Source organism: Streptomyces sp. NPDC006140 (assembly GCF_040628815.1).
In the GTDB taxonomy this organism is placed as follows: domain Bacteria; phylum Actinomycetota; class Actinomycetes; order Streptomycetales; family Streptomycetaceae; genus Streptomyces.
This window is the reverse complement of record NZ_JBEXTS010000001.1, coordinates 399217-456264: the sequence shown is the minus strand read 5'-3', so window position 1 is coordinate 456264 and position 57048 is coordinate 399217. Positions and strand designations below refer to the sequence as shown.

49 protein-coding genes (2 of these 49 cut by a window edge) are annotated in these 57048 nt (G+C 70.3%); 31 read left to right on the top strand and 18 right to left on the bottom strand.

Annotation, left to right across the window (positions count from 1 at the left end; all coding sequences use genetic code 11):
* Nucleotides 1-640: the 3' portion of a pyroglutamyl peptidase gene (locus ABZ386_RS02150; RefSeq protein WP_358963198.1), read on the top strand. The gene continues 593 nt to the left of window position 1, outside the view; the window shows 640 of its 1233 coding nt (coding positions 594-1233); the start codon falls outside the window, past its left edge; the stop codon is at nucleotides 638-640.
* Here ABZ386_RS02150 and ABZ386_RS02145 read toward each other — a convergent pair.
* On the bottom strand, nucleotides 603-1418 hold the full coding sequence (locus ABZ386_RS02145) for an EI24 domain-containing protein (RefSeq protein ID WP_356499536.1): 816 nt from the start codon (nucleotides 1416-1418) through the stop codon (nucleotides 603-605). The genes ABZ386_RS02150 and ABZ386_RS02145 overlap by 38 nt on opposite strands.
* Nucleotides 1419-1616: 198 nt before the next feature.
* Here ABZ386_RS02145 and ABZ386_RS02140 point away from each other — a divergent pair, with 198 nt between their 5' ends.
* Entirely contained in the window at nucleotides 1617-4190 is a 2574-nt protein-coding gene (locus ABZ386_RS02140; protein ID WP_358963195.1) for a M14 family zinc carboxypeptidase, read from the top strand.
* Complete coding sequence (locus ABZ386_RS02135) at nucleotides 4187-5332, top strand: serine hydrolase domain-containing protein (protein WP_356499532.1); 1146 nt, start codon at nucleotides 4187-4189, stop codon at nucleotides 5330-5332. Before ABZ386_RS02140 ends, ABZ386_RS02135 begins: the two co-directional genes overlap by 4 nt.
* Nucleotides 5333-5400: 68 nt before the next feature.
* Here ABZ386_RS02135 and ABZ386_RS02130 read toward each other — a convergent pair whose 3' ends face one another.
* Together ABZ386_RS02130 and ABZ386_RS02125 are read right to left on the bottom strand one after the other, a co-directional pair.
* Entirely contained in the window at nucleotides 5401-5820 is a 420-nt protein-coding gene (locus ABZ386_RS02130) for an organic hydroperoxide resistance protein (protein WP_351332718.1), read from the bottom strand.
* Between the two features lie 123 nt (nucleotides 5821-5943).
* The gene (locus tag ABZ386_RS02125) at nucleotides 5944-6966 is read right to left on the bottom strand and encodes an NADP-dependent oxidoreductase (RefSeq protein ID WP_355717325.1); all 1023 of its coding nucleotides are present in this window, start codon (nucleotides 6964-6966) and stop codon (nucleotides 5944-5946) included.
* Nucleotides 6967-7064: 98 nt separating this feature from the next.
* On the opposite strand from ABZ386_RS02125, the gene ABZ386_RS02120 reads away from it, so the two are divergent.
* The 16 genes from ABZ386_RS02120 (at nucleotide 7065) to ABZ386_RS02045 (ending at nucleotide 26874) form a co-directional block, all read left to right on the top strand.
* Nucleotides 7065-7514 carry a MarR family transcriptional regulator gene (locus ABZ386_RS02120; protein ID WP_351332724.1) on the top strand — a complete coding sequence of 150 codons (450 nt, stop codon included), beginning with the start codon at nucleotides 7065-7067 and terminating at the stop codon, nucleotides 7512-7514.
* 234 nt (nucleotides 7515-7748) lie between these two features.
* Nucleotides 7749-8636, top strand: coding sequence for a LysR family transcriptional regulator (locus ABZ386_RS02115; RefSeq protein ID WP_351332727.1), 888 nt, complete (start codon nucleotides 7749-7751; stop codon nucleotides 8634-8636).
* 521 nt (nucleotides 8637-9157) lie between these two features.
* Nucleotides 9158-9916 carry an iron-containing redox enzyme family protein gene (locus ABZ386_RS02110; RefSeq protein ID WP_351332730.1) on the top strand — a complete coding sequence of 253 codons (759 nt, stop codon included), beginning with the start codon at nucleotides 9158-9160 and terminating at the stop codon, nucleotides 9914-9916.
* Nucleotides 9917-9951: 35 nt separating this feature from the next.
* Nucleotides 9952-11232: a pyridoxal phosphate-dependent aminotransferase gene (locus tag ABZ386_RS02105; RefSeq protein ID WP_351332733.1), complete on the top strand. Its 1281-nt coding sequence runs from the start codon at nucleotides 9952-9954 to the stop codon at nucleotides 11230-11232.
* 13 nt (nucleotides 11233-11245) lie between these two features.
* The gene (locus ABZ386_RS02100; RefSeq protein WP_356619018.1) at nucleotides 11246-13033 is read left to right on the top strand and encodes an FAD/NAD(P)-binding protein; all 1788 of its coding nucleotides are present in this window, start codon (nucleotides 11246-11248) and stop codon (nucleotides 13031-13033) included.
* Complete coding sequence (locus ABZ386_RS02095) at nucleotides 13024-13551, top strand: hypothetical protein (RefSeq protein ID WP_355717335.1); 528 nt, start codon at nucleotides 13024-13026, stop codon at nucleotides 13549-13551. The genes ABZ386_RS02100 and ABZ386_RS02095 overlap by 10 nt, the downstream gene beginning before the upstream one ends.
* A gap of 7 nt (nucleotides 13552-13558) precedes the next feature.
* Nucleotides 13559-14317, top strand: a complete 759-nt coding sequence (locus ABZ386_RS02090) for a sulfite exporter TauE/SafE family protein (RefSeq protein WP_351332743.1) — start codon at nucleotides 13559-13561, stop codon at nucleotides 14315-14317.
* Nucleotides 14318-14346: 29 nt separating this feature from the next.
* A complete protein-coding gene (locus ABZ386_RS02085) occupies nucleotides 14347-14934 on the top strand; it encodes a class I SAM-dependent methyltransferase (RefSeq protein ID WP_355717339.1) in 588 nt (195 codons plus the stop codon).
* Between the two features lie 1070 nt (nucleotides 14935-16004).
* Entirely contained in the window at nucleotides 16005-17168 is a 1164-nt protein-coding gene (locus ABZ386_RS02080; protein WP_114252092.1) for a mandelate racemase/muconate lactonizing enzyme family protein, read from the top strand.
* Nucleotides 17169-17229: 61 nt separating this feature from the next.
* Entirely contained in the window at nucleotides 17230-18234 is a 1005-nt protein-coding gene (locus ABZ386_RS02075; RefSeq protein ID WP_356499524.1) for an alcohol dehydrogenase catalytic domain-containing protein, read from the top strand.
* Between the two features lie 129 nt (nucleotides 18235-18363).
* Nucleotides 18364-19332, top strand: coding sequence for a hypothetical protein (locus ABZ386_RS02070; RefSeq protein ID WP_355717347.1), 969 nt, complete (start codon nucleotides 18364-18366; stop codon nucleotides 19330-19332).
* Nucleotides 19333-19472: 140 nt separating this feature from the next.
* Nucleotides 19473-20585 (top strand): multiple monosaccharide ABC transporter substrate-binding protein, encoded by a 1113-nt coding sequence (chvE, locus tag ABZ386_RS02065; protein WP_351332755.1) that lies wholly within the window; start codon nucleotides 19473-19475, stop codon nucleotides 20583-20585.
* 47 nt (nucleotides 20586-20632) lie between these two features.
* Entirely contained in the window at nucleotides 20633-22183 is a 1551-nt protein-coding gene (gene mmsA / locus ABZ386_RS02060; protein WP_114252096.1) for a multiple monosaccharide ABC transporter ATP-binding protein, read from the top strand.
* Nucleotides 22180-23424, top strand: a complete 1245-nt coding sequence (gene mmsB / locus ABZ386_RS02055) for a multiple monosaccharide ABC transporter permease (protein WP_351332759.1) — start codon at nucleotides 22180-22182, stop codon at nucleotides 23422-23424. Before mmsA ends, mmsB begins: the two co-directional genes overlap by 4 nt.
* Before the next feature lie 71 nt (nucleotides 23425-23495).
* Nucleotides 23496-24644 (top strand): aldose epimerase family protein, encoded by a 1149-nt coding sequence (locus ABZ386_RS02050; RefSeq protein WP_351332762.1) that lies wholly within the window; start codon nucleotides 23496-23498, stop codon nucleotides 24642-24644.
* Nucleotides 24645-24819: 175 nt separating this feature from the next.
* Nucleotides 24820-26874: a histidinol-phosphate transaminase gene (locus ABZ386_RS02045; protein ID WP_358963191.1), complete on the top strand. Its 2055-nt coding sequence runs from the start codon at nucleotides 24820-24822 to the stop codon at nucleotides 26872-26874.
* Between the two features lie 89 nt (nucleotides 26875-26963).
* On the opposite strand, the gene ABZ386_RS02040 is transcribed toward ABZ386_RS02045, so the two are convergent.
* The 3 genes from ABZ386_RS02040 to ABZ386_RS02030 all read right to left on the bottom strand — a co-directional run bounded on the left by ABZ386_RS02040 (nucleotide 26964) and on the right by ABZ386_RS02030 (nucleotide 29979).
* Nucleotides 26964-28400: a family 43 glycosylhydrolase gene (locus tag ABZ386_RS02040; protein WP_358963189.1), complete on the bottom strand. Its 1437-nt coding sequence runs from the start codon at nucleotides 28398-28400 to the stop codon at nucleotides 26964-26966.
* Nucleotides 28382-29377 carry an arabinan endo-1,5-alpha-L-arabinosidase gene (locus ABZ386_RS02035; protein ID WP_358963187.1) on the bottom strand — a complete coding sequence of 332 codons (996 nt, stop codon included), beginning with the start codon at nucleotides 29375-29377 and terminating at the stop codon, nucleotides 28382-28384. Before ABZ386_RS02035 ends, ABZ386_RS02040 begins: the two co-directional genes overlap by 19 nt.
* A 95-nt stretch (nucleotides 29378-29472) precedes the next feature.
* Nucleotides 29473-29979: an ATP-binding protein gene (locus tag ABZ386_RS02030; protein WP_355713090.1), complete on the bottom strand. Its 507-nt coding sequence runs from the start codon at nucleotides 29977-29979 to the stop codon at nucleotides 29473-29475.
* A 130-nt stretch (nucleotides 29980-30109) separates the two neighbouring features.
* Here ABZ386_RS02030 and ABZ386_RS02025 point away from each other — a divergent pair, with 130 nt between their 5' ends.
* Both ABZ386_RS02025 and ABZ386_RS02020 read left to right on the top strand, forming a co-directional pair.
* Entirely contained in the window at nucleotides 30110-30952 is an 843-nt protein-coding gene (locus ABZ386_RS02025) for a helix-turn-helix transcriptional regulator (protein ID WP_355713093.1), read from the top strand.
* Nucleotides 30949-31131: a DUF397 domain-containing protein gene (locus ABZ386_RS02020; protein WP_351332777.1), complete on the top strand. Its 183-nt coding sequence runs from the start codon at nucleotides 30949-30951 to the stop codon at nucleotides 31129-31131. Before ABZ386_RS02025 ends, ABZ386_RS02020 begins: the two co-directional genes overlap by 4 nt.
* Nucleotides 31132-31156: 25 nt before the next feature.
* Here ABZ386_RS02020 and ABZ386_RS02015 read toward each other — a convergent pair whose 3' ends face one another.
* Nucleotides 31157-31996: an arginase family protein gene (locus tag ABZ386_RS02015; protein ID WP_358963184.1), complete on the bottom strand. Its 840-nt coding sequence runs from the start codon at nucleotides 31994-31996 to the stop codon at nucleotides 31157-31159.
* Between the two features lie 64 nt (nucleotides 31997-32060).
* Nucleotides 32061-32612 carry a YciI family protein gene (locus ABZ386_RS02010; RefSeq protein WP_358963182.1) on the bottom strand — a complete coding sequence of 184 codons (552 nt, stop codon included), beginning with the start codon at nucleotides 32610-32612 and terminating at the stop codon, nucleotides 32061-32063.
* A 191-nt stretch (nucleotides 32613-32803) separates the two neighbouring features.
* Between ABZ386_RS02010 and ABZ386_RS02005 the strand changes: the two genes are divergently transcribed.
* Entirely contained in the window at nucleotides 32804-33640 is an 837-nt protein-coding gene (locus tag ABZ386_RS02005; RefSeq protein ID WP_355713166.1) for an alpha/beta hydrolase, read from the top strand.
* 159 nt (nucleotides 33641-33799) lie between these two features.
* On the opposite strand, the gene ABZ386_RS02000 is transcribed toward ABZ386_RS02005, so the two are convergent.
* A complete protein-coding gene (locus ABZ386_RS02000; RefSeq protein ID WP_351332786.1) occupies nucleotides 33800-34453 on the bottom strand; it encodes a DUF4360 domain-containing protein in 654 nt (217 codons plus the stop codon).
* Between the two features lie 288 nt (nucleotides 34454-34741).
* Here ABZ386_RS02000 and ABZ386_RS01995 point away from each other — a divergent pair, with 288 nt between their 5' ends.
* Nucleotides 34742-37711, top strand: a complete 2970-nt coding sequence (locus tag ABZ386_RS01995) for a beta-galactosidase (protein ID WP_358963180.1) — start codon at nucleotides 34742-34744, stop codon at nucleotides 37709-37711.
* 91 nt (nucleotides 37712-37802) lie between these two features.
* Complete coding sequence (locus ABZ386_RS01990; RefSeq protein ID WP_351332791.1) at nucleotides 37803-38903, top strand: hypothetical protein; 1101 nt, start codon at nucleotides 37803-37805, stop codon at nucleotides 38901-38903.
* An 11-nt stretch (nucleotides 38904-38914) separates the two neighbouring features.
* Here ABZ386_RS01990 and ABZ386_RS01985 read toward each other — a convergent pair whose 3' ends face one another.
* The 5 genes from ABZ386_RS01985 to ABZ386_RS01965 all read right to left on the bottom strand — a co-directional run bounded on the left by ABZ386_RS01985 (nucleotide 38915) and on the right by ABZ386_RS01965 (nucleotide 44646).
* A complete protein-coding gene (locus tag ABZ386_RS01985; protein WP_358963178.1) occupies nucleotides 38915-40429 on the bottom strand; it encodes an alpha-N-arabinofuranosidase in 1515 nt (504 codons plus the stop codon).
* A gap of 92 nt (nucleotides 40430-40521) precedes the next feature.
* A complete protein-coding gene (locus ABZ386_RS01980) occupies nucleotides 40522-41466 on the bottom strand; it encodes an arabinan endo-1,5-alpha-L-arabinosidase (RefSeq protein WP_356499725.1) in 945 nt (314 codons plus the stop codon).
* Between the two features lie 23 nt (nucleotides 41467-41489).
* Nucleotides 41490-42356 carry a carbohydrate ABC transporter permease gene (locus tag ABZ386_RS01975; RefSeq protein ID WP_355713110.1) on the bottom strand — a complete coding sequence of 289 codons (867 nt, stop codon included), beginning with the start codon at nucleotides 42354-42356 and terminating at the stop codon, nucleotides 41490-41492.
* Nucleotides 42353-43291 (bottom strand): sugar ABC transporter permease, encoded by a 939-nt coding sequence (locus ABZ386_RS01970; RefSeq protein ID WP_351332798.1) that lies wholly within the window; start codon nucleotides 43289-43291, stop codon nucleotides 42353-42355. The genes ABZ386_RS01975 and ABZ386_RS01970 overlap by 4 nt, the downstream gene beginning before the upstream one ends.
* Nucleotides 43288-44646, bottom strand: a complete 1359-nt coding sequence (locus ABZ386_RS01965) for an extracellular solute-binding protein (protein ID WP_358963176.1) — start codon at nucleotides 44644-44646, stop codon at nucleotides 43288-43290. The genes ABZ386_RS01970 and ABZ386_RS01965 overlap by 4 nt, the downstream gene beginning before the upstream one ends.
* Before the next feature lie 234 nt (nucleotides 44647-44880).
* Between ABZ386_RS01965 and ABZ386_RS01960 the strand changes: the two genes are divergently transcribed.
* From ABZ386_RS01960 to ABZ386_RS01950, 3 genes are all read left to right on the top strand, one after another.
* Nucleotides 44881-45492 carry a toxin-antitoxin system, toxin component family protein gene (locus ABZ386_RS01960; RefSeq protein WP_358963175.1) on the top strand — a complete coding sequence of 204 codons (612 nt, stop codon included), beginning with the start codon at nucleotides 44881-44883 and terminating at the stop codon, nucleotides 45490-45492.
* Complete coding sequence (locus tag ABZ386_RS01955) at nucleotides 45489-46718, top strand: DUF6545 domain-containing protein (RefSeq protein ID WP_358963172.1); 1230 nt, start codon at nucleotides 45489-45491, stop codon at nucleotides 46716-46718. Before ABZ386_RS01960 ends, ABZ386_RS01955 begins: the two co-directional genes overlap by 4 nt.
* Nucleotides 46719-46940: 222 nt before the next feature.
* Nucleotides 46941-48344 (top strand): FAD-dependent monooxygenase, encoded by a 1404-nt coding sequence (locus ABZ386_RS01950; RefSeq protein ID WP_358963170.1) that lies wholly within the window; start codon nucleotides 46941-46943, stop codon nucleotides 48342-48344.
* A gap of 50 nt (nucleotides 48345-48394) precedes the next feature.
* On the opposite strand, the gene ABZ386_RS01945 is transcribed toward ABZ386_RS01950, so the two are convergent.
* Together ABZ386_RS01945 and ABZ386_RS01940 are read right to left on the bottom strand one after the other, a co-directional pair.
* Complete coding sequence (locus ABZ386_RS01945; protein ID WP_358963168.1) at nucleotides 48395-49243, bottom strand: SMP-30/gluconolactonase/LRE family protein; 849 nt, start codon at nucleotides 49241-49243, stop codon at nucleotides 48395-48397.
* Nucleotides 49240-50013, bottom strand: a complete 774-nt coding sequence (locus tag ABZ386_RS01940; RefSeq protein ID WP_351332810.1) for an IclR family transcriptional regulator — start codon at nucleotides 50011-50013, stop codon at nucleotides 49240-49242. Before ABZ386_RS01940 ends, ABZ386_RS01945 begins: the two co-directional genes overlap by 4 nt.
* Nucleotides 50014-50252: 239 nt before the next feature.
* On the opposite strand from ABZ386_RS01940, the gene ABZ386_RS01935 reads away from it, so the two are divergent.
* Nucleotides 50253-52292: a TerD family protein gene (locus tag ABZ386_RS01935; protein ID WP_358963667.1), complete on the top strand. Its 2040-nt coding sequence runs from the start codon at nucleotides 50253-50255 to the stop codon at nucleotides 52290-52292.
* 42 nt (nucleotides 52293-52334) lie between these two features.
* Here ABZ386_RS01935 and ABZ386_RS01930 read toward each other — a convergent pair whose 3' ends face one another.
* Both ABZ386_RS01930 and ABZ386_RS01925 read right to left on the bottom strand, forming a co-directional pair.
* Nucleotides 52335-53579, bottom strand: coding sequence for a helix-turn-helix domain-containing protein (locus tag ABZ386_RS01930; protein WP_351332813.1), 1245 nt, complete (start codon nucleotides 53577-53579; stop codon nucleotides 52335-52337).
* A 3-nt stretch (nucleotides 53580-53582) separates the two neighbouring features.
* Nucleotides 53583-53735 carry a hypothetical protein gene (locus ABZ386_RS01925; RefSeq protein WP_010042314.1) on the bottom strand — a complete coding sequence of 51 codons (153 nt, stop codon included), beginning with the start codon at nucleotides 53733-53735 and terminating at the stop codon, nucleotides 53583-53585.
* A 214-nt stretch (nucleotides 53736-53949) separates the two neighbouring features.
* Between ABZ386_RS01925 and ABZ386_RS01920 the strand changes: the two genes are divergently transcribed.
* From ABZ386_RS01920 to ABZ386_RS01910, 3 genes are all read left to right on the top strand, one after another.
* Complete coding sequence (locus tag ABZ386_RS01920; protein WP_358963165.1) at nucleotides 53950-54945, top strand: DUF3068 domain-containing protein; 996 nt, start codon at nucleotides 53950-53952, stop codon at nucleotides 54943-54945.
* A 217-nt stretch (nucleotides 54946-55162) separates the two neighbouring features.
* Complete coding sequence (locus tag ABZ386_RS01915; RefSeq protein ID WP_351332818.1) at nucleotides 55163-56314, top strand: glycosyltransferase family 4 protein; 1152 nt, start codon at nucleotides 55163-55165, stop codon at nucleotides 56312-56314.
* An 8-nt stretch (nucleotides 56315-56322) separates the two neighbouring features.
* Nucleotides 56323-57048, top strand: the 5' portion of a protein-coding gene (locus ABZ386_RS01910) for a class I SAM-dependent methyltransferase (protein ID WP_351333033.1). Its footprint extends 12 nt past the window's final position; only the first 726 of its 738 coding nucleotides appear in the window; it begins with the start codon at nucleotides 56323-56325; its stop codon lies off the right edge, out of view.

Here is a 57048-nt window from a genome sequence, read left to right as displayed (position 1 = left end):
GACGGCGGACGGCCCGGCCCGGATCGAGACGGCCGTGTTCCCGGTGCGCTGGCGGGACTTCACGGACGGGGTGGTGGAGCGGGCGCTGCGGCCCCACCTGCCGAAGGTGGACCTGTTCACGACTGTGAGCCAGGGCCGCGTCGGCCGGTTCGACATCGAGCGGACCAACGGGGCCTGGCGGGGCGGCTTCGGGGACAACGAGAACATCGGCCGTACCGGGACGATCCCCGTCACCGACCCCGCCTCGCAGCCCCAGTGGACGACGACCACGCTGCCCTACCGGGCGATCGTCGCCGCGGACACCGGCCGTTTCCCGGTGTACGACAACACGAGCGTCACGGAGATCCCGGCGGGCGGCACCGAGCCCGTCGTACGCCCGGACGGGCCCACCCCCGGCTCCTCCGCCCGCCAGGGCGGCGGCGGGGACTACCTCTCCAACGAGATCGCCTACCGGGCGACGCTGCTGCGGGACCGGCTGGGGCTGCACGCCGTCCTGCCGGGCGGGCATGTGCACACGCCGGTGCTGCAGTTCGGCGCCGGGAACACCACCGAGGTCACCGACCCGGAGTTCGTGAAGAACCGGCTGGACATCATCGCCCAGGTCAGGACGATCCTGAGGGTGGCTGCGGAAGGGTCGTGACGGCCCGGTCGCCCTCCTCGCCGTCCTCGCGGGTCTCCTCGCCCAGGAGTTCCCGCGCCATGAGGGTGGCGCCCGCGACCGCGCCCGGCATCAGGAACACCGCGACGAACGGCACCAGGAAGGCCACGGCCAGCGGCGTGCCGAAGCCCCACACCAGGGTCTTGCGGGAGCGGAGCAGGCCGAGCCGGGTGCGCAGTTCGACGCCGCGGCGCTGGAGGGCGACGGCGGTCAGCTCCTCGGTGAGGAAGAACCCGGTGACGAAAAACCCGATCACCGGTACGGCCGTCTGGCCGGCGACCGGGATGAACCCGCAGGCGAACAGCAGCACGCCCCACAGGGCGGCCCGCACGACGATCCGGAGGCTGTCCCGGGCGGAGATCCACAGCTCGCGCCAGAGCGGCAGCCCCGACTCGGGGGCGTGCCCGTCCGGGGACACGTCCCGGTCGACCTTCTCGGAGAGGTTCTCGTAGAAGGGCTGCCCGATGAGCAGCGTCACCGCGGTGAACGTCACGACGGACAGGAGCAGGGCGAGGGCGAACAGCACGGCGGTCAGGAAGCCGCGGAAGAGCCCGAGCCACGGGCTCGACCAGTCGTCGGCGAACGGTGTCGCCCAGGCCACGACGTCCTCGCCCCACAGCGCCAGCGCGACGAGCACCGCCGCGTAGAGGACGAGGGTGATCAGGCCCGGGAGCAGCCCGAAGCCGTAACTCCTGCCGTGCCGGGCCACCCACCGCTGGCCTTTCAGCAGGTACCGGAAACCCACCCCGAGATCGCGCATGGGACGACCCTATCGGGGCCGGTGTCGCGCTCTTGACGCGCTCCGGTCACACCGCTGTCACAGGCCGCGCAGGTCGGGCGGGGCGCGCTCCGCGGAGCCATCCGGGTCACCGGTGACACCAACGCGCCCTTGTTGCGGTTGAGTCGAACCGGTACACCTCGCCGTACCGATCTCAGGAAGCCCCGGAGGAGGTACTGCGTGCGCACCACGAGAACCGTTCCTGCGAGACCTGCGCTGATCGTCACCCTCACCCTCGCCACGGCGGGTTCGCTCCTGCTCGCCCCCGGCACCGCCGGCGCGGACCCGAAGCCCGTCACCCGCGAGGGCGCCGCCCTGGACGGCCGGGCGGCCCAGGCTCCCGCGAGCGCCGCCCGGCGGGCCCTGGCCGCTCCCGAGGAGACCTCCCCCGCGGCGGACACCCGCGGCTACCCCCGTCGCCAGGCCCTCTCCCCCGACCCGGTGAACCCCGGCGACAAGTCCCTGAAGCCGGGCCTCACCCCGTACCACGCGATCGCCCCGAAGCTGAACGCGCTGCAACGCCTCGGGGACCGGGTCAGTGTGGAGGTGACGGGCCGTTCGGCCGGCGGCCACCGCCTCTACCTGGTCACCGTCACCGCCCCGGAGACCGCCCGCGAGGCCCGCGCCCAGCAGCGGATGCGCGACCTGATCGAGAACGCGCCCGCGACGGCCGCCAGGTCACGCGAGATCAAGCGGGACTACAAGACGCCGGTCTTCGTCAACAGCAACATCCACGGCAACGAGTGGGAGGGCACGGACGCCGCCCTGAGGATCGTCGAGCAGCTCGCGACGGCCAAGGACGCCAAGACCCGCGACCTCCTCGCGCACAGCCGCCTGTACTTCAACATCACGGCCAACCCGGACGGCCGTATCGCCGGCACCCGCGCCAACGCGAACGGCTTCGACCTGAACCGGGACTTCGTCACCGCCTCCCAGCCCGAGACGCGCGCCATGCGGCAGATCGAGCTGGACAAGCAGCCGGCCGTCCTGCTGGACCTGCACGGCTACGTCAACGGCACGCTCATCGAGCCGACCACTCCCCCGCACGGCGAGAACTACGAGTACGACCTCTTCCTGAAGAACTCCTACGCCAACGCCCTCGGCATGGAGTCCGCGGTCAACGCCCTCGGCTACACGCCCGCGAAGGACGGCGTCGAACCCGCGCAGATCCCGTTCCGCGACCAGGAGGAGGGCTGGGACGACTGGCCGCCCATCTTCACCCCGCAGTACGCGGCCTTCCACGGCACGGTCGCCGCCCACACGGTGGAGATCCCGCTGGCAGTGAACAACGACGAGTACGACGAGCTGCCCGTCCCGGAGCTGCGCCGCCGCGCGGCGGTCAACACGGCCGTGGCGGGCGCGGCGATCCGCGCCACCCTGGACCACGTCCGCGAGCACCGCGCCGGGCTCGTCGCCGACCAGATCGAGGTCTTCCGCCGCGGCGCGGCCGGTGCCCCGCAGGTCCCGGTGTCGCCGGAGACGGTCCCCGGCGTCCCCGGCATCGGCCCGGAGGACGTCTACACGACCAGCTTCCCGCGCGCCTACGTCATCCCGCCCGGCACCTCCCGCACCCAGCGCTCGGCGCCCGCCGCCGCCCGCCTCGTCGACCACCTCCTCGCCAACGACGTCCGCGTCACCCGCGCCACCCGCCCCTTCCGCCTCGCCGGACGGACGTACCCCGGGGGCTCCTACGTCGTCGACCTGCACCAGCCCAAGCGCGGCATGGCGAACGTGCTGCTGGCCGACGGCCGGGACATCAGCGACCGGGTCTCGGAGATGTACGACATCTCCGGCTGGAGCCTGGGCCGCCTGTGGGGCGCCACGGTCGAGCGGGTGCCGTCGGGCAGCCTGCGGGGCGCGCCCCTGCGCCCGGTCACCGAGGCGGCCCCCGTCGCCCACGTGCCCGCGTACGGCGACCTCCGCCTGCGCCTGACCGACCCGCGCGAGGTCGCCGCGCTCAACTCCCTTCTCCGGCAGGGCGTCCCGGTGCGCCGGTCGGCGGACGGCAGCGCGATCGTCCCGGCGTCGGCCCGCCGCGCGGCGCTCACCGCCGCCCGCGCCCACGACGTCGCCTTCACGGCCACGCGGGCGACCGGCACGGCCCCCCTGCGCCGCGTCCGGGTCGCCGCCGCCGTCACACCGGGTGAGCTGTTCGCGCTGCGGGAGATGGGCTTCGACGTCACGCCTGTCTCGACGGCGGTGCTGAACGCGGGCTTCGACTGGTCCGGCACGGACGTGCTGTTCGTCTCCGCCGGCCTGGACCGCGCCGCCCTGTCGGCCCCCGCCCGCAGGGCCCTGGACGCCTTCCTCGACGGCCACGGCCTGGTGGGCCGGGGCGCGACGGGAGCGGCCCTGAACACGGCGGCGGGGCGGCTGGCCGTGGAGCCGGTCGAGGGCAACGGAGCCGCCAACGGCGTCGTCCGCACGGTGAACTCGGGCGGCGTCACGCGGGACGCGCCGTCCCACGGCTTCGTCTACGCGCCGCTCTGGTTCACCGGCCTCGGCCCCGGCGTGCGCGTGGAGCAGTCGTACGCGACCGGGAACCCGCTGGTTTCCGGACACTGGCGCCCGCTCCGGGACGGCACCGGCGGCCCCGCCGAGGCCGCGGGGCAGGCCTGCGTGGTCAGCGGCGGGCGCACGGTCCTGTTCGGCACAGAACCCCTCTTCCGGGACCATCCGAAGGGGGAATTCCCGCAGGTGGCACGGGCATTGTTCACAGTGGCACACAGCGGTTCAGTTGAGGAGAGCGGATGACGCAGGAGATCCACGGCACCGTGGCGGACGGCTTCGAGGACGTACGCGAGGAGTTCGCCGCGTTCGTGGCCGGGGAACGCCCCGACTACGAGGGCCAGCTGTGCGCCTACGTGCACGGCCGCAAGGTCGTCGACCTGTGGGCGGGGACCGACGCGGACGCCCTCTACGGCGTGTTCTCGTCGACCAAGGGCGCCGCCGCCCTGGTCGTCGCCCTCCTCGTCCAGGACGGCACGCTGGAACTGGACCGCAAGGTGACGTACTACTGGCCCGAGTTCGCGGCCGAGGGCAAGGGCGCTCTGACCCTGCGCGAGCTGCTCGCGCACCGGGCCGGGGTGGTCGGCACGGACAGCGGCTTCACCCTCGCGGAGCTGGCCGACGACCGCCAGCTCGCCGAACGCCTCGCCGACCAGCGGCCGTTCTGGCGGCCCGGCACGGCGTTCGGCTACCACGCCCTGGTCGCCGGCGCCCTGTCCGGCGAGGTCGTACGCCGCGCCACGGGCCGCACGCTCCAAGAGGTGTACCAGGAGCGGATCAGGGCCCCGTACGGCCTGGACTTCTTCCTGGGCCTGCCCGCGCCCCTGGAGCCGCGCTTCCGCACCACCGAGCCGATGGCCCCGACCCCCGGCCAGCAGGCCCTCCTCGACGCCGACCCCACGGGCCCGCACACCCTCGCCTCGATCGCCTTCAACCGCCACGCGCCCGAGCCGACCGACCTGGCCGCGCTCCCCAACATGCCGCTGGTGCGCGCGAAGGGCCCGGCGTCGGTGGGCGGGGTGGCGTCGGCGCGGGGCCTGGCGGGGATGTACGCGGCGGCGATCAGCGAGGTGGGCGAGCAGGCGCCGCTGCTGAAGCCGGACACGGTGGCGGAGTTCGGCCAGTTCCACTCGGCCGGCTACGACCTGGTGGCCCGGGCCCACAAGTCCTTCGGCCTCGGATTCCAGACCACGGCCGACGCGTGGCATCCGTTCCTCGGCGCCGGGACGATCGGGCACAGCGGCGCGAGCGGCTCGCAAGGCTTCGCGGACCCGTGGAGCGGTCTCGCGTACGGCTACACGCGGCGCCGGTTCGCCTTCCCCGGCGGGGCCGCCCCGGAGAACAACCGCCTGGCACTGGCGATCCACCGGGCGGCGCTCGCCCGCTGACCCCGGACACGGACGGAGGCCGCATCCCACGTCCAAGGATGCGGCCTCCGGGTAGGCAACGAGTGCCGTCAGACAAGCGTCACGGTGATGTTCCCGCGAGTCGCCTTCGAGTACGGGCACACCTCGTGCGCCTTCTCGATCAGCGACCGCGCGGTGCCCCGGTCCACCTTCGGGATGTCGGCCGAGATCTCGACGATGATCCCGAACCCGTCCCCGTTCTTCCCGAGGCCCACCTTCGCGGTGACGGTCGCCCCGGTGAGGTCGGCGCCCTCCTGGCGGGCGACGACGCCGAGGGCGCCCTGGAAGCAGGCGCTGTACCCGGCGGCGAACAGCTGCTCGGGGTTGGTGCCGGCGCCGCTCCCGCCCATCGCCTCGGGCGGGTTGACGACGACGTCGAGCCGGCCGTCATCGGTGGCCACCCGCCCGTCGCGCCCGCCCTCGGCGGTGGCGACGGCGGTGTACAGGACGTCGGACTGCTGGATCGGCATGCGGTTGTGTTCCTTCGGTCGTCCGCCGCGGCTCGCGCCCGGGCCGGGACGGATTCGGAAAGAAGCTACCGCATGCCGGAAGTCCAGCAAAGGGTGCCGAGAGCCGTCGGACGTCGGGAGCCGTCAGAGCTTGACGATCATCTTCCCGGTGTTGTCGCCGCGCAGCACGCCCAGGAAGGCCTCCAGGTTGTTCTCGATGCCCTCGACGACGGTCTCGCGGTACTTCAGCTCACCGGAGGCGACCCAGGGGGCGACCTCCTGCACGAACTGCGGCTGGAGGTCGTAGTGGTCCCCGACCAGGAAGCCCTCGATGCGGCCGCGGGTCTGGATGAGGCGGGCGAGGTTCTTCGGGCCCGGGGCGGGCTCGGTGTTGTTGTAGACGGAGATCATCCCGCAGACGGCGATCCGGCCGCCCTGGTTGAGGGAGCCGATGGCGGCCTCCAGGTGGTCACCGCCGACGTTGTCGAAGTAGACGTCGATCCCGTCGGGAGCGGCGGCGCGCAGCTGCTCGCTCACGGGCCCGTCCTTGTAGTTGAAGGCGGCGTCGAAGCCGTACTCCTCCACGAGGAGCTTCACCTTCTCCTCCGACCCGGCGGACCCGATGACCCGCGAGGCGCCCTTCAGCCTGGCGATCTGCCCGACCTGGCCGCCCACGGCCCCGGCGGCGCCGGAGACGAAGACGGCGTCGCCCTCCTTGAAGGCGGCGGTGCGCAGCAGCCCCGCGTAGGCGGTGAGGCCGGTCATGCCCAGGACACCGAGGTACGCCGACAGCGGCGCGGCGTCCGGATCCACCTTCACGGCGTTCTTCGCGGCCACGACGGCGTACTCCCGCCACCCGAAGAAGTGCAGCACGTGGTCCCCGACGGACAGCCCCTCCGCGTTGGAGGCCACGACCTCGCCGACGGCACCGCCCTGCATGACCTTGCCCAGCTCGAACGGGGCGACGTAGGACTTGGCGGCACTCATCCGGCCGCGCATGTACGGGTCCACGGAGAGGTACTTGTTCCGGACGAGGACCTGCCCCTCACCGGGCTGCGGCACCTCCGCCTCGACCAGGGCGAAGTCCTCGGGCTTCGGCCAGCCGACCGGGCGGCTGAGCAGGTGCCATTCGCGGCTGACGGCGGGAAGGGTGGGGGTGTCGGTCATGGTGCGCCTGTCCTCACGTGGTGCGAATGTTTCAGTACCTGAAACAACCATGCTCCTGAAAATTTCAGGTTGTCAAATAACCGGGTACCCTCGATCGCATGGCCTCCACCACACCGACCCCGCAGCACACCACCAACCGCCCGGATCCGCTGACCCTCGAGGTCGTCGAGCTCATCGGGGAGGTCGTGGCGCGGTTCCACCAGGACTACGAGGAGGCGGCGGCGGAGCACGCTCTCACGGGGGCGCAGGCGCGGCTGCTGAGCCTGCTGTGCCTGGAGCCGCTGCCGATGCGGAGGCTGGCGCAGCGGCTGAAGTGCGAGCCGTCGAACGTCACGGGGATCGTGGACCGGCTGGAGGCGCGTGGCCTGGTGGAGCGGCGGCCGGACCCCTCGGACCGGAGGGTGAAGGTGGCGGCGGCCACGGCGGACGGGCGGCGGATGGCCCGGAGCCTGCGCGAGTCGCTGCGGTTCGCGCGGGAGCCGCTGGCTGGACTGTCAGAGGGGGAGCGGGTGGCGCTGCGGGACGCGTTGCGGGGGATGCTGGGATGAGGCCGCGCCCCGCAGAAGGTCGGCCGCCGGTTTCCTGACGGATGGATTCCTGTTGTGTGACCGCTTCTCAGCTCTTCTGGACACAGGTGACCGGGCTTACGCCAATGCCTGAAAGTCGTCACCAGAAATTCCTGTGTTCAGGCTGAACTCGGCATACGCATGGCTTTAGCCCGAAACCATCAATGCGTCCCATGCATGCTTGTCACCTCAACTAAGGTGCCACACGATGGATCCATGGATCTTCAGCAGATGCGCTACGTGGTCGCCGTCGCCGAGACAAACAGCTTCACCCGGGCCGCCGAACGCTGCCTGGTCGTCCAGTCCGCTCTCAGTCACCAAGTGGCCCGCCTCGAAAAGGAACTGGGGGCACGGCTCTTCGAACGCACCAGCCGCCGGGTACGGCTGACTCCGGCCGGTGCGGCGTTCCTGCCCTCGGCCCGGCAATGTCTGGACGCCGCCGAGCGCGCGGCCAACGAAGTCGCCGCGGCGGTCGGCGAGATACGCGGGCGGCTCGCCGTGGGTGTCGTTCCGTCCGTCGCCGCGGTCGATGTCCCAGGCGCCTTACGTGACTTCAACCAGCAGTATCCGAACGTGCGCATCAGCCTGAGCGTGGGCGCCAGCGACAAACTCGTCGAACAGGTCAGGGGGGGAGGCGTAGGGGTGGCTTTCCTCGGGCTGCCGACCACGGTGCGCCCCGAGGGCGTCAACTCCCGTGAACTCGCCCGTGACCGGCTCGTCGCCGTCGTCGGGCCGGACCACCCCCTGGCCCAGGAGTCGGCGGTCGATCTGCGCAGACTCTCCTCCGAGGTGTTCGTGGACCTGCCGGCCAGAACAGACGGACGTGTCCAGTCCGACCTGGCCTTCTCGGCCGTCGGCGTCCACCGCGACGTCGCCTTCGAGGTGACCAACGCGGACTTCCTGGCGCGACTGGCCGGACAGGGCCTCGGCATCGCCATGCTCCCCTCCGCCTACGCGGCTCAGCTCACCGGCGTCATCACCATCGAGGTCACCGACGCGCCGACCCGCGTCGAATACATGATCTGGAGCTGCGACAACCGCACACCCGCGGCCACCGCATTCCTCGCCATCCTCGGCATCCCGGTGGACGACGACACGGAGTGAAAGGGACCGCCGCCCGGTTTCCCGTGCAGGCGACCTCGCCGTGCGATCCGGGAGGGGCCGGACGGGGAGGAGCCGCCGGCCCCGTAGGCGACCGGCACGGACGTCGGCGCCAAGGATTGCCTTCACCCTTTGAATGCGGCTCATCCAGTGGCGTTGCCGATACTGGAGAGTCCCCTCCGTAAGTCCGTAAGACCGGCACGACTCTACCTATTTGCTTTCGCTCCCACAACCGTGCACCTTGAAATCCGCATAACGGTTCGCAACTTGGCCGAAATGCATCAGATGTCTGCGCCCCCCCGCCCGGACACAGCCCGACGAGGCCGCCGGCACCGAGCGGGAGCTCCCTGATCTATCGCGCATCGCGATGGAATCGGTGACGATTATGTATTGGACGAATTCTGGGCGCGGATGAGAACTTGAGATCACAAGTCCGACTCCGCCTTCCTCTGGGAGAGGCCAGTAACTGCTGTCTGGCCAGGCGTCATGATGCGAATTCGGTGCGAACTGGGGGTGCACGCAAGATGAGCACGAGCACGGAAGCCACACTTCAGGATCAGGTCGCCTCACTCATGGACGGCCTGGAACAGCATGACGTCTACAGCAACGACTACTTCAAGTTCTTGCAGGACACGTCGTGGAACAGCCAGACCTACGATTTCCACCGGGCGAACTTCTTCCACAGGACCGAGGGTACGGTCAAAGGAATCGCCCACGTCTGCGCCCAGGCCGCGGCCAACGACGACCGTGACACGCTGACCCTGTTCTCCTTCATCCTCAACGAGGAGACCGGGAACGGCGAGGCCGCCAAGTGCCACGAAATCCTGATGGAGAACGCCCACAACCTGCACGGCGAGATGGAGTTCGGCCTGTCGCCGCTGCGGGTGAAGGAGGCGCGGCACAGCAACCTGGTGATCGCCGAGACGTTCAAGTACCGCGAGCGCACTCGGGAACTGGTGGGCGGCAGCTACCACCGGATGCTGGGCGTCGCGATGGCCCTGGAGTCACACGCCGACACCATGCTGCAGATCTGCCGTACGGCGTTCCGCAACAGCAACACCGGGCTGCCCGAGCCCGAGTTCGTCGACAAGGTCGAGATCTACTTCAACGTCCACGTCGGCGACGAGGGCGTCGAGGAGCGCCACGCCGCGGACGCGAAGAGGTGCGTCGAGAACAACTGCCGCACCGAGGCGGACGTCGCGGAGATCGCCTACGGCGCCCGCGAGACGCTGAACATCCAACTGGAGATGTGGAACGCCATGTACAAGGCCGTCACCAGTTGAGTTCGACGAGCAGAGAGAGGCAGCTCGTAAGCGTCGTGCAGAAAAACAGAGGAATCTCCAAGGCAGTCCTGAACATTCCCGAATCCGCTACTCACGGCACTGCGGCAAAGCTCGTCGCGCTCAACCGCGGAGTCGCTGCGGACGACCAGATCATCGATCTGAGCATTGGTGCGCTGGACACCCCGACCGATCCACGGATCGACCGTGGAGTCATCAACTTCATCGAGCAGAGATCCGAAACCGTGCATGCTTTCGCACCGGTCAAGGGGTTTGGGTTCCTGCGCGAATCCATCGCCGCACGGGTGGCTCGCCTGCATGGCATCGAGTACGACCCCGACACGGAGGTCATGGTCACACCGGGCGGTGTGAAGGGCTCCATCTCGGTGACCTTCCACGCGTTGCTGGACTCGGGCGACGAGGTCGTGATCCCCGTGCCCAACTGGCCGCACTACTCGGACATGGTGCGGCTGCACGAAGCCATCCCGAAGACCGTCCTGGTCCCGGCGGACGAGGGCCTCACCGCCCGGGCTCTCGAGGGAGCGCTCTCCGAGCGAACCAAGATCGTCGTCATGGGCGACTGCATCAACCCGACGGGCAAGATCTACTCGACGGCGGAGCTGTCGGAACTGGCCCAAGTCCTCGCGCGGCACAACACCCGGCGGCAGGACCGCGGCGAGAGCCCCGTCCATGTCTTGTTCGACACACCCTACGAAGCACACGTCCTCGGTGACCGGGCGAAGACCTTCGCCGCCCTCGACGTGCCGCTCGCCGGCGGCGATCGCTGCTCCATGCGGCCATGGACCGTGTCGGTGACCGGCCCGGGCAAGACCTATGGCATGCACGGCGACCGGATCGGCTATCTCTGCGGTCCCCAGGACATCGTGGAGGCCGCCGCGCGAGCCCAGGTCAACCTCACGTCGTTCGCGTCGACCTATGGGCAGGTCGCCACCCACGTCGCACTGCAGCCGGAGATGGACGAGGTGGCGACCTTCAGGGCGAAGATCGCCCGCTCCAATCTGGAGGCGATGCTGCAAGAACTGCAGCCCATACCCTCCTTGCGGGTCAGCCCGCCGCAGGGTGGCTACTTCCTCTTCGTCGACCTGTCAGCCCACGCCGACGCCTACCAGCGGCTCGGTCACGCCACCGCCGAGCAGTTCCTGCTGGCCGAAGCGAAGGTGGCCACCATCGCCGGCAGCCACTTCGCGCACGGCGAGGCGCTGGACCATTTCGTGCGGATCAACTGCGGCCGCACCGGTTCGCTTCTGACCGAGGCCGCCACACGCATCCGGCACGCCCTCACCCGTCTCGAGTCCTGAGCTGAAGGCCACGATGGCAGACACCGTCAAGTACTGCATCGTCGGTACGGGCTTCGCCGGTACGTGCGCGCTGTGGCACCTGGTACGGCGCATGACCGACCCACACCGGCTGTCCCTGCTTCCGCCGTCGGCCGTCACCGTCGTCACGGTGGAGCAGGGACCCGTGAACGGGCCGGGATACCCGTACGCGCAGGGCAACGTCCAGCTCGCCCACCGGTGCAACAACGAAGCGAGCACCATGGGCATCCACGGCAACGACTTCGTCGACTGGATGGCCGCGAACAAACCGTGGCTCATCAAAGAGTGTCCGGAGCTCGTCCTCGAGACGCATCCCGGAATCGAGCTGGACGAGTGGCAGCCCGACGACCGTGAGTTCTATCCGCGTGCGTTGTTCGGCATCTACCTTCGGCAGCGGTTTCGGGAGACCGTCGCGAAGGCCCGAGCGCACGGCATCGAGGTGCGGTCGTACGTGCGCCACGAGGCCAGGGACGGCCTCACGAAGCCGGACGGGTTCTCCGTCCTGCTCCGTGATCTGGAGACCGACCGCGAGTTCACCGTGGACGGGCTCGACCAGGTCCTGCTGAGCACGGGGCACTGGCAGCCCGGGAAGGCCGGGACACCGTCGGAGCACGGTGTCCACGTCGCCTCCCCGTATCCACCGGCCGTCATGAGAGCCGCCGTCGCCCGCCGGATCCGCTCCCGCCGCGCACAGGATGAGCGGCCCCGTGTGTTCGTCCAGGGGATGGGTCCCAGCGGTATCGACGCCATCCTGACCCTGTGCGACGAAGGCGAGTTCACCTACTCCCGCGACGGGCACGTGGCAGGGTACCGGCCGACGGCGCACGCCGAGCCGTTGTCCGTGGTCGCCGGATCACGCTCGGGCTTCTTTCCTCCGGTCCGGGGTCCGCTCGCACCGTACGAGCTGCACCACCTGACGGAGAACAACCTCGACGCGATCCGGCGCGAGCACCGAGGGCATCTGAAGATCGAGCGCGTTCTGGAGCTGCTGGACAAGGATCTGCGCCGGGCGACCGAGGGGACGCTGGGGTGGGAGGACGTCAGGAGCCCTCGCTGGCGCACCGCCCGGGAGAAGCTGACGAGTGATCTGAAGGACTCCTCCACCGGAAACCTCGTCCACACGGTCGTGCTGAAGGCGCGGCGGATGCGCTTCTACAGCCGGCTCGAACCTGCTGACAAGGAAGTCTACGACCGCCTGCTCGACACCCACTTCATACGGACGGCGGTACCGATGCCGGCCGCCGTCGCGGAGAAGCTCCTCGCTCTCATGGACGCCGGAATGCTGACGACCGTCAGGCTGGGCTACGACGACGCCCAGCACACGCAGGTGGAGGAGGACGGCACGCTGCGGGTCACGTACCGGTCCGAGTCCGGCGAAACGGCGACCTTGCGAGCGGACTGCATGGTCCGTGCCAGTGCGCAGGACTTCGCCATGGAGCGTCATCCCTCGCCGTTCATCCAGAACCTGCTGCGGCGAGGTGAGATCGTCCCGCACGAGGAAGGCGGATACGCCCCGGGCGGCATCGCGCTCGCCACGCGCGGCGGCTACCGGGTGATGAAGCGGGCAGGTGGGGTGCGCGTTCCGTCGCCGCATCTGTCGGCCTACGGGGCGCCCGTCAGGTTCTGGCAGAACGAACACAACTACGCCGGTGCTTTCGTCGCGGCGGCCCAGTGGGTGGCCGACGACTGGACCGGGACCGCGGGAGCAGCCGGCTCCCCCTCCGCCGCCGTGGACGAGCCCGGACTGGTGAGCAGCGAACAAGGAGACAAGCCATGGAGATGAAAGAGTTCTACTACCAGGACGGCCTGCGCGTCAGTGTGTTCAACCTCGACCACAAGGCCGTCCCTTTTCACTTCCACAACGCGGTGTCGGACATGATGTACTGCTCGCAGGGCCGCATCGTGATCGAACTGCCCGACACCGACGAGGTGTTCACCGTCGAGCCTGGTGAGGTCTTCCAGGTTCCGAGCCCGAGCAGGCACCGGTTCGGCAACGCGGCCCCTGTTGGCACGCTGTCACGCTACGTGCTCCTGCAGATCGGCACGTTCGACATCAATTTCGTCCCGGCTGCCAAGGAGCTGGCGGAGCAGTTCGTCGACCGTACGCGGACACCGGTCGTGGACGGCACCGTCCACATCGGGGATCGCCGGGCCGACATCGTCAAGCTCGCCAATCACTTCGAGCAGGAAAAGCCCGAGGTGCTGACTCCGCAGGAGCAGGCGGACGTGGTGGCGGCACTGCGGTGCTTCGTGTCGCGCGGCATCGAGACGGAGCATCCGCGGGCGGCCGTTCAGCCGTGAGCCGCACGTGATCTCATTCGACCCGGTCGTCATCACGGTGATCGTCCTGACGTTCTTCGTGGGTGGGCTGGTGAAGGGTCTGACCGGCCTCGGCCTGCCGCCCGTCGTCCTCGGGATTCTGACCGCCACGATCGGGATCCATCCGGCGAAGGCGCTGATCCTCGTGCCGACGTTCCTGACCAATGTCGTGCAGGCGACGAGCGGCGGGCACGGCCGGAAAGTCGTCCGCATCACGTGGCCGTTCCTGCTGGCCGCCACGGTCTTCACCGTGTCCGGCGCCTTCACGCTGAGCTACTTCCGGGCGGATGTGATGTCGGCCCTGCTCGGCCTGGGGCTGACGGTGTACGGGGTGCTCGGGCTGTTCCGCCTGCGGGTGAACATCCGCGGCAAGTGGTGGCACCACCCCGTGGGTGTCGTCTCCGGAGCCACCAACGGGTTCCTCACCGGAGCGACCGGCTCGTCGGCCGTCCCCGGGGTCTTCTACCTGCAGTCCGTCGGGCTCCTGCGTGACGAGCTGGTGCAGAGCATGGGCATTCTCTTCACCCTGTCCACCGTCGGTCTGGCGTGGACGCTGCAGACGCAGGACCTGCTCAGCGTCAACCTCGCCGTGATGTCAGCCATATCCTTGGCCCCGGCGTTCCTCGGGATGTCGATCGGAAGCCGGATCCGCAAGAGGGTCTCCGAGGAGCGGTTTCGAACTGTGCTCTGTGTCGCTTTGGCGCTCCTCGGGGTGTTCGTCGCCGTGCAGAGCTTGATGACCTGGTGAGGCGCCTCGAAGCGAGGAGAGGACGCGATATGAGAGCGGATTTGGTCGAACTGCTGGGCGAGCTGGAGGAGTTCGGCGAGGCGAACGACGCGGCAACGGACGACCGAAGCCGAAAGATGCTGAACATCACGCACGACACCGGCATGTTCCTGACGATGCTCATCAAGACGGGCAACTGCAAGAACGTCCTGGAGGTCGGGACTTCCAACGGCTACTCGACGTTGTGGCTGGCCGAGGCCGTGGGCGAGGGCGGTTCGGTGACGACCGTCGAACAGGCGCCCGGCAAGGTCGCGATGGCCGAGCGGAACTTCCAGCGCGCCGGACTCCAGCCCCGCATCCGGCAGATCACGGACGACGCCGGCCGGTTCATCGAGTCGCGCGGAGCCGGCGAGTACGACTTCGTGTTCCTGGACAGCGATCGCGGACAGTACGCAGACTGGTGGCCCTCCCTCCAGCGAATTCTCGCGAACGGCTGTCTGATGGTGGTCGACAACGCCGTCTCTCACGCTCACCAGTTGGAGACCTTCAAGCAGTTGGTCGAGGCCTCGGACGGCTACCTCAGCTGCGTCTTCCCGATCGGCAAGGGCGAAATGGTGGTCTTGAAAGACATTCCGTGACGCCATCCGCGCGGAAGGCGCTACGTGCACCACCACAGGAAGCGGTTGCAGGTTTCCGATGGTGATGGTTCCGGCGCGGGAGGCGGTGTGGTGCGGCCCGAGGTCGGGGTCGGCGCCGGCCCCGGAGGAGCGGCCGTGGGGGCCGACGTCGACCGGGTCGGGGACGTGCCCGCCGGGGTCGAGTCCGGATCACCCGGAGTCCCCTCCCCCGTCGGGGACTTCGACTCCTCGCCGCCCTCCGGAGACTCAGATGCCGACGGCGAGTCGGAAACCCCCGGAGACGGGGACTCAGACGCTCCGTCAGCCCCCGCGACACCCCCCGGCGAGCGGCCCGTCTCCCCCGCCTCCACCGACGCGTCCCCGTCCGCCGACTCGCCCCCGGCCGCCGCCGGCGTCGGTGTCGACTTCGGCGCGTCCATGCCGAGTTCGGCGAGGCTCAGCCCACCCGCCGCCAGCACGAACCCGGCCGCGACGAACAGGGTCCGGCGCCGTCGCCGCCGGTGCGCCGCGGCCTTCCGGTCCCGCCGGCTCGCCCCGCCCGGACCCGGCCCCTCCCCGACCGCCCCGCGCCCCCGCCCACGCCGCCGCGCGGCGCGCCCCAGGGGCTCACCCTCGTCGTCCTCGTCGGGGCCGTCATCGGCGCCGTCAGAGCCGTCAGAGCCGTACTCACCGCCCGACCCGTCGGCTCCGCCGGCAACGCCCTCACCCATGACGGACGGGGCGTGATACCCCGGCTCACGCCAGCGCAGCGCTTCGGCGGAGGTGCCGCACCCCGGGCAGGCGAGGGCGCCGTTCAGGTGCCGTCGGCACGGGTCGCAGTAGTCCATGACGCGGGAAGATTAAGTTCCCCGCCGGTCACGTTCCTAGATCCAGCTGTGAAGGTTCTGTAGGGACACACCCCGCCCGCGGTTTCGAAACTGTCGAAACCGTTATGCGCGCGACCCATTGACACCCCCACCGCCCCGTCCTTACTGTCACGCCAGCATTTCGAACGTGTGCCGAAATATCGAACACGTCGAACTGAATGACTGACGGAAACTGAGCCGACGAACCTGCGAGGGACTACCGCCGTGCGCATCACCGGAATCAGCACACACGTGGTCGGGACGCCGTGGCGCAACCTGACGTACGTCCAGGTGCACACCGACGAGGGGATCACCGGAGTCGGCGAGACCCGGATGCTGGGACACACCGACGCCCTGCTCGGTTACCTGAAAGAGGCCGAGGTCAACCACATTCTCGGATCCGACCCGTTCGCTGTCGAGGACCTCGTCAAGCGGATGAAGTACGGCGACTACGGCCGTGCGGGCGAGATCGTGATGTCGGGTATCGCCGTGATCGAGATGGCCTGCTGGGACATCAAGGGCAAGGCCCTCGGCGTCCCCGTCTGGCAGCTGCTGGGCGGCAAGGTCACCGACAAGGTCAAGGCGTACGCCAACGGTTGGTACACCACCGAGCGCACCCCGGAGGCGTACCACAAGGCCGCCCAGGGGGTCATGGAGCGCGGCTACCGGGCGCTCAAGATCGACCCCTTCGGCACCGGCCACTTCGAGCTGGACCACGAGCAGACCCTGTACGCCGTCTCCCTGATCGAGGCGGTCCGCGACGCCATCGGCCCCGAGGCCGAGCTGATGCTGGAGATGCACGGCCGCTTCTCCCCGGCCACGGCCGTGCGCCTGGCCAAGGAGCTGGCGCCGTTCAAGCCGGCGTGGCTGGAGGAGCCGGTCCCGCCGGAGAACCTCAAGGCGCTGGAGAAGGTCGCGGCGAAGGTCGACATGCCGGTCGCCACGGGTGAGCGCATCCACGACCGGATCGAGTTCCGCGAGCTGTTCGAGAGCCAGGCCGTGGACATCATCCAGCCGGACGTCGGCCATATCGGTGGTATCTGGGAGACCCGGAAGCTCGCCGCGACCGCCGAGACCCACTACATGCTGGTGGCCCCCCACAACGTGGGCGGCTCGGTCCTGACCGCCGCGAGCCTCCAGGTCGGCTTCACCTCGCCGAACTTCAAGATCCTTGAGCACTTCAACGACTTCGCGGACGCGGAGATCAAGAAGGTCGTCAAGGGCGCGCCTCAGGTGAACCCGGAGGACGGCTGCTTCCACCTGTCCGACGCCCCGGGCCTCGGCGTGGAGCTGGACGTGGACGCCGCCGCGGAGTTCCCGCAGCAGCAGGCCCGTTTCGACCTCTGGGCGGAGGGCTGGGAGCAGCGCAAGCCCAAGGGCACTCAGTGACCGTCCGGCACCCGGAAACCCGGAACCGGCGACCGAAACCTTCGAAACCCCCAGGAGCGACGTGAGCACCGCGGTAGTGATCGACGCGCCGGGCGAGCACCGTCTCGTCCCGCACGAGCCACGGCGGCCCGAGGCCGGCGAGGCCCTGGTGCGCGTCCACGCCTCCGGGATCTGCGGCAGCGACCGCGAGGTCTACCAGGGCAACCGCCCCGAGGGTTACGTGCGTTATCCGCTCACCCCGGGCCACGAGTGGTCCGGGACGGTGGAGGCGGTGGGTGCCGGTGTCCCCGAGTCCCTCGTCGGCCGCAAGGTCGTCGGTGAGGGCTTCCGCAACTGCCAGGTCTGCGACCGCTGCCACGCGGGCGAGACGACCCTGTGCACGGCCGGGTACGAGGAGACCGGGTTCACCCAGCCGGGTGCCATGGCGGCCACGCTGACCCTCCCGGCCCGCCTCCTGCACGCCCTCCCGGACGAGTGCGACCTCACCGCCGCGGCCCTCCTGGAGCCCGCCGCCTGTATCGCGGCGGCGGCGCTGAAGGGGAACGCCCAGCCGGGCGAGCGGGTCGCCGTGGTCGGTACGGGGACGCTCGGCATGTTCGCCGTGCAGTTCCTGAAGGCGAACTCGCCGGGCGAGCTGCTGGTCGTCGGCACCCGCCGGGACCGTGAGGCGCTGTCGCGGCAGTACGGCGCGACGGACTTCCGGACGAAGGACCAGGACCTCCCGGACGACTTCGACGTGGTGATCGAGACGGCCGGGTCCGCGGACGCCGCGCGGATCTCCGCCGCCCTGCTCCGGCGCGGCGGCCGGCTGGTCCTGACCGGTATCCCGGCCCCGGGTGCCGACGGTCTCGACCCGACCGACCTCGTCGTGCGGCAGCTGGAGGTGCACACCGTCTTCGGTGCTCCGCCGGACGCCTGGGCGCACACGGTGCGGGTGTTCGCCGCCGGTCTGCTCGACCCGCTGCCGCTGGTGACGCACGAGCTGCCGCTCGCCGAGTTCTCGCAGGCCATCGACCTGGTGGGAGCTGGCGATCCGAAGGTGGGCAAGGTGCTGCTCCGCCCCTAGACGTACGCCGGTACGGGGGCAACCTGACGGCTCCCGTACCGGCGTACACCCAAGCCCCGCCCCTGCCCGGGCCCAGCTCCACCCCGAGCCGCGAACCTCGTCCGAAATATCGAACCGAAGGACTTTCCTGTGACCGACGCTTCCACCACGGCAGCCCGCAGGCCCGGTGAGCAGGCGCTCACCACACTCGGCCTGAACGCGCCCGCCCTCGACCCCGCCGACGCCTCGCCGCACTCCTTCCCCGGCGGCGGCCGCTGGCGCACCGAGATCCCCTCGTGCGAGGGCCCCGAGGCACTGGCGGTGGTCCTGAAGGAGGCCTCGCGGCTGGACGTGCCGATCCACCGGATCAGCCAGGGCAGCGGCGTGTGGATGCTGACCGACGCCGAGATCACCGAGATGGTGGAGGCGACGGCCGAACGCGACATCGAGCTCTGCCTGTTCACCGGCCCGCGCGGCACCTGGGACATCGGCGGCTCCACGCGCACCGACTCGCGGGGGGCCGGACTGCGCGCCCGCGGCCACGACGCCGTCGCCGGTTGCGTCGAAGACGCGGTCAGAGCCACGGAGTTGGGGGTCAAGTGCCTCCTCGTCGCCGACGAGGGCGTGCTGTGGACGCTGCACCGGGCCCGCGCGGCCGGCATCATCCCGGCCGACACCACGCTCAAGGTGAGCGCGCTCATCGGCCCCGTCAACCCGGCGGCGTACGCGGTGTACGAGCGGCTCGGCGCCGACTCGGTGAACGTGCCGAGCGATCTGACGCTCGATCACCTCACCGAGATCCGCCGGGTGTCCGGCGCCCCCATGGACATGTACATCGAGGCGCCCGACGACCTCGGCGGCTACGTCCGGATGTACGAGGTCGCCGAGCTGATCCGGCGCGGCGCACCGCTCTACCTGAAGTTCGGCCTGTCCAAGGCGCCCGGGATCTACCCCTACGGGCACCACATGCGGGAGCTGACCCTCGCCACCGCCAAGGAGCGCGTGCGGCGTGGCCGGCTCGCCCTGGATCTCCTGGCCCGTCACGGAGCGGACGGCGACATGGCGCCGCTCGGTTCGCGACTGCCCGGCGATCTGCAACGGTTCGAGATCTCGTCATAACGTTCCGGCTACTCGCCTTCACAAAAGAAGACACAGCCGACCACAATCCGACACATCTCTTCTCGGTCTTTCCGGCCTGACCCCCCGGAGCGACTTCGCGCCCCAGACCGAGCCCTGCACACAGATCAAGGATGATGATCATGCGTAACCGCAGAGCCGCCCTCGCCGCCATAGCCGGAGCCGCGTCCCTCGCCCTGACCCTGTCCGCCTGCGGGCAGGACAGCAAGGGCGGCAGCGAGGAGAGCGGGGACAGCGCCAAGGGCGGCACCATCGGCATCGCGATGCCGACCAAGTCCTCCGAGCGCTGGATCGCCGACGGCAACAACGTCAAGAAGGACCTGGAGTCCAAGGGCTACAAGACCCAGCTCGTCTACGGCGAGGACGACCCGGACCAGCAGGTCTCACAGATCGAGAACCTGATCACCCAGGGTGTGAAGGCGCTGATCGTCGCGGCCATCGACAACAAGTCGATGAACAACGTGCTCCAGCAGGCCAAGGACGCGAACATCCCGGTCATCTCCTACGACCGCCTGATCCTCGGCACGCAGAACGTCGACTACTACGCCTCCTTCGACAACGAGAAGGTCGGCGAGCTCCAGGGCACCTACATCGTCGAGAAGCTCGGCCTGAAGGACGGCTCCAAGAAGGGCCCGTTCAACATCGAGCTGTTCGCCGGCTCCAACGACGACAACAACACCCGCTACTTCTTCCAGGGCGCGATGAACGTCCTGCAGCCCTACATCAACAAGAAGCAGCTCGTCGTCCGCTCCGGCCAGACCAAGCTCAACCAGGTCACGACCCTGCGCTGGGACGGCGGCACCGCCCAGAAGCGCATGGACGACATCCTGACCTCGGCGTACAAGACCGAGCGCGTCGACGCCGTCCTCTCGCCCTACGACGGCATCTCCATCGGCATCCTCTCGGCGCTGAAGTCCGACGACTACGGCTCCAAGAGCAAGCCGCTGCCGGTCGTCACCGGCCAGGACGCCGAGGTCGCCTCGGTGAAGTCGATCATCGCCGACCAGCAGTCGATGACCGTCTACAAGGACACCCGCCAGCTCGCCAAGGTCGCCTCCAACATGGTCGACGCGCTGCTGAACGACAAGAAGCCCGAGGTCAACGACACCAAGACCTACGACAACGGCGCGAAGGTCGTCCCGGCGTACCTGCTGGAGCCGGTCGCCGTCGACAAGAGCAACTACCAGAAGGAAGTCGTCGACTCCGGCTACATCAAGGAAAGCGACCTGAAGTAACCGCCGCCGACCGACCGACGATTCACCACTGATTGGAAGGCACGACCATGGCGGGACCCGTCCTGGAAATGCGCTCGATCGTCAAGACCTTTCCCGGCGTCAAGGCGCTGTCGAACGTCACGCTGACCGTTCGGCAGGGCGAGGTCCACGCCATCTGCGGGGAGAACGGCGCCGGCAAGTCGACCCTCATGAAGGTCCTCTCCGGCGTCCACCCGCACGGCACCTACGAGGGAGACATCCTCTTCGAGGGGGAGGTCTGCCAGTTCAAGGACATCCGGGCCAGCGAAGAGCGCGGCATCGTGATCATCCACCAGGAGCTGGCCCTGGTGCCCTACCTCTCCCTCGCGGAGAACATCTTCCTCGGCAACGAGCACGCCACGCGCGGGATCATCAGCTGGACCGAGACCCTGCGCCACGCCAGCGAACTGCTGCGCCGGGTCGGCCTGTCCGACCACCCGGACACCCGCGTCGCCGACATCGGCGTGGGCAAGCAGCAGCTCGTGGAGATCGCCAAGGCCCTGTCGAAGAAGGTGAAGCTGCTCATCCTGGATGAGCCGACCGCCGCCCTGAACGACGAGGACAGCGGCAAACTCCTGGATCTGATCCTGGAGTTGAAGAAGCAGGGCATCACCTCGATCATCATCTCCCACAAGCTCAACGAGATCCGCAAGGTCGCCGACTCGGTGACGATCCTCCGCGACGGCCAGACCATCGAGACCCTCGATGTGAAGGCCCCGGAGACCACCGAGGACCGGATCATCAGCGGCATGGTGGGCCGCGACCTGGAGAACCGCTTCCCGGAGCGGTCGCCGCACGAGCCCGAGGAGGGCGTCGCGCCCGCCCTGGAGATCCGCAACTGGACGGTGCACCACCCGATCGACCAGCAGCGCAAGGTGTGCGACGACGTGTCGCTGCACGTGCGGCGCGGGGAGATCGTCGGCATCGCCGGGCTGATGGGCGCCGGCCGCACCGAACTCGCCATGAGCGTCTTCGGACGGACGTACGGCCGGTACGCGGGCGGCACGGTCCTCAAGGACGGCACGGAGATCCGCACCAAGACCGTCCCCGAGGCGGTCAAGCACGGCATCGCCTACGTCACCGAGGACCGCAAGCACTACGGCCTGAACCTCATCGACACCATCAACCGCAACATCTCGCTGACCGCCCTGGGCAAGGTCGCCAAGCACGGTGTGGTCGACGAGCACGAGGAGCGGCAGGTCGCCGAGAGCTTCCGCAAGTCCATGAACATCAAGGCGCCGACCGTCTTCGAGCCGGTGGGCAAGCTGTCCGGCGGCAACCAGCAGAAGGTCGTCCTCAGCAAGTGGATCTTCTCGGGTCCGGACGTGCTGATCCTGGACGAGCCGACGCGCGGCATCGACGTCGGCGCCAAGTACGAGATCTACACGGTCATCGACCAGCTGGCCGCCCAGGGCAAGGCGGTCGTCTTCATCTCCTCCGAGCTGCCCGAGCTGCTCGGCATGTGCGACCGCATCTACACGATGGCCGCGGGACGGCTGACGGGTGAGTTCTCGAGGGCCGAGGCCTCCCAGGAATCGCTGATGCGTCAGATGACGAAGGACAAAGAGGTATCCCGATGAGCACGGACGTGACCGCCAAGACGCCGGCCCCCGCGCCGCCCGGCAAGGGAGGGGCGGCCACCGGCGACGGACTGTTGCAGCTGGTGCTGGACGGCATGCGCCGCAACATGCGGCAGTACGGCATGCTGATCGCGCTGGGCCTGATCGTGGTCCTGTTCGCCGTGTGGACCGACGGCGACCTGCTGCTGCCGCGCAACGTCTCCAACCTGGTGCTGCAGAACAGCTACATCCTGATCCTCGCGATCGGCATGATGCTGGTCATCATCGCGGGCCACATCGACCTGTCGGTCGGCTCGCTGACGGCGTTCGTCGGATCGATGGCCGCCGTGTTCATGGTCAAACAAGACATGCCCTGGCCGGTCGCCGTGGTGCTGTGCCTGGCCGTGGGCGCGGCCGCGGGTGCCATCCAAGGATTCTTCATCGCCTACGGCGGCATACCGTCGTTCATCGTGACCCTGGCGGGCATGCTGATCTTCCGCGGTCTGACGGAGATCTTCCTGGAGGGCCAGACCCTCGGCCCGTTCCCGGAGGGGCTGCAGAAGGTCGCCAACGGCTTCCTGCCGGAGGTCGGCCCGAACACCAACTACCACAACCTCACCCTGCTGCTGGGCTTCGCGATGATCGCCTTCGTGATCTTCCAGGAGGTCCGTGACCGCAAGCGGCAGCAGGAGTTCAACCTGGACGTCCCGCCCACCAAGCTGTTCCTGCTGAAGCTGGTCGCGATCGGCGCCGCGGTGCTGACGCTGACCATGCTGCTGGCCAGCTACAAGGGCGCCCCGATCGTGCTGCTCATCCTGGGCGTGCTGCTCGTCGGCTTCGGCTACGTGATGCGCAACGCGATCATCGGCCGCCACATCTACGCGATCGGCGGCAACCTCCCGGCGGCCAAGCTGTCGGGCGTGAAGGACAAGAAGGTCACCTTCCTGGTCTTCCTGAACATGGGCATGCTCGCGGCCCTGGCGGGTCTGGTCTTCGCCGCCCGCTTCAACGCGGCCTCTCCCAAGGCCGGCCTCAACTTCGAGCTGGAGGCGATCGCGGCCTCGTTCATCGGCGGCGCGTCGATGAGCGGCGGTGTCGGCACCGTCCTCGGCGCGATCATCGGTGGCCTGGTCCTGGGCGTGCTGAACAACGGTATGAACCTCGTCGGCATCGGCACCGACTGGCAGCAGGTCATCAAGGGCCTGGTGCTGCTGGCGGCGGTCGGGTTCGACGTGTGGAACAAGCGCAAGGTCGGTTCGTAATCGGACCGGGCCCCGCCGGAAGGCGGGGCCCGGCTCTTTCCCAGCAGTTTCCCAATGAGGTGGAGCCGCACATGGAACTGAACAGACGCACGGTCATCGCGGGAGCAGCGGCGGCGGGCATGGCCGCCACCACGCTCGGCGGCACGGCGCACGCCACGGGAGGCAGGAAGCCGGTGAAGACGCTCTTCGGCAAGCTCGCCGACGGCACCAAGATCTACAGCTGGTCGCTGGAGAACGGCGGCACCCGCCTGAAGGTCCTCTCCTACGGCGGCATCGTCCAGTCCCTGGAGATCCCCGACCGCCGCGGCCGCTACGCCAACGTCTCCGCGGGCTTCGACAACATCGAGGACTACGTCGCCAAGAGCCCGTACTTCGGCGCCCTGATCGGCCGGTACGGCAACCGCATAGGCAAGGGCAAGTTCACGCTGGACGGCAAGGCCTACCAGCTGTCCGTCAACGACGGCGAGCAGAGCCTGCACGGCGGCGCCAAGGGCTTCGACAAGCGCGTCTGGGACATCGAGCCGTTCGTGAAGGGCTCCGATGTCGGCCTGTACCTGTACTACACCAGCGTCGACGGGGAGATGGGCTACCCGGGCACCCTCAAGACGAAGGTCACGTACACCCTCACCAAGCACGGCGACTGGCGCATCGACTACGAGGCCACCACCGACAAGGCCACCGTCGTCAACCTCACCAGCCACGTCTACTGGAACCTGGCCGGCGAGGGCAGCGGCACCATCGAGGACCACGAGCTGCACATCGCCGCCTCCCGCTACACGCCCACCGACTCGGGCCTCATCCCCACGGGCGAGCTGGCCAAGGTCGCGGGCACCCCCTTCGACTTCCGCAAGGCCAAGCCGATCGGCCGGGACATCCGCGTCTCCCACCCGCAGCTGGTCACCGCCAAGGGCTTCGACCACAACTGGGTCCTCGACAAGGGCATCACCGCCCGGCCCGAGCACGTCGCCACCCTGCGCGACCCCGCCTCCGGCCGCACGATGAAGATCGCCACGAACGAGCCGGGCCTGCAGTTCTACTCCGGCAACTTCCTCGACGGCACGCTCACCGGCCCGTCCGACCGCGTCTACCGGCAGGGCGACGCGCTGTGCCTGGAGACGCAGCACTTCCCGGACTCGCCGAACAAGCCGTCGTTCCCGTCGACGGTGCTGCGCCCCGGCCAGACGTACCGCACGACGACGATCCACTCGTTCGGCTGCTGACGCCGGCCAGTGACAACCCTTCACAGGTGACACACATCTCCTGACCGGTTTCCCGACGGTTGAACGGTGTCACGGTGGCCTCCGTATCCAAGGGCGGCCCGCGCTCCCCCGCGCGGGCCGCCCTTGAACGTCGGGTCCGGCCGTCCCCAACGGACCCGCCTCATACGGAGGTTCCATGGCCGACAACGTCACGTCGCTGTTCCGCAGTACCGCGGCCCACAGCCCGTCGATGGCGGCTCTGACACGCGAGGGCGGCGAGGGAGCCGGCCCCGTGGACTTCTGTATCCCCTGCAACCCGTACTTCCCCACCCCGGCCATGTTCGACGACATGGCGGGCAGGCTGCGCGACATCATCACGTACTACCCGAGCAGCGCCGACACCATCACGGCCGAGCTGTGCAGCCTGCTCCAGCTCCCGCCGCAGTGCGTGGCCATGGGCAACGGCTCCACCGAGCTCATCACCTGGATCGACCACCTGCTCGTCCGCGAGTCCCTCGCCGTCCCCGTCCCCACCTTCGGCCGCTGGACCGACCAGCCGATGGAGACCGGCAAGAGGGTCGACATGTTCCCGCTCCAGGAGTCCAGCGGCTTCGCCCTCGACCTCGCCCAGTACGCCGAGTTCATCCGCGCCAGAGGGACGCGGGTGGCGGTGATCTGCAACCCGAACAACCCCGACGGCGGCTTCCTGCACAAGCACGCCATCGTGCAGTTCATGGACGCCATGGCCGACCTGGACCTCGTCGTCATCGACGAGTCGTTCCTGGAGTTCGCGGACGCCGAGGCCGAGCCGTCCGTCGTCCAGGAGGCGATGCTGCGGCCCAACGTCATCGTGCTGCGCAGCCTCGGCAAGAACTTCGGCCTGCACGGCATCCGCTTCGGCTACCTCGTCGCCAACCCGGCCCTCGCCGGGCGGGTCCGCTCCATGCTGCCCAAGTGGAACCTCAACTCCTTCGCCGAACACGTCGTCTTCATGCTCAAGGAGCACGGCGCCGAGTACGCGCAGAGCCTGACGCAGGTGCGCCGCGACCGCCTCGACATGGCCTCGCAGCTCTCCGCGCTGCCCGGGCTGACGGTCTACCCGTCGCAGGGCAACTTCCTCTTCGTGCGCCTCCCCGTGGGTGCCGAGGGCACCGTGGTCCGGGACCGGATGCTCACCGAGCACCGGATCCTGGTCCGCGAGTGCGGCAACAAGATCGGTTCGTCCAGCCGCTTCCTGCGGCTCGTGGTGCGCCCCCAGGTGGACGTGCGTCGCCTGGTGTCCGGCCTGGAACAGGTGCTCTACGGGACGTCCAGGAGGGGAGCCGCCGTACCCGAGCTGGGCAACGGGACCAGCTACAGCTCGGGTACGGCGGCAGTGGACCGGCTGGTGAGCGAGACGAACGGCTCGGGAATGCGGGGGCTTGCGGCGCAGGCCATGGGGGCGGGGGCCGCCGCCGGGGGGCCGGGGCCCGCCGCGGCTCCGGCCGCCGCGAGTGCGGGCCTCGGCGGCCCGGGCCTCGCCCCCGCACCGGCGGCAGCGACCACCGGCGGCCCCGGACTCGCCCCGGCGCCTGCGCCTGGGGGCACGGGTACAGGTTCCGGGCTCGCCCCCGCGCCTGCGCCCGGGGGCATGGGCACGGGCCCCGGACTCGCCCCCGCGCCTGCGCCCGGGGGCATGGGCACGGGCCCCGGACTCGCCCCCGCGCCTGCGCCCGGGGGCATGGGTACGGGTTCCGGGCTCGCGCCCGCGCCGGCGGCCGCGGGCATGGGGACGGGCCCTGGGCTCGCCCCGGCGCCTGCGCCCGGGGGCATGGGCACGGGCCCCGGGCTCGCCCCCGCGCCTGCGCCCGCCCCGGCCCCCGCCCCGGCCGCCGGCATCGGCATGCCGCTCCCCGCCGCCGCGTCCGCCGTTCCGGCGGGTGCGGGTGGTGGGATGCCGATGCCGGCCGCGGCGCAGCTGCCGCAGTCGCAGCCGATGCCCCAGCCGCAGATGCCTCAGCCGCAGGTGCCCCGGCCGCAGGTGCCGCAGCCGGCGGCTCCGCAGCCGATGGCCGCGCCCGCACCGCCCCTGGCCCCCGTGGCCCAGGCCCCGGCGCCGGCTCCCGCTCCGTTCACCGGGCCGACGCCGCCCGGTGTTCCGGCGCGGGGTGGTCTGACGGCCGCGCAGGTGCGGGGGACCAACGGGCTGTCACCGGCCCCGGCCACGGGGTGGCCCGCCGCGCAGAGCTGGCCCAACGCGGCGACCGGGTGACAGCGCCTTCTCGCCGTAGCGGTTTCTGTGAGTGGGCGGGCGCGGGGGGTGTTGTGGTTGTTCGCGCAGTTCCCCGCGCCCCTAGGGTGTTAAACCGCCGTCAGTTTCCATTGCTGGCAGGTGTTGTTGAGCCAGGTCCACTGGCGTACGTCCGCGCTGTCCGCAGTCGAGCAGTCGGTGACGTCGGCGACCTTGCCCGTGGCCTTGTTGACGATGCGGACATAGCCACCGTCGGTCGCCACGAACTGGAACCGCTGGCAGGTGTTGTTCAGCCACGACCACTGGCGCAGATCGGCACCGTCGGCGGCCGAGCAGTCGGCGGTGTCGAGGACCTTGCCGGTGGCGACGTTGACCAGGCGGTGGGTGTCGTCGCCGAGGTCCTCCAGGCGCCAGCGCTGGTTGCCGTCGCCGTTGCAGGTGTACTGCGCGACGTTGGCTCCGTCGGCCGGTGAACCGCCCGCCACGTCCAGGCACTTGCCGCTGTTGCGGTTGGTGACGGTGTAGGTCGTCGAGGCGGCGGCCGGCTCTCCGGAAGGCCCGGGCAGAGAGGCGCCCAACCGCACCGGGGTGCCGAAGTTCGGCGTGCCGTCGGAGTTCCAGGTGAACTTCTGGGCCCGGGTCGTACGGCCGTTGTCGCAGCCCTCGCTCGCGCTGTCGTTGGCGTGGTAGACGATCCAGTTCTCCCGGCCGTCCGGTGAGGTGAAGAAGCCGTTGTGGCCGGGCCCGTACACCCCGTTGGCGTCGCTGCGCTGGAAGACGGGCGTGGACTTCTTCGTCCAGGAGGACGCGGAGAGCGGGTTGGAACCGGTCAGTTCCAGTTGGCCCAGTTTGTAGTCGGGCGTCCAGCAGCCGCTCGCCGAGTAGATGAGGAAGGTGCGGCCGTTGCGCTGGAGTACCTCCGCGCCTTCGTTGACCGTGCCGCCCTGGCGTTCCCAGGCGTACGTCGGTGTCGAGATCGTCGAGTAGGCGCCGCTGACGGTGTACGGGTTGGACATCGGGGCGATGACGAGGTTCTGCGTCCCGCCCGTGACGGCGCTGCCCAGCATGTACAGCCGGCCGTTCACGTTCAGCACGCTCGGGTCCAGCATCCACACGTTGCTGAGCTGTCCCTTGTAGGTGTACGGCCCCATGGGGTCGGCGCCGGCGCTCTCCAGCACGTGGCTGCGCTGCGTCGGGTTGTAGTCGGACACGTTCTGCCCGGCCACGTAGTACAGGTACCAGCGGCCGTTGAGGAAGTGCAGCTCGGGCGCCCAGATGTTGCAGCAGCGGGAGGCGGCGTCGCCCTTCCAGACCTGCACACTGGGCGCGGTGGCGAGCCCGGCCAGGGTGGCGGACTTGCGGATGGTGATGACGTCGGTCCAACTCGTCGTCACCAGGTAGTAGTTGCCGTCGTGGTACGAGATCCAGGGGTCGGCGCCCTTGACGGACTTGACGGGGTTCGTGAAGGAGGCGGCGCTCGCGGAGGGCTGGCCGAGCCCGACCGCGAGCAGCAGGGCCGCCAGCAGGGTCAGTAGGCGACGGGCCATCCGCTGCTCCAGTTCAGGAGGTTGATGCCGAGCTTGGGCGTGCCGTTGGCGTTGCCGTCGTAGTAGTGGTAGACGATCAGGTCGCCGTCGGCGTCCTTCAGGATCGACTGTCCGCCGGGGCCGATGACGCTGCCGTGCGATTCGAGGACGGGTGTGCCGCCGTTGTTCATCAGGTCGACGCCGTTCTTGTCGCGGTAGGGCCCGGTGATGCTGGACGCCCGCCCGACCTTGACCTTGTACGTCGAGCTGGTCCCGTTGCAGCAGGTGTCGTACGAGGCGAAGAGGTAGTAGTAGCCGTTCCTCTTGACGATGAAGGGCGCCTCGACCGCCTTGGTCCCGGTGGGACGGGAGGCGAGCGAGTGCCGGGGGGTGTTGGAGGAGAGCTGCTTCCCGGTGGACGGGTTGATCTGGATCATCTTGATCCCGGTCCACCAACTGCCGAACGACAGCCACCACTTGCCGTCGTCGTTCACGAAGAGGTTCGGGTCGATGGCGTTGAAGTCGCTGGAGGAGTTCGAGGTGTAGACCGTCCCCTGGTCGGTCCAGCTGCCCGGCTGGCCGGTGCTGGAGGTCGCGAGGCCGATGGCGGACGTGTTCGAGCCGAACTTCGAGACGGAGTAGTACATCAGGTACTTGCCGCCCTGGTACGAGATGTCCGGCGCCCAGGCCTCCGGGACGGACGAGTAGTTCCGCCACCAGCTCGGCCGGCTGGAGAAGGCGTCGGCGCCGTTTCTGAAGGCGGTGCGGTCACTGCTGGTCTTGTTGGCGATGCCGCCGCCGGTGGCGTAGAGCAGGTACTGGCCGGACGAGGTGCGGATCATCGACGGGTCGTGGGTGACGACGTCGCCGGTGACGCGGCCGGGGTTGGGGTACGCCGACGCCGTGCTCGGGATCAGGGCGAGCAGGGCTGCGGTGGGGAGGGCGAGCAGGGCGGTTCGCCTGCGGAGGGGGCGGGGCGTGCGGGGACTGCGGCTCATGCGGGTCCTCCTTGCGGTGGGGGTGAATACGCCGTGCGACATCTCGAACAGCGATCGCAAGTTCGAACGGACCGTAGAATCGAACACCTTGCGCGTCAATGGTCCGCGCAGCACCTGTCACCGAGTGCCGGGTCGCGGGATGACAGGGCCGGCCACCCCGGCACATCGACCTCGGCACGGACGGTCTTGCCCAGGGGCTCCCGGTCGAGCACCTCCCACCGGTCGGCGAGCGCGTCGACCAGGACGAACCCCCGCCCGTGCTCATCGAGGGGCCGGGGCGGCCGCACGGCCCCCGGAGCGGGCGGACGCGGTGGCCCGCTGCGGGTGTCGGCGACCTCCACCCGGACGCTGCCCGTGAGGAGCGCCAGCCGCAGTTCGAAGTCCCGGCCGGGCACGCGCCCGTGCGTCACGGCGTTGGCCGCCAGCTCGGCCACGATCACGCCGACCGCGTCGGAGACGTCCGTCCCGTAGGGGATGCCCCAGCTGTGGAGCTGGTTCAGCGTGAGGTGGCGGGCGAGACGGGCACCGCGCGGGGTGGAACTGAAACGCTGCCTGAACACACGTACGGTAACCGGGCTTTGGGAGGCGGACTGTGACGTCATGCGCCCAATCTGGCGGCTGGGAAGGGCGATTCTCCAGGCCGACGCCGCGTACGCTGCGGCAGCGTACGCGGTGACGGACTGGACAGTACCGGTGACTACCCGTGACGATTCGTGCGGGAGGTGACCGACGGTGGTCGATGGCGCGGTGGGGACGAACACGAACGGCGAGCCGGAGTCGTCCGACAGTCTGCGGACGTTCGGAGCGGTGGTCCAGGGCTTGCGCGAACACGCGGGGCTGAGCCGGGAGGAGTTCGGGGAACTGGTGCGGTTCTCCAAACATACGGTGGCTTCGGTGGAGTTGGGGCGTCGGATGCCGGATGCCGAGTTCGTGCAACGTGCGGAGGAGGTGTTCGGGAGGACGGGGGCGTTGCAGAGGGCGGCGGAGTGTCTGGAGCGACAGCCGGGGTTGGCGGCTTGGTTTCGGCGGTGGGCTGCGTTGGAACAGACCGCCATCACCATGTGCACGTACGAGTGCCGCATGGTTCCCGGCCTGTTGCAGACGCAGGCTTACATCCGGGCTCTCGCCGCCGACAACCTGCCGCCACTCGCCGACCAGCAGATCGAGGAACGGTGGGCAGCACGAGCCGAGAGGCAGAAGCTGCTGTGGGAGCGACCGAATACCGCGTTCAGCTTCATCGTCGAGGAGCACGCGTTCCTGCGCTGCACAGGCGGCAGGGCAGTAACGCGGGACCTCATCGACCACGTGCTGAAGAGCTCCCAGCTACGCAACGTCGAGATCCAGGTGATGCCGCTGGTGCGCGAATCCCACTCGGGACTCCAAGGCCCGTTCCACCTGCTGGAAACACCGGAGAACCAGTGGTTCGCCTACCTCGAAGGACAAGAGAGCGGTCAGCTTGTCACCGACCGGAAAGTGGTCAGCGTGCTCCAGAGGAGGTATGCCAGGATGCGTGCACAGGCTCTCTCCCTCGAAGACTCGGTGAGCCTGTTGCAGCGCATGCGAGGAGACCTATGAACACCAGCGAACTGGCCTGGTACAAGTCTAGTTACAGCAGCAGCGCTTCCGGCGACTGCCTGGAGGTCGCCAGCAACCCGGACACGATCCACATCCGGGACTCGAAGAACCGCCAAGGCCCCGAACTCCACCTCTCCCCCACCGCCTGGTCCGCCTTCCTCACGCACGCCGCCAAGTAGCCGCCGGGACCGCCCGCTTCGCTGCTCAGCCCCGGGCGGTCCCGAACAGCCCGTCCACGATCCGCCGCAGTACGGCCTCCTCCTGACCGGTGTCCTCGCCCCGCTCGTACTCGGTCAGCGCGAGACCGGCGAGGGTGAACTCCTGCGTCAGCGCCCGCACCGCCCCCAGCAGGTCGTCGACGTCGAGACCCCCGGGTTCCGGTGTGCCGACGGCCGGGAAGACCCGCGGGTCGAGGACGTCGAGGTCGATGTGGACGTACACCGCTTCGGCGCCGGTCGCGCGCACGGCCGCCAGGAGCGGACCCGGTTCGGTCAGCCGCTCGACACCGACGTGCCGGATGCCGCGGCGCTCGACGAGGTCCCGCTCGCCCGGGTCCAGGGACCGGGCCCCCGCCAGCACCACGCGGTCGGCCGACAGGCTCCGCACGGGGCGCAGGCCCTGAGGTCCGTCGCCGATGAGTGCGCGCAGCACCATGCCGTGGAAGGCGCCGGAGGGCGACGACTCCGGGGTGTTGAGGTCTGCGTGCGCGTCGAACCACACCAGGGCCAGCCGGTCGCCGAACACGGAGAGCGCGGTCTCGACGGGGGCGAGATCGACCCCGCAGTCGCCGCCGACGGTCACGACGGTGTCGCCCGCCGGAACCCCGGCCAGTGCCTCGCGCACGGCGTGCAGGTGCCGCTCCAGCACGTCGGCGTTCCGTACGCCGCCCCGCGCGTTCCCGACGCCACTGTCGAGCGCGACCGCACACCGCCGGCCTTCGGGCATCAGCTCGGCCAGCCGGGCGGCCCCACCGCGCAACCGGCCGGCGGTCGCCGCCCCCGATCCCTGCCACTGGGCCACCTCGAGTACGACAAGACCGGACACGGGGATCTCCTCTCCACGGTGATCAACACAGCCTATGAGCGGTGGGGACCCGCCGCTCGGTTCCTCACCGCCGCCCGCCGAACTCCCAGTCATGGACCTCGACCTCGGCGTACCGCCCCGAGGTCAGCACCGCACGGGCCGCCTCCGCGTCCGCGGCCCGCACCAGTGCCGCCGTACCCACCCACACGGCACCGTCGTCGGACAGCAGCGGCCCGTACGCGATCAGTTCGTCCCGCAAGGCGCCCGGCACATCGAGGTCGGCACCGTCCCCCGTGCCGAACCCGAGCACGAGGTACCGCTTCCCGTCCGTCCGCCCACCGGGAAACTCCCACATGGTCCGCCCCAGCAGATTCCGCCACCGCCGCAGCAGCACGTCCCGGTATGCCCCGGCCTGGTAGTTGGGCTCGTCGAAAGCGAAGGCACGGGCGGCAGTGGCATCGGGGAGGTCGACGATGTGGACACTCCCGGTAGGCGTCTCCCCATCCGCAGCAAAGGTCGGTCCCCGGGCGATCAACTCCGTCTCGTACCGGTCCATGTAGGCCCAGTGCGCCTCGCCCAACTCCATTCGCAGCGGCAGGGAACCGGGCCGGTCGCGGTGGTAGCAGAAGAACTCCATGGCTCAGGATCTTTCCCCATGCCTCGGCCAAGTCGTCCACCAGCAACCGTCCTGGCTGCCCCTTGCGTGATCAGCGACGAACCTTCATTATCAGGAATCCTGATACTTTAAGTTTGTAGCGATGGGGTCCAGCCATGTCATTCAGGCCCAGAATCCAGGCCAGAGGGGTTCAGCTGCTGCTCGGCCGAATGATGAGCCGCGTGCACAAGGATCTGCGCTTCACCGACATCCCGAAGCGCACGGAATCGATCCGGGTGGAGACCGGCGCCGGACCGGTGACGTGCACCGTCTACCGCCCGCCGGCCGACACCGCAGCCCCAGCCCCCGTGTACGTCAACTTCCACGGCGGCGGGTTCGTGATCGCCCGCCCCCAGCAGGACGACCACATCTGCCGCTACATAGCCGCCACGGCCGGCTGCGTGGTGATCAACGTGGACTACGCCGTCGCCCCGCGGCGGCCGTACCCCGCCCCCGTCACCCAGGCGTACGACGTCACCGCCTGGGTGGCCGAGAACGGCGCCGCCAACAACTGGGACGGTTCGCGACTCGCCGTGGGCGGACACAGCGCCGGGGCCAACCTGACCGCCGCGGTCTGCCGCACCGCTCGGGACCGCGGCACCTTCACGCCCCGCCTCCAGATCATCGACTCGGCACCGCTCGACCAACTCGCCGACCCGGCCACCAAGCAGTCACCCATCGCCAAGCCCCTGCTCACCCCTCAGCTCATGCGGATCTTCACCGCCGCATACGTCCCCGATCCCGCCGACCTCGCCCATCCGCTGGTGTCGCCCGGACTGGCCGACGACCTCGCCGGGCTGCCGCCCGCCCTGGTCATCACCGCGGAGCACGACCGCCTGCGCGACGAGGGCGACGCGTACGCCAAGGCCCTGGAAGCCGCCGGCGTACCGGTCACCCACCGTTGCTTCGAGGGTGTCGACCACTACTTCACCCACACCGGCCCGGTACCGGCCGGGAAGGAAGCCATCGATCTGATGGCCACCACCCTGCGCACGGCACTCACCGCCTGACCGCCGACAGAGGCCGACTCCTGCTCCGACCCTCGGTGTACGCGCTCGCTCATGGTCGACGGCGGGCTGCTCTGGGCGCTGTTCTCCCGGCCCTTCATCGAAGAGATCAACTGAAGGGGCGGCCCGCCGGACCCGGTCGGCGGGCCGCCCCTCACCCCGTCAGGACTTCTTCGGGCACTCCTTCCACGCCATGTGGTACACCGTGCTGATGTCCCCGTCCGTCGAGTCCATCGTCATGAAGCTGACCTTGTCGGCCGCCTGCGTACCGGCGTTCACCCGGATCTCGGTGTTGATGTTGAAGTTGCGCTGGACTCCGCAGGGCGCGTAGACGAGTTGGGCCCAGTCCGTCTCGTCGGTGGCCTGCCAGTTGTCGTTGTAGGGGCCGTTGAAGGGGTGGTTCCGGTACACCGTGCTGGGCGAGCCCTGGAAGTAGTACGAGGCTCGCTGTGTCGCGCTCGCGCCGCGCTGGAGCGAGGCGAAGCCGCGGTAGTCGGCGCTGGCGATGGCGTACGTGAAGCCCTGCGGCACGTGGACGATCAGGCTGAGCTGGCAGTTCCTGCGGAACGCGGTGGGGTCGGAGCCCCCGCCGGCCTGGGCGAGGTAGTCGCTGTAGGTCACCGTGAAGGCCGTGTTGTCCTCGGAGACGGCGACCGCCGCGGTGCCCTGGGGGCAGCCGGAGCCGTTCACGGTGGCGACCTTGATGACGATCTTGTCCGGGGGCGGGTCGACGAACCCGGAGGACGGGGATTGCGCGGGAAGTGCGCTGGTGAGCAGCGCGGCGATCGCGCCGCTCAGGAGCAGGCCACCGGCCATGGTTCTCCCATCCGTTCGTGGGGGGTGGATCAGTGAGGGTGGATCTCGATGGACATGCGCATGACAAGGAGACAGCGCACGCACCCCCAGCCTGTGACCATTTCATGGAGGAGCTGTGAAGGCCGGGAGCGGTCGCATCGTACGCAGCGGAGCGGGGGTCGGCCAGGTCGGTCTCCGGCCATTCACACCACCGGTGATTCACAGCGGCCCTGCCCGCCGGGCGAGCGGTGTCCCCGGGCGCATAAGGTGCCTTTCACTACGGCATGCAGCACAACAGGAGGCGCTCCCTTGGAGCTCAGCAGGCGTACCTTCCACGCTCTCGCCGGCACGGCGGCGCTCGGCTTCGCGCTGACCGGCAGCGGGTCGCCGACCTCCGCCAACCCGGCACGGACCGCGCCCACGGGCCCGCCGCCTCCGGTGCCGGGCGCGGACGGCCGGCGGCACACGATCGGCTTCGACCGGTACTCGCTGCTGGTCGACGGCCGGCGTCTGGTGCTCTGGTCGGGCGAGCTGCACCCCTTCCGGCTGCCGAGCCCGTCGCTGTGGCGGGACGTGCTGGAGAAGATGCGCGCGCACGGCTACAACGCCGTGAGCGTGTACGTCGCCTGGAACTACCACTCCCCCGCGCCCGGCCGCTACGACTTCACCGGGGTGCGTGATCTGGACCTGTTCCTGCGCACGGCCGCCGAGACCGGCCTGTACGTGATCCTGCGGCCCGGCCCGTACATCAACGCCGAGGTCGACGCGGGCGGCTTCCCCGGCTGGCTGACCGCCACCGAGGGCCGGGCCCGCACCTCCGACCCGACGTATCTGCGGTACGTCGACGAGTGGCTGACCGCCGTCAACGCCATCGTCGCCAAACGGCTGTTCACGCGGGGCACGGGCACGGTCCTGCTGTACCAGATCGAGAACGAGTACGACGCCCACGCCGACGACCCGACCGGGCGTGCCTACATGTCGTACCTGTACGAGAAGGTCCGCGCCGACGGCATCGACGTACCGCTGTTCCACAACGACAAGGGGCGCAACGGGTACTGGGCGCCCGGGTCGTTCCGCACCGGCGGCGAGAAGGGGCGGTGGCTGTACGGGTTCGACGGGTATCCGGAGCCGGACCAGGTGCCGCCCGACTGGGGGCACTTCGGGCCCGGCGGGGCGAAGGGCGGGGCCACGGCCAGTCCACGCACGCCCGGGTTCGTGCCGGAGTTCGGCGGGGGCTGGTTCGACCCGTGGGGCGGGTCCTGGTTCGACGGCAAGGGGTACGCCGAGGCGCGCCGGACCCGGGACGCGGCGTACGAGCGACGCTTCTACCTCACCAACCTCGCCAACGGCATCACCCTGCACAACGTCTACATGACGTTCGGCGGCACCTCCTGGGGCTGGCTGCCCGCGCCGGCCGTCTACACCTCGTACGACTACGGGGCCGCCTTCGACGAGGCCCGCAACGCCACCCCGAAGCTCGCCCCGATGCACCAGATCGGGCAGTTGCTGCGGCATGTGCCCGACCTGGCCAAGCTGAACCGGGCGAAGGACGTGCGCGCCGCCGACGAGCGGGTCAAGGTCTACCACCTGGCCAACCCGGACACCGGCGCCCATGTCTACGTCCTGCGCAACGACTCCGGCGAGGCGGTCTCCACGACGCTGCCCGACGCCGGGATCGACGTGCCGGTCACCGTCCCGGCGCGGGACGCCAAGCTGCTCGCCGCCGGGCTGAAGCTCGGGAAGCGGACGCTGGTGCACTCCACCGTGCAGCCCATGGTGAGCCTGACGGCCGGGCGGCAGGACATCGCCGTCTTCGCGGGCCGCCGGGGCGAGATGGCGCAGGTCGTGCTGGAGTGCGCGGACGAGCCGACGCCCATGCGGCTGGACGCGGAGCCCGCCTGGGCCTACAACCTCGGCAAGCTGAACATCACGGCTCCGCTCGGCGCGGGCGGGCTGAGCCGGGTGCGGGTCGAGGGCGACGGCGTGGACACGCCGATGCTGGTGCTGTTCGCCGACGACGCGACCGCCCTGCGGCTGTGGCCCTACGAGACGCCGTCCGGCCCGCTCCTCGTCTACGGACCGGCCCTGCTGCGCTCGGCCGAGCTGCGCGGCTCCACCGTCCACCTCACCGGCGACACCATCGGCGAGACCGGCCTGGAGGTGTGGGGGCCGCGCGGGATCACCCATGTCACCTGGAACGGCCGCCCGGTCCCCTGCCGGATCAGCGCCTCCGACAGCCTGCTGGCGCTGAAGCCGCTGCCCGGCGTGACCCGGCCGGCCCTGCCCGCCCTGCACGGCTGGCGGCGACGGACCGAGAACCCGGAGGCCGCACCCGACTTCGACGACTCGGACTGGACGACGGCCGACAGGACGACGACCTTCAGCACCACGCCCGTGCCCGACGGGCAGCCCGTCCTCTTCGCCGACGACTACGGCTTCCACTACGGCGACGTCTGGTACCGGGGCGAGTGGACGGACGACAGCGCCGTCGAGTCCGTCTCCCTCTCCTACAGCACGGGCACGCAGGGCCTGCTGATGGCCTGGCTGGACGGCGAGCCGCTGGGCACGCACCGGATGCCGGTACCGGACAAGGACCGGGCGCGGCAGGGGACGTGGACCGCCAAGGCCACCTTCGGGCTGCCGAAGAAGCTGCGGAAGAGGTTCCGCGAGGAGCGCCGGGAGCGGCATGTGCTGTCCGTGCTCGTGCGGCCGATGCAGCACGACATGGACGGCAGGGCCCTCGACACGCACAAGGCCGCGCGCGGACTGACCGCCGTCACCTTCGAGGGCGCCTCCCCCGAGGTGACGTGGCGGATCCAGGGCGCGTCCGCGCCCGACCCCGTGCGCGGGCCGATGAACAACGGCGGGCTGTACGGGGAGCGCGAGGGCTGGCACCTGCCGGAGCACGACGACGAGGACTGGGACGAGACCGATTCGCTCCGGGCCGGGCGGAGGCAGGGCGTCACCTGGTACCGCACGGGCTTCCGGCTGGACGTGGACCCGGGCGTGGACGCCTCCGTCGGACTCGTCCTCGACGACGACCCGGACCGGGCCTACCGCGTGCAGCTCTTCCTCAACGGCTGGAACATGGGGCAGTACATCAACGACGTAGGGCCGCAGCACACGTTCGTGCTGCCGAACGGGATCCTGCGCACACGTGGTTCCAACACACTGGCCCTGGCGGTGCTGTCCGACGGAACCACACCGTCGGGGCCGAGGGACGTGCGGCTGACGCTGCTGGGCGCGGCGGCCGGAGGAGTGCCCGTCAAGCCGGTGTGACCGGATCGAGCCGTACCCGTGCCTTGCCTTCTCCGGGACGCTGGTTCACCGTGTGGGCCCTTCAGGGCTTTTCGACAGGGAGGGGAACCTCGTGCGAAGACGGCGTTTCATCACTGGGTTAGGCGCGGTGGCCGGGGCCGGGCTCGTCTCGGCGCGGGGCGGGGCGGCCTGGGCGGCCCCGGGTCCCCTGGGTGAGGCCCGCGAGTGGCAGGCCGTCACGGCCCCGGAGGCCGCCCCCGCGGCGCAGTTGCGGGCCGTGGCCGCCTCGGGTCCCGGCCTCGCCTGGGCCGTGGGCGAGGAGGGCCGCAGCGGCAGCATCCGGGGGAAGGCGCTGGCCCTCGTCTGGGACGGCACCGCCTGGCAGCGCACCAGCCCCGGCTTCAACGGTTACCTGGCCTCCGTCGCCGCCGCGTCCGACGGGTCCGCCTGGGCCGTCGGCGCCGACACCTCCGGCACCGCACACCTCCTCGCCTGGGACGGACGTGCCTGGCAGGAGACCGACTACCCCGGGCGCGGGACGACCGGGACCGACCTGGCCGCCGTCACGACCGGCCCCCGGGGCCACGTCTGGGTCTCCGGCCGGAACAGCGACGGCTCGGTGCTGCTGCACGGCCACCGCGGCAAGTGGACCTGGCTGGAGGCGCCCCCGGCCACGACCACCACCCCGCCGTACGGCATCCACCGCTCGCTCTGCGGCGACATCTGGGTCTACGACACCGCGCTCGTCGCCCGCTGGGACGGAGCGGCCTGGACCGTGCTGCCGTCACCCGGCGGCATCCGCGCCGGCTTCACCGGGCTGCTCCCGGTCGCCCGCGACGACATCTGGCTGACGGGCTACGACTACGGCATCGGCGGCCCGCCCGGCAAGCCCCCGGGCGTCCGGCTGCTGCACGGGGACGGCGCCTCCTGGGAGCACGTCAAGGCACCGTTCGGCGTCGGCATGCTGTCCGGCATCGTGGGCGACGCGCAGGGCCGGCCCGACCGGATCGCCGGCTGGGACTTCTGGGACCAGACCCGGGCCCACTACCTGCGCTGGGACGGCACGGCCTGGGTGAGCGAGCGGGGGCCGGTGGCCACGACCCCCGTCATCATGAACGCCCTGGCGAAGGTGCCGGGTTCGGACGGCTACTGGGCGGTGGGGACGACCTCGTCCTCGCCGTCCGAGACCGCCCGGCCCCGCATCGAACGCTGACCGGGCGCCGGTCACGCCAGCCGGATCACGTTCCAGGACAGCGGCTCCAGGACGGCGCTCAGCGTGCCGTCCTGGAGGGTCGTGCCGTCGACCGCGTGCGGGGCCACCCGCTCGGGGTCGTCGAGGGTGTTGCGGGCGTCGGGGTCGGCGTCCGCGAGGGCGCTGTGCTCGACGACCGACGACAGGTCGAGCCCGTTCAGCGCGACCTCCAGGGGCAGCGCCTCGGTGCGGCTGCGGTTGACGGCGAAGACGGTGACCGTGCCGTCCTCGCCGCGCACTGCGGTGGCGTGCAGCAGGTCGGTCTCGCCGTACTTCTTCGTCTCGTACGTCGGCGAGTCCACGCGGACGTCGAGGACCTGGCCGCGGCCGTACTTGGAGGCCTGCGCGAAGGGGAAGAACGTGGTCTGCCGCCAGGCCGGGCCGCCCGGCTCGGTCATGATCGGGGCGATGACGTTGACGAGCTGGGCGAGGCAGGCGACGGTGACCCGGTCGGCGTGCCGGAGCAGGGCGATGAGGAGCGAGCCGAAGACGACGGCGTCGGTGACGCTGTAGTTGTCCTCCAGCAGGCGCGGCGCCTCGGGCCAGTCGTGCTGCTCGAAGGTCTTGGCGCGGGCCTCCCACTCGGGCAGGTACCAGACGTTCCACTCGTCGAAGGAGAGGTTGATCTTCTTCTTCGACTTCAGGCGCGCGCCCACGTGGTCGGCGGTCGCGACGACGTTGTCGATGAAGGACTCCATGTCGACGGCGGAGGCGAGGAAGGAGTCGAGGTCGCCGTCCTCGGGCCAGTAGTAGGCGTGCAGGGAGATGTAGTCGACGAGGTCGTACGTCTCCTCCAGGACCGTCGCCTCCCACGCGGCGAAGGTGGGCATCGACTGGCTGGAGGAGCCGCAGGCGACGAGTTCGACGCCGGGGTCCTGCTGGCGCATGGCCCGGGCCGTCTCGGCGGCGAGGCGGCCGTACTCCTCGGCCGTCTTGTGGCCGGTCTGCCAGGGGCCGTCCATCTCGTTGCCGAGGCACCACAGGCGGATGCCGAAGGGGTCCTTGTCGCCGTGGGAGACGCGCAGGTCGGACAGGGCCGTGCCCTCGGGGTGGTTGGCGTACTCCTGGAGTTCCAGGGCCTCGGCGACGCCTCGGGTGCCGAGGTTGACGGCCATCATCGGCTCGGCCTGGGGGCCGATCTTGCGGAGGAAGTCGATGTACTCGGACAGGCCGAAGCGGTTGGACTCCGTCGAGTGCCAGGCCAGGTCGAGGCGGCGGGGGCGGTTCTCGGCGGGGCCGACCGAGTCCTCCCACTTGTAGCCGGAGACGAAGTTGCCGCCGGGGTAGCGGATGGCGGTGACGCCGAGTTCGCGGACGAGGTCGAGGACGTCCTGGCGGAGGCCCTTGTCGTCGGCCGTGGGGTGGTCCGGTTCGAAGACGCCGGTGTAGACGCAGCGGCCGAGGTGTTCTACGAAGCTGCCGAAGAGGCGAGGGTTGACCTCGCCGACTGTGAAGGCGGGGTCGAGGGTGAAGCGGGCCGTGTGCATGCTTGCCTTTCGAGGTTCCGTTTTGTCTGCAGGTGATTCGTGGCTTGTCGCGCCCACGCGGCGGAGCCGCACATTGATACAGCCCCGCGCCCCTAGGTCAGACTCGGCCAGCCCTTCTTGTTCCAGCTCAGGGTGTTCAGCCCCAGCTTCGGGGTGCCTTCGTCCTGCGCGTCGTAGTAGTGGTACGCCAGGACATCTTTGCCTCTGTCTCTGAAGACCGATTCGCCGCCCGTGCCGATGTAGCGGCCGTGGCCCTCCAGGAGCACGTCGCCGCCGCCCTCCAGGAGCGGCTTGCCCGTGCTGTCGACGTACGGGCCGGTCACGGACGTCGACCTGCCGACCTTGATCTTGTACGTGGAGTTCACGCCCTGGCAGCAGGCGTCGTAGGACGCGAAGAGGTAGTAGTGGCGGCCGTGTTCGACGATGTACGGGCCCTCGACGGCATAGGGGGCGTCGGGGCGGGTGGCCAGGTGGTGGACCTCGGCGCCGGGGATCGCCTTGCCCGTCTTCGGGTTCAGTTCGACCATGCGGATGCCGGTCCAGTACGAGCCGAAGGACATCCACAGCTTGCCGTCGGCGCGGATGATCGCCGGGTCGATGGCGTTCCACGTGTCGGTCGTCTCCGAGGTGAAGACCTTGCCGTGGTCGGTCCAGGTGCCGGGCAGGCCGGTGCGGGACGTGGCGACGCCGATCGCGGAGTGGTTGCTGCCCCAGGAGGAGACGGAGTAGTAGAGCCAGTAGCGGCCGTCGCGCCGGGAGAGGTCGGGGGCCCAGGGGTCGGCCTTGTCGTTGTACTCGTACCACCAGGCCGGGGGCTCGGCGAAGGCGTTGCCGGCGTCGGTCCAGTGCCGGCCGTCCGCGGAGAGGCGGGCGCCGATGATGCCGCCGGTGGAGTAGGCGACGTAGCCGCCGGACTTCAGGCGCGAGACGGCCGGGTCGTGGATGATCTCCTGGCCGGTGATCGGGCGGGGGTCGGGGTAGGTCTCCGCGGCCTGTGCGGTGTGGGGCAGCAGGGCGAGGAGCGTGGCCGCCGCCATGGCGGTGAGGGTGCTGCGCAGGGTCACTGTCCCGCCAATCCCGTGTGGGCGACGCCGGCCACGATCTGACGCTGGAAGAAGACGAACACGATGATCAGCGGCAGGCCCGCCATCAGGCCGCCGGCCATGAGCTGGGCCCACTGGATGCCGTAGGAGTTCATGACGGTCGCGATGCCGTTCGGCATGGTCATCAGGTCGGGGTTGTTGGTCACCATGTAGGGCCACAGGAAGTTGTTCCACGAGGCGATGAAGGTGAAGATGCCGACCGCGGCGAGGGAGGGGCGGGAGAGCGGGAGGACGATGGTGAAGAAGACGCGCCAGCGGCCCGCGCCGTCGATGAACGCGGCCTCCTCCAGTTCGCGCGGGACGCCCTGGAAGAACTTGTAGAGGATGTAGACCATCGCGGCGGGCGCGCACTGCGGCAGGATCATGCCCCAGTAGGTGTCGACCATGCCCATCTGCTGCACGGTGGTGAACAGCGGCACGCCGAGGACGGCGGGCGAGACCATCAGGCCCGCCATGACCAGGCCCATCAGGGCGTTCTTGCCGCGGAACTCGGTGCGGGCGAAGCCGTATCCGGCCAGCGAGCTGACCAGCAGGACGACGGCGGTGACGCAGACGGAGACGACGACGGAGTTCACGAACCAGTTGGTGATGTTGCCGGTGTCGAAGATGGCCGTCCAGGCCTGGGTGGTCCAGTCCTCCGGCAGCCAGTGCGTCGGCACCTCGACGGCCTCGGTCTCGGACTTGAGGGAGGTGAACAGGGCCCAGACGAGCGGCGCCATGAACACCACGGAGACGGCGGTGCCGACCAGGGTGAGGACGATCTGGCTGGGGGTCCAGGGCTTGCGGTCCTTCGGGGCCCTGGCACGGATCTGCGTGGCGGTCATCGCACGCCCTCCTCACGCTTGCGCAGCAGCCACATCCGGGCGACGGCGACGGACGCGATGATCACGAAGAAGATGATGGAGATCGCGGAGGCGTAGCCCACGCGGTAGCTGGTGAAGCCCTCTTCGAGGGTGTACTGGACGATGGTGCGGGTCGATTCCTCGGGCCCGGGGGTGAAGTCCATCATCACGACGGCCTGGTCGAAGACCTGGAGCGAGGCGAGGATCTGCAGGGCGATGACGAGCCCGGTGATGTTGCGCAGCATCGGCAGGGTGATGTGGATCATGCGGTGCCAGGCGTTCGCGCCGTCCAGCTTGGCGGCCTCGTAGAGGTGGTCGGGGATGCCCTGGAGCGCGGCGAGGTAGAGCAGGAAGCTGAAACCGACCGTCCACCAGAGCGTGCAGACGACCACCGCGAGCATCGCGTAGGACTTGTCGGTCAGCCACGGTGTGTCGAGGCCGAAGACGTGGTTGATCATGCCGGTGCCGGGGTTGAACAGCCACTGCCACAGGTTCGCGGCGACGGTGGACGGCAGCAGGAACGGGGCGAAGAAGCACAGGCGCCACAGCCATTTGCCGCGCTCGATGTGGTGGGCGAGCATCGCGAGGAGGAAGGCGAGGACCGTGATGCAGGGCACGACCAGCAGCGTGAAGTAGGCGCTGTGGCCGAGCGTGTCCCACATCAGGGGGTCCTGGAGGGCCTCGCGGTAGTTGTCGAGGCCGACGAAGTTCGCGCTGTCGCCGGAGATGTTGGCGTCCGTGAAGCTCAGGTAGACGCCGCGCAGCAGCGGCCAGATCACGAAGAGCGTGAACAGGAGGAGGAACGGGGCGACGAACCAGCCGCCGTGCTGGAAGCCCTGCTTGCGGCGGACGGTGGCGCTGTCGGCGGCGGTTGTCGCGCGTACCGGGGCGATGACGGTCTGAGCGCTGGTCGTCATGCGACCGCACCTCCCTGCGCGGCGGTCCTGCCGTCCATGGGGTTCTTCGTCGCGAGCAGCCTGGTGAGTTCGCTCTTCATCCGGCGGGCGGCGCTCTCCGGCCGGGCGGAGCCCATCGTGGAGGAGACGACGATGGGGCCGACGCGCTGGGCGAGGATGCCGGTGGATCCGGCGAACCACACCTTGGGCTCGGTGGCCTGGTGGTCCATGGCCGAGACGTACTCGTTCTGGGGGCTCATCTTCCGGTACGCGGCGGTGGACAGGATCGGCCGGTAGGCGGGGATGTGCCCGCCGAGCGCCCACTGCCGCGCGTGCCGGACGATGTAGGCGGCGAGCCGGTGGGCGCCCTCGTTGGCGGGGCCGCCGCGGTCGGACTGGTGCGGCAGGACGAAGGCGTGCGACTCGGCGTGGGTGGCCGGCTTGCCGAAGACGGGCGGCAGCGGGGTCGCGCCGTACTCGACCTTCGCGGTGTCGAAGACCGGCACCGACCAGTTGCCCTCCCAGACGAAGGGGGAGCCGTTGACGAACTGTTCGGCGCTCGCCGGGCCCGCGAAGCCCGGGTCGGCGTAGCCGTCGGTGATGTGGCGGCGCAGGAACTCCAGGACCTGGACGGCCTTGTCGGTGTCGAAGGTGACCTCGGTGTCGGCGTCGTTGAACCAGGTGCCGCCGAGCTGGGTGTAGAAGGCGACGAAGAACCACCACTGGAAGTTCTGGTCGCTGTTCCAGAAGCCCATGGTCTGCAGGCCCTTCTTGGTGGCCTTCCTGGCTTCCTTGAGCACCTCGAACCACTCGCCGGTCGACGTCACGGGCACGATCCGGCCGTCGTCGCCCAGCAGTCCCGCCTTCTTCAGCACGTCCTTGCGGTAGAAGCAGAGCTGGACGTGGATGTCGAGGGGGACGGCGTAGAGCTTGCCGTCGATGACGCCGCGGTTCCACAGCTGGGGGTTGAAGTCCTGCTTCCGGACGCCGTACTTGGCGAGCAGGTCGACGTCCCAGGCGTCCAGGAGGCGGCCGGGCGAGAATCCGGTGACCCGGCCCATGTGCATGACGCCGAGGTCGGGGGCGCGGTTGCCCGCGGCGGCCATGGCGAGCTTGGTGTAGAAGGGGCTGCCCCACTGGAGCGTGGAGTCCTTGACCGCGACGTCCGGATGGTCCTTACGGAAGGAGTTCAGCATCGCGATCATGTTGTAGCCGTCGCCGCCGCTGAAGAGGTTCCAGTACCGCACCCGCGTGTGCGCGTCCGAGGCGAGTGCGTCGGCTCCGGTGCCGAGTGCGGCGAAGCCGAAGCTGCCCGCGACGGTGAGTCCGCCGAGCCCGCCGAGAAGCTGCCTGCGATTCAGGCCAGGTCGTCCCATGCCCTGCCCTTACTGTTCGATATCCCGAATAGTGCTCGTAACTTCGAACGGGACCGTAAGTTCGAAGCGCTTGCGCGTCAATGGGTAGGACACGAACTTCGGGCAGGACTTTTGGGCGAGTTCGGTCGTTCCCCGTTGAACTACGGACATCGGATCGCATGACGCGCACACTTTCGGGCGCGTAGTCTCGGACGGGCTGCCGAAGCCGTCGGCCGGTGGTGAGAAGGGGGAGCGATGGACATCGCGGGCGCGCGGACGATGGCCGCCCGAGTCACCGCCGCGCTCAGGCGCTCGCGCCATGGCTCCGCCATGCGCCGCCTGGCCGCCGAACTCGCCGCGGCGGTCCGGGCGAGACGCCAGGCCCCCACCGACGTGCGGTCGCTGTGCCGGGCCCTGTGCGAGGAGATGAGCGCGCGGCGCGGCGGGCGGCCGGTCGAGCTGCGGTTCGAGCGCTTCCCCGACGAGATCGAAGTGACCGGTCTGTGGGTGGAGTTCCAGGACTTCGACCTCGTCATCGTCGAGGAACGGGCCGAGGCCGTGCAGCAGTTGGTCATCCTCGGGCACGAGCTGTGGCATCTGCACGCCGGGCACGGGCATCACCACGGGGCGGGCGCGGCGGCGGCCCACGCCTTCGCCGACCGGCCGGGGTGGGACGACGTCGCGCTGGCGGTGGCCGCCCGCAACGGCTCCCGGGAGCGGGACGAGGCCGATGCCGACGCCTTCGGACACCGGCTGGCGGCGGGGTGCCGGGCGCTGCTGCCGGGTGGGCGCGGACCGGACGTTCCCCTGGAGCCCGTGCAGCGGTCGCTGTACTACCGGGGGCCGCGAGGAGGTGCGGCACCGTGACGACGGTGGCGCTGACCCCGGTCGAGTTCGTCAACCAGTTCTATCCGAACTTCTGGTGGATCCCCGCGGGGGTCCTGGCCGCCGCCCTGGCCATCAAGCTGCCGAGCGTCATCCGGCTCTGGAAGGACCCGATGCTGCGCGCGGTCGGCGGGCTGCTGCTGCTCGCCCTCGCGGTGTTCGTCTTCGTGGCGCCGTCGACGATCGCGCGGGTCAACCGGCTCACCGGGGTGGCGAACTTCTCCGGCCCCTGGGTCTACTCGCTGCTCACCGCGTTCTGCGCCTTCTGTCTGCTGCTGATCATCTCCTGGCGCCACGGCCCGTCCGACCGCTCGGACCGCACCCGGCGCGCGATGCGCGGGGTCGTGGCGGTCTACTCGGGTGTGATCGTCGCGATGTGGGTGCTGTTCGCCCTCGCGGACGTGCCGGAGGAGCGGCTGCGGGATCTCGACACGTACTACGCGAACACGCCGTACATGCGCGAAGTGATCGTGCTCTACCTGCTCGCGCACACCACGGCCGCGCTGGTCACCAACGGGCTGATCTGGAACTGGGTGCGCACGGACGGGCTCGACGCGCTGCTGCGCTGGGGGCTGAAGTTCCTCGGCGTCGGCTACGCGGCGCAGTTGCTCTTCGACGCCGCCAAGATCAGTGCCGTGGTGGCCCGTTGGTCGGGGCGGAACGTGGACTGGCTGAGCACGGCCGTCGCCCCGCCGTTCGCCTGCCTGTCCGCCGTGCTCATCGCGGTCGGCTTCATCCTCCCGCACGCCGGGCAGTACCTGCACGGCCGCTGGCACGTCCGGCTCGCCCACCACGAACTGCGGCCGCTGTACCTGCTGATGAAGACGGTCAACGGCACCGGGGTCCCGTTCCTGCTGCGTGCGACGCCGGAGCTGCGACTGGTCCGCCGGGAGACATTCATCCGCGACGTGCTGCTGCCGCTCGCCCGGCACATCGACGAGGACCGGCGCGAACGGTTCCACGACGCCGCCCTCGCCCTCGGCCACCCGCCCGGCCGGGCGAAGGTGCTCGCCGCCGTCGCGGCGATCCAGGACGCGGCCGACGCCGGGACCCGGACACCGGAGGACGACGGCACCGGCGCCCATGACACCACGGAACTGCTGCGCGAGATCGGCGCCTTGTCCCGGGCCCTGCGCCGCACGGAGGACCTCCGGGCGATCCGCGCCCTGGCACACGACCACACGGAGGGCAGGTCACTCACCGGCTGACCGCGTCCCCCCGGGGGGCCGCCCGGCCGATTTCCGACGGTCCCCGCACGAGGGGCCGCGCGCACGGTGCGTGAAGGTACGGTGAGAGCCGTCCGGAACGAGGCCCACATGGCTCGAAAACCCGTGTCGGCGGACGGTGTTGTGGGCCCGCACGGCCGTGGCCGGACGTCGGGGAGTGTCGGCAGGACCAAGGAGCCTTCATGGCTGAGTGCGAGGAGTCGCATGTCACGTAGAGCTGTCGTCATCGGTGCGGGTCTGGCCGGCATGCTGGCCGCGGCGGCCCTGTCCGCCGTCGCGGACGAGGTGGTCGTGCTCGACCGGGACGATCTGCCCGAGGGGCCGGAGCACCGCAAGGGCCTGCCGCAGGGACGTCACGCGCACCTCCTCATGGCCGGCGGCCTGGCCGCCATGGAGGATCTCGTGCCGGGCGTCAGCATGCGCAAGCACCTGCTCGCCGCCGGCGCGCACGAGATACCGCTCGGCTCGGGCATGGTCGCCCTCACGCCCGAGGGCTGGTTCCGGCGCTGGCGCCACCCCGGACCGCGCATGCTGACCTGCACCCGGGCCCTGCTCGACTGGGCGGTGCGGGGCGCCGTGCTGGACAACAGCACCGGGGTGGTGATCCGCAAGGCGCGGGTGCTGGAGCTGACGGGGTCGCGGCAGCGGGTGACCGGGGTCCGCCTCTCCAGCGCCGCCGGGGAGGAGGACCTCGCCGCCGACTTCGTGGTGGACGCGAGCGGACGCGGCTCGCGGATCGTGACCTGGCTGGCGGGGCTGGGCGTCGAGGACGTGCGCGAGAGGACGGTGGACGCCGGCCTGGTGAACGCCACGCGTCTGTACCGCACTCCGGAGGGGGCCGGGCGCTTCCCCCTGACCATCGTGCAGGCCGACCCGTACCAGGGGCGGCCCGGCCGCAGCGGCATGGTGCTGCCGATCGAGGGCGACCGCTGGATGGTCAGCCTCGCCGGCACGCGGGGCGGTGGCGAACCGCCGTCCGACCCCGACGCGTTCCTGCGGTACACCCTGGACCTGCCCGACCCCATCGTGGGCCGGCTGATCTCCGGCGCGGAGCCGCTCACCGACGTCCATGTCAGCCGCAGCACCAGCAATCACCGCCGGTACCTGGAGAAGGCGCGCTCCTGGCCCGAGCGCCTCGTCGTCCTCGGTGACGCGCTGGCCACGTTCAACCCCGCCTACGGGCAGGGCATGTCGGTGGCCGCGCTGGGCGCCCGGGAGTTGGACCGTGAGCTGCGGCGGTCCGGCCTCGACGCGCCCGGGCTCGCGCGGCGCGTGCAGCGGCGGGCGGCCAGGTCCGTGGACGCCGCGTGGACGATGGCGGTGAGCCAGGACGTCTGGTACCCCGGGACGCGCGGCGGCTCGCCCGGGATCGCCGACCGGCTGGTCACCGCCTGCACCCGCCGCATGATCCGCACGGCGACCGGCTCGTACACGGCGGCGTCGGCCGTCTGGGACGTGACGAGCATGACGGCGGGGCCGACGCGGCTGCTGCGGCCCTCGACGGTCCTGGCGACGCTGAGCGGGCCGCCGTTGCCGGCGGCGGTGGGGGCGCCGCTGACGGAGGACGAGCGGGCGGTCCTGCGACGGCTAAACCGGACGGGAGGCTGAGACGGCGGCGGGTGCGGTCCGGTTCGCGCTCCCGGCCGCCCCGCACCTCGTCAGCCGGCGAACGCGGGCTGCGCCAGTCCCTTGCCCGCCCCGGGCACCACGAACAGGGAACCCGCCAGTGCGGGCGGCTCGGTCAGCCCCGTACGGGCCGTGGTGACATACAGGTCGGTCAGGTCGGGCCCGCCGAACGCGCAGGCCGTCACCAGCGGCACCGGCAGCTCGATCACCCGGTCCAGCTCACCGCCGGGGGTGTACCGCCGCACCGCCGAGCCCTGCCACAGGGCGACCCACACGCATCCCTCGGCGTCCACGGTCAGCCCGTCCGGGAAGCCGGCGTCCTCCTCGATGACGGCGAGGGTCCGCCGGCCGGAGATCCGCCCGTCCGCGTAGTCGAAGACGTCGACGCGCCGGGTCGGGGAGTCGATGTAGTACATGAGGCGCCCGTCGGGGCTCCACCCCGTGCCGTTGCTGACGGCGACGTCGTCGAGCACGACCTCCACGGTGCCCTCGCCGGTGACGCGGGACAGCGTGCCGCCCCCCGGCGCCTCGTCGTAGCGCATGGTGCCCGCCCACAGCGCGCCGTCGGGCGCGATGGCCGCGTCGTTGGCGCGGCGGCCGGGGACCGGCTCGTGGTGCAGCCAGCGGAAGGTGCCGTCGGGGTCGAGGAGGCCGACCCCGTCGCGCAGGTTCAGTACGAGCCCGCCGCCGGCGCGCGGCTTCACGGCGCCGACGTGCTGTTCCGTGCGGCGTGTGGTGCGCCGCCCGGTGGCCGGGTCGTAGGTGTGCACGCGCGACCCGAGGATGTCGATCCACAGCAGCCGGCCGGCCGCCGCGTCCCAGGTCGGGCCCTCGCCCAGCTCCGCCTCGGCCCGTACGGCGACCTCGTACCGCCTCGTCATACCAGGCTCCGGTGGCCGAGGTGCTCGGACAGCTCGGCGGCGCCCTTCGCGGCGAGCTGCTCCAGCTCGGTCCGGCGCTCCTCGCTCCAGCGGATCATGGGCACGGAGATCGACAGGGCGGCGACGACCTGGCCGGTGCGGTCGCGGACCGGGGCGGCCACGCAGCTCACGTCCGGGTTGGACTCGCGGCGCTCCACGGCGAGGCCCCGCTCACGGATCTCGGCCAGGGCCTCGCGCAGGGCGGCCGGGTCGGTGATGCTGTTGGGGGTCATCGCGACCAGCTCGGCGTCGTCGGGGATCCGCGCGGCGAGCTCGTGCTCGGGAAGGGAGGCCAGCAGCATCTTGCCGACGGAGGTGCAGTGGGCGGGCAGCCTGCGCCCGGCGGCCGACACCATCCGCACGGCGTGCGTGGAGTCGACCTTGGCGATGTAGATGACGTCCGTGTCCTCCAGGATCGCCACGTGCACGGTCTCGTCGCAGGTCTCGGCGACGGACCGGGCGACGAGCTGGCCCTCGGCCGCGAGGTCGAGCTGCTCGGCGTAACGGGCGCCGAGCTGGTACGGGCGCACGCCCAGCCGGTAGCGTCCCGGCTGTCCGGGCACGGGGACGATGTACTTCCGGGCGGCGAGCGTGGTCACCAGCTCGTGCACGGTGGTGCGCGGCAGCTGGAGCTTGCGCACGATGTCCGGGGCGGAGAGCGTCCCGTCCCCGTCGAGAAAGAGCTCGAGAATGTCGAGAGCCCGGGTCACTGCTGGTACGAGGCGTCCCACGACCGGCCCCCTCCCTATATGTCTCAGGCGCCTGTGTTCCGGATCCCGGTGTTCGAGATATCAACAGGCGATCGGCATGACGAACACAGGCTAGCCATAGAGGTTTGCCCGGGCAATGGGCAGAGGTGCGGCGGGCGGAAACCGACGAGCACACCACGAGCACGTTCCGTGCACATTAGAGTGCCCGGTGTGCGACACGTCACAGGTGTCGCAAGGGTGGGGGGATCTCTGTGCACGACATGACCATGGGCTCCAACGTCTCTTTGGCGGCCCTGAGCGAGAACGTCGGTTCCGCGATCGTCAGCCTGGGCTGGTCCAGCCCGACCGGTGAGGGCGACGCCGATGTGTCCGTGCTGCTGCTGGACGCGAAGGGCAAGGTCCGCAGCGACGCCGACTTCTACTTCTACAACAACCCGGTGGCCGCCGACGGCAGCGTGCAGTTGCTGGGCAAAGAACCCACGGCGGACGGCAGCGAGGACCGGATCAGCTTCGACCTGACCGCCGTCCCGGCCGACGTGGAGCGGATCGTCGTCGCCGCGAGCCGCTACGAGCAGGCCCGCTTCGCCGAGCTGGACGACCTCAAGGTGACGCTGGCCGACGCCGGGGGCGAGAGCCTGCTGCGGTTCGTCATCGACGACCCGGGCCCGGTGAGCGCGATCATCTTCGGCGAGTTGTACCGGCGCGCGGAGGACTGGAAGTTCCGGGCCGTCGGGCAGGGCTACGAGAGCGGTCTGGCCGGGCTGGCGACGGACTTCGGCGTCGACATCGAGGACGACGAGGCGGACGACGAGACCGAGTCCGGGACGGCTGCCGGGGAGGAACCCGCCGCCGCCCCCGCGCCCGAAGCCCCGCCGCAGACGACTCCACTGGAGGCCGTCCCGGCACCGCGTCCGCCCGCCGACGAGGAAGCGGCCCCGAAGAAGCGGACGGCCCGGCCCCGGACCGCGAAGAAGAAGGTCACGCTGCCCAGGGCTCCGGTGAAGAGCCTGGCCGAGAACGAGTCCTGGAAGTCGGCCCGGCTCTTCCCCGTCTCGGTGCTCAAGAGCGACCGGGAGCGGGAGATGCGCGCCACCTCGGTGCTGTTGTCGGTGATGGCCCAGGTGCCGGAATTCGGCAGGCGGCTCACCGCCGCGTTCGGTGCGCCGGCCGGCCGCATGGAGACCTTCACCGAGGTCTCCCTGCCGCACGGTGACACGCCCCGCCGCCCCGACGGAGTGATCCGCGTCGAGCGCGCGGGAAAGCTGTGGACCGCCCTCGTCGAGACCAAGACCAACGGCAACGCCCTCAAGGCCGACCAGGTGCAGGCCTACATGGACATCGCCGCCCGGCGCGGCTACGAGGCCGTGATCACGCTGTCGAACGACGTCGCGCTGGAGGGCAGCCCCCTGGTCGACGTCAAGATCGACCGGCGGCGCAAGCACCAGGTGGCCCTCTGGCACCTGTCCTGGGCCGAAGTGGCCCATCAGGCCCAGATGCTGATCCGGCACGAGGGCGTCGGGAACGCGGCGCACGCCTGGCTGCTCCAGGAACTGCTGCACTACCTCCAGCACGACAACTCCGGCTGCCACGGCTTCCAGAACATGGGCTCGGCCTGGGTTCCGGTGCGCAACGGCATCGACGACGAGACCCTCTGCCAGGGCGACCCCCGCGCCCTGGAGGTCGTCGAGAGCTGGGAGCGGCTCATCCGCCAGGTCTGCCTGCGGCTCGGCGGTGAACTCGGGCAGAAGGTGCTGCCCGCCCAGCGCGTCCGGCGCGGCACCGACCCCGGGGCGCGCCGGGCCCGTCTGGCGGACCAGCTGTGCCTGGAGGGCAGGCTCCAGGCCGAGCTGCGGGTCGAAGGGGCGCCCGGCCTGCTCACCGTCAACGCCGATCTGCGCACCGCCAAGCTGCGCACGTCCGTGGAGATCCCGGCACCCGAGCAGGGCTACCCCCTGACCTGGGCCAAGCGTCTGCTCCGCCGTCTCGCCGAGGCGCCGGCGGATCTGCACGTCGAGACGCTGGTGGAGGGCGATACGGGTGGCCCCCGGGGCACCCTGGAGCGGCTGCGGCCCGAACCGGCCGATCTGCTGCCGAAGGACAGCGCCACCCGCATCACCGGGTTCCGGCTGTCCCTCTTCAAGAGCATGGGCAGCGGCCGGGGCAGCGCCGAGTCCGGTTTCATCCGCAGCGTCGACGACGCCGTGCACCGGTTCTACACCTCGGTGGTGGTCCACCTGGACGCCCCGGCATCCGGGCGGGCGGCTGCGGCGGCGGCGGCGAAGGAGCGGGCCACGGTGTGACGGTGCGGCGGCGGCGGGCTTCGCCGAGTGCACCGGCCCGCCTCACCGCCGTCCCCGCACCACCCCCAACTCCCCCCGCAACCGCTGCGCCCGCAGCACCAGTTCCAGTTCGAAGCGGCGGTCGGGGTCGTCGATCTCCCCGCCCCAGAGTTCGCGGATCTGGCGGAGGCGGTAGCGGACCGTCTGGGGGTGGACGCCGAGGCGGGTGGCGACCTCGGGGGCTCCGCCGCGGGTCTCCAGCCAGGCCAGGAGGGTTTCCGCGAGGCGGCGGCCGTGGGTGGGGCCGCAGTGGGCCAGGGGGGCCAGGCAGCGCAGGGCCAGGTCGTCGATCAGCTCCTCGGGCTGGAGGAGGACCAGGGCCTCGGTGTGCTCGGTGCAGTGGAGGACCTCCCCGGAGGGGAGCAGGTCCCGTTCCATGAGGCGTACGGCGGCCTCGGCCCAGCGCAGCGACTTCGCCGCGTCGGTGAGCGGGACCGGTGGGCCGATCGCGCCGGACCAGCCGGCCAGGGCCCGGTGCAGCAGCTCGGGGCGGCCCGCAGCGTCCGGCTCGGGCACGACCATGCGGGGCTGCTCGTACTCCATGTCGAGCAGCACGCCCTGCCCGACCGCGGGGGCCATGGCCTCGCGGGCGGGGCGCAGCAGGACGCCGACCGCGACCTTCTCGGGCAGGGGCCAGCCGATCCGGGCGGCCCGTTCGGTCAGGGCCTCGGCGGGGTCGCCGCGGTGGTGTTCGGCCAGCAGGAGTTCCATGAGGCGGCGCTGGAGGCGCAGGCGTTCGCCGGCCTGGCGGGCCGCGGCTTCGGCGTAGCCGCGTACGGACTGGTCGACCAGGCCGTCCAGGTACTCGTAGCCCGCGTCGACGAGTTCGTACATCGCCGGGGGCGGGATCTCCACGCGCTGGCCGATGTCGGCGAAGCGGCGCCAGGCCATGCGGACGCCCAGGCGGTAGATGGCCTGGAGGGAGTCGAGGGAGCGGCCGTTCAGGCCCTCGCCGCGGCCGAAGTCCTGGAAGACGCCGGGCGGGACGGTCGGGCGCCCCTCGGAGTTCTCCAGGTGCTGCACGAAGACCTCGATGGCGCGGCGGATGCCGACCAGGGCCATCGGCTCGCCGGAGTCGTCGAGGACGACGGGCAGGTGCGGGTACTCGCGCTGGATCTCGCGGAGGATCTCCTCGGCGAGTTCGGGCGCCTCGGCCATGGCGATCGCGGCGAACCGGCGCACCTGGAAGCGCGGTACGTCGTGCCAGGCCGAGCGGGCGGAGACGGTTCCGGTGCGGGCGGCCGTCATCCGTCAACTCCCCTGCCCGGCCTGCTCGTACGTGATCAGGGGCGTGTTCGGCTGGTCGGGTGTGGCTTCGAGCAGCGCGACCACGCCCAGCGCGGCGCCCACGGCGAGGGCGGCGGCGAGCGCGACGGTCAGCGCGGCAGCGAGCAGTCTGGACATCGCAGGGTCAGCCTCTCTGTCCGGATTCGTCCGGAGATGGTCCGGAGGTTGCCCCACCCCGGCACCCCGTCCCTGCCTGTCGCGCCCAGTCTCGACAAGCATTGACACCCCGTCAAGAGCGGCCTACGGTTCCCGGCCCAGCCGCACGCGCACATTCCGCCGCCGTGCCGGCCCTCTCGTACGTCGAGCCGTCCCAAGCCACTGGAGTGCCCGGATGCGCCGTACAACCTCTCCGTTTTCCCTGGTCCTGCTGGGTCTCGGCACGTTCCTGCTGGTGCTGGCGCCGCTGCTGGCCTGGTACGTGCAGCCGCGTGCCGCGGTGAACCCGATCGACATCGACACGACCGCCGTCTACACCGGCCGGGGCAGCGTCTTCGACACTGACCGGATCGAGACGGTGCCCGACCGGAAGATCACCGTGACCCAGCGGGTGCGGGGCAACGTCGCGGACAGCGAGCGCAGCGGCAACGCCGTCTGGGACGTGACGACCACGGTCGACACCGACAAGTCGCTGCCGGCCGCCGACCCGCACGACGCGCTGGACTTCAACCCGCACCGCTGGGTGATGGACCGGAAGACCACCCGGCCCGTGCACTGCTGCGGCGAGAAGCCCTACATCGAGGGCGAGGCGTATCTGAAGTTCCCCTTCGACGTGCAGAAACGCTCCTACCAGTGGTGGGACAACACCCTCGGCGACACGGTCGTGCTGCGCTACCGGGGCACGGAGAAGGTCCAGGGCTACACCGGCTACAAGTTCACCGGCTCGGTGCCGCCGACCAGGACGGGCACGCGGATGGTGCCCGGCACCCTCGTCGACCAGCCGGGCCGGCCGCAGGTGCTGGCCGAGGAGTGGTACTCCAACCACGGTGTCGAGCTGGTCGTCGACCAGGCCACCGGCCGGGTGCTGTACGCGCAGACGGGGCCGAAGCGGACGCTGCGGGCGCCGGGCGGGAAGAAGGACGCGGCGGTACTGCTGGACAGCCGGAAGGTCTCCTTCACGACGGCGACGCAGAAGGAGGCCGTGCGGCAGGCGAAGCGGGACAGCGGGCAACTCCGGCTGGTGGGCGTGACGTTGCCGATCGGGGCGGCCGTGGGCGGTTTCGTGCTCGCGGTGGTCGGTGGTGTTCTCGTGGCGCGTGGGCGGAAGGAGCCGGAGCAGCCTGTTCCGTCCGATTCATCTGATATACCCCAGCCCACCCTCACGATGTGATGTGACGTCAGCTCTAACAAAGCCGGAAATTGTCACGTCGGTGAGTAGCCGTGGCGAACGTCCGGGCGAAAACTGTCCAACCCCACCCGAGCACAACCCGTCCACACTCCCCTCCCAGGAAGAGTTCAGGCCCCCCACAGGCCGACCCCCTGCGACAACCACACCCCCCACGTTTCCCCACGCTGAGTTCCGCACCCCGAGACGAGTTGGAGCACCCATGCCCCAGCACGTGCCGTCCCAGCTGCGCGCCGCGTCCCCCAGCGCGCCGCAGCACCCTCCGGCGCTCCCCCCACATCCGCGCCGGATCGTCTTCCTCGCCCACCGCGACCTGGACAACCCGTCCGCCGGCGGCTCCGAGCTGCTGGTCGACAAGCTCGCCGACGGACTGACCCGCCTGGGCCACCAGGTGACCCTGCTGTGCGGGGGACCTGCCTCCTTCCGCGACTACCGGGTCGTGTCGGCGGGCGGCCCGTACGGGCACTATCTGCGCGCCCGGTCGGCCTTCACCCGGCAGGTCGGTGACTGCGATCTGCTGGTCGAGGTGTGCAACGGCATGCCGTACCTGGCGCCGCTGTGGCACCAGGGGCCGACGCTGTGCCTGGTCAACCACGTCCACACGGATCTGTGGAAGATGCGCTTCGGCGGGCCGCTGGCCCCGGCGGCGCGGATCGGCCGAAGACTCGAGCACTGGGCGCTGACCGGGGCGCAGCAGCGGAACCTGCTCGTCGCCGTGTCCTCCTCGACCGCGCACGCCCTGCGGGCGATCGGGGTCGAGCGGGACCGGATCCGGGTCGTGCACAACGGTGTGGAGGAGCCGGGGCCGCGGGCCGAGCGCTCGCCGGAGCCGTTGTTCGTCGCCGTCGGGAGGCTCGTCGAGTACAAGCGGATCGATCTGCTGCTGCGGTTGTGGGAGCGGGTGCGGCCGGTGACCGGGGGGCGGCTGGTGATCGTCGGGGACGGGCCGGAGCGGGCCCGTCTGGAGCAACTGGCCGGTCCCGGTGTGGAGTTCACCGGGTACGTGTCGGAGGCGGAGAAACATCGGCTGCTGTGTTCGGCCTGGTTGTTGCTGCATCCCTCGGCCGTCGAGGGATGGGGGCTGGTCGTGACGGAGGCCGCGGCCCGGGAGACGCCGGCGGTCGCCTTCGACGTGCCCGGGCTGAAGGACTCGGTGATCGACGGTGAGACCGGGGTCCTCGCGCGGGGTGAGTCGTCGTTCGCGGCGGCGTGGTGTGCGCTGGCGCTCTCCGGGCGGCGGCGGGAGCTGATGGGCAAGGCGGCCCGGGAGCGGGCGGCCCAGTTCCGTTGGGACCGGACGGTCCGGCAGTTCAGGGCTGTCGCCACGGAGGCGGTGAGGGGCTGGGCCCCGTGACACGACCCATGCGTCCCTGTGCGAAAGACCCCTCGTTTCGAAGATCTCTCGCCCTGTTCCGTGCCTTCCTCCACGAACAGGACGATCCCGAGGCGTGCTACTCCCTGCTCGCCCGGGACGCCGTCGATCAGGTCGAGGCCTACGACGGGTCCGTCGCCGGGCGTACCGTCCTGGACGTCGGCGGCGGCAGTGGTTACTTCACCGAGGAGTTCCGGCGGCGCGGGGCGCACGCGTTCCTCTTCGAACCGGACCTGGCCGAACTCGGCGAGAAGCCCCCGGAGTCGGCCGTCGTCGCCGACGGGTACCTGCTGCCGCTGCGGGACGGCGTCGCGGACGTCACGTTCTCCTCCAACGTGCTGGAGCACGTGGCCGACCCCGAGACGTTCCTCAGTGAACTCACCCGGGTGACGCGGCCCGGCGGGCTGATCTACGTGTCGTTCACCAACTGGCTGTCGCCGTGGGGCGGGCACGAGTGGGCCCCGTGGCACTACCTCGGTGCCGAGCGGGCCCGGGCCCGCTACCTGCGGCGGACCGGCAGGCCCGCCAAGCACACGCTCGGCGAGAACCTCTTCGCGGTGCACATCGGATCCACCCTGCGGCAGGTGCGTGCCCGGGACGACGTCACGGTCGTCTCGGCGCGCTCCCGCTACTGGCCGTTCCTCGCGGAGGCCGTCGTCAAGGCGCCCGGCATCCGCGAGTTCGCCACCTGGAACCTCCTCCTCATCCTGCGGCGG

Bases quoted from the DNA above. Each gene is read 5' to 3' on its own strand.
- ABZ386_RS02145 (WP_356499536.1), bottom strand. From the start codon at position 1,418: ATGCGCGATCTCGGGGTGGGTTTCCGGTACCTGCTGAAAGGCCAGCGG.
- ABZ386_RS02135 (WP_356499532.1), top strand. From the start codon at position 4,187: ATGACGCAGGAGATCCACGGCACCGTGGCGGACGGCTTCGAGGACGTA.
- ABZ386_RS02130 (WP_351332718.1), bottom strand. From the start codon at position 5,820: ATGCCGATCCAGCAGTCCGACGTCCTGTACACCGCCGTCGCCACCGCC.
- ABZ386_RS02125 (WP_355717325.1), bottom strand. From the start codon at position 6,966: ATGACCGACACCCCCACCCTTCCCGCCGTCAGCCGCGAATGGCACCTG.
- ABZ386_RS02120 (WP_351332724.1), top strand. From the start codon at position 7,065: ATGGCCTCCACCACACCGACCCCGCAGCACACCACCAACCGCCCGGAT.
- ABZ386_RS02115 (WP_351332727.1), top strand. From the start codon at position 7,749: ATGGATCTTCAGCAGATGCGCTACGTGGTCGCCGTCGCCGAGACAAAC.
- ABZ386_RS02110 (WP_351332730.1), top strand. From the start codon at position 9,158: ATGAGCACGAGCACGGAAGCCACACTTCAGGATCAGGTCGCCTCACTC.
- ABZ386_RS02100 (WP_356619018.1), top strand. From the start codon at position 11,246: ATGGCAGACACCGTCAAGTACTGCATCGTCGGTACGGGCTTCGCCGGT.
- ABZ386_RS02095 (WP_355717335.1), top strand. From the start codon at position 13,024: ATGGAGATGAAAGAGTTCTACTACCAGGACGGCCTGCGCGTCAGTGTG.
- ABZ386_RS02085 (WP_355717339.1), top strand. From the start codon at position 14,347: ATGAGAGCGGATTTGGTCGAACTGCTGGGCGAGCTGGAGGAGTTCGGC.
- chvE (WP_351332755.1), top strand. From the start codon at position 19,473: ATGCGTAACCGCAGAGCCGCCCTCGCCGCCATAGCCGGAGCCGCGTCC.
- mmsA (WP_114252096.1), top strand. From the start codon at position 20,633: ATGGCGGGACCCGTCCTGGAAATGCGCTCGATCGTCAAGACCTTTCCC.
- mmsB (WP_351332759.1), top strand. From the start codon at position 22,180: ATGAGCACGGACGTGACCGCCAAGACGCCGGCCCCCGCGCCGCCCGGC.
- ABZ386_RS02050 (WP_351332762.1), top strand. From the start codon at position 23,496: ATGGAACTGAACAGACGCACGGTCATCGCGGGAGCAGCGGCGGCGGGC.
- ABZ386_RS02045 (WP_358963191.1), top strand. From the start codon at position 24,820: ATGGCCGACAACGTCACGTCGCTGTTCCGCAGTACCGCGGCCCACAGC.
- ABZ386_RS02040 (WP_358963189.1), bottom strand. From the start codon at position 28,400: ATGGCCCGTCGCCTACTGACCCTGCTGGCGGCCCTGCTGCTCGCGGTC.
- ABZ386_RS02035 (WP_358963187.1), bottom strand. From the start codon at position 29,377: ATGAGCCGCAGTCCCCGCACGCCCCGCCCCCTCCGCAGGCGAACCGCC.
- ABZ386_RS02030 (WP_355713090.1), bottom strand. From the start codon at position 29,979: ATGACGTCACAGTCCGCCTCCCAAAGCCCGGTTACCGTACGTGTGTTC.
- ABZ386_RS02020 (WP_351332777.1), top strand. From the start codon at position 30,949: ATGAACACCAGCGAACTGGCCTGGTACAAGTCTAGTTACAGCAGCAGC.
- ABZ386_RS02010 (WP_358963182.1), bottom strand. From the start codon at position 32,612: ATGGAGTTCTTCTGCTACCACCGCGACCGGCCCGGTTCCCTGCCGCTG.
- ABZ386_RS02005 (WP_355713166.1), top strand. From the start codon at position 32,804: ATGAGCCGCGTGCACAAGGATCTGCGCTTCACCGACATCCCGAAGCGC.
- ABZ386_RS02000 (WP_351332786.1), bottom strand. From the start codon at position 34,453: ATGGCCGGTGGCCTGCTCCTGAGCGGCGCGATCGCCGCGCTGCTCACC.
- ABZ386_RS01985 (WP_358963178.1), bottom strand. From the start codon at position 40,429: ATGCACACGGCCCGCTTCACCCTCGACCCCGCCTTCACAGTCGGCGAG.
- ABZ386_RS01980 (WP_356499725.1), bottom strand. From the start codon at position 41,466: ATGGCGGCGGCCACGCTCCTCGCCCTGCTGCCCCACACCGCACAGGCC.
- ABZ386_RS01975 (WP_355713110.1), bottom strand. From the start codon at position 42,356: ATGACCGCCACGCAGATCCGTGCCAGGGCCCCGAAGGACCGCAAGCCC.
- ABZ386_RS01970 (WP_351332798.1), bottom strand. From the start codon at position 43,291: ATGACGACCAGCGCTCAGACCGTCATCGCCCCGGTACGCGCGACAACC.
- ABZ386_RS01965 (WP_358963176.1), bottom strand. From the start codon at position 44,646: ATGGGACGACCTGGCCTGAATCGCAGGCAGCTTCTCGGCGGGCTCGGC.
- ABZ386_RS01960 (WP_358963175.1), top strand. From the start codon at position 44,881: ATGGACATCGCGGGCGCGCGGACGATGGCCGCCCGAGTCACCGCCGCG.
- ABZ386_RS01950 (WP_358963170.1), top strand. From the start codon at position 46,941: ATGTCACGTAGAGCTGTCGTCATCGGTGCGGGTCTGGCCGGCATGCTG.
- ABZ386_RS01945 (WP_358963168.1), bottom strand. From the start codon at position 49,243: ATGACGAGGCGGTACGAGGTCGCCGTACGGGCCGAGGCGGAGCTGGGC.
- ABZ386_RS01935 (WP_358963667.1), top strand. From the start codon at position 50,253: ATGACCATGGGCTCCAACGTCTCTTTGGCGGCCCTGAGCGAGAACGTC.
- ABZ386_RS01930 (WP_351332813.1), bottom strand. From the start codon at position 53,579: ATGACGGCCGCCCGCACCGGAACCGTCTCCGCCCGCTCGGCCTGGCAC.
- ABZ386_RS01925 (WP_010042314.1), bottom strand. From the start codon at position 53,735: ATGTCCAGACTGCTCGCTGCCGCGCTGACCGTCGCGCTCGCCGCCGCC.
- ABZ386_RS01920 (WP_358963165.1), top strand. From the start codon at position 53,950: ATGCGCCGTACAACCTCTCCGTTTTCCCTGGTCCTGCTGGGTCTCGGC.
- ABZ386_RS01915 (WP_351332818.1), top strand. From the start codon at position 55,163: ATGCCCCAGCACGTGCCGTCCCAGCTGCGCGCCGCGTCCCCCAGCGCG.